51 protein-coding genes, 1 tRNA gene, 1 pseudogene and 1 riboswitch (1 of these 54 running past the window's edge) are annotated in these 57,671 nt (G+C 42.5%); of the genes and pseudogenes, 6 read left to right on the top strand and 47 right to left on the bottom strand.

The genetic code is table 11. The features are described 5' to 3' along the window. From cbiE to KCX82_RS05560, 27 genes are all read right to left on the bottom strand, one after another. A protein-coding gene (gene cbiE / locus KCX82_RS05690) for a precorrin-6y C5,15-methyltransferase (decarboxylating) subunit CbiE (protein WP_227017482.1) crosses the window boundary here: on the bottom strand, positions 1–329 show its 5' portion. It extends 907 nt beyond the left edge of the window; only the first 329 of its 1,236 coding nucleotides appear in the window; its start codon is at positions 327–329; its stop codon lies beyond the left edge, outside the window. Between the two features lies 1 nt (position 330). Beyond that, positions 331–1,620, bottom strand: coding sequence for a glutamate-1-semialdehyde 2,1-aminomutase (gene hemL, locus KCX82_RS05685; RefSeq protein ID WP_227017481.1), 1,290 nt, complete (start codon positions 1,618–1,620; stop codon positions 331–333). After that, entirely contained in the window at positions 1,620–2,603 is a 984-nt protein-coding gene (hemB, locus tag KCX82_RS05680; RefSeq protein ID WP_227017480.1) for a porphobilinogen synthase, read from the bottom strand. The genes hemL and hemB overlap by 1 nt, the downstream gene beginning before the upstream one ends. Next, positions 2,594–3,640 (bottom strand): cobalt-precorrin 5A hydrolase, encoded by a 1,047-nt coding sequence (locus tag KCX82_RS05675; RefSeq protein WP_227017479.1) that lies wholly within the window; start codon positions 3,638–3,640, stop codon positions 2,594–2,596. The genes hemB and KCX82_RS05675 overlap by 10 nt, the downstream gene beginning before the upstream one ends. Positions 3,641–3,676: 36 nt before the next feature. Beyond that, positions 3,677–4,315, bottom strand: a complete 639-nt coding sequence (locus KCX82_RS05670; protein WP_227017478.1) for a precorrin-8X methylmutase — start codon at positions 4,313–4,315, stop codon at positions 3,677–3,679. Positions 4,316–4,341: 26 nt separating this feature from the next. Further along, positions 4,342–4,872, bottom strand: a complete 531-nt coding sequence (locus KCX82_RS05665) for a cob(I)yrinic acid a,c-diamide adenosyltransferase (protein WP_227017477.1) — start codon at positions 4,870–4,872, stop codon at positions 4,342–4,344. A 1-nt stretch (position 4,873) separates the two neighbouring features. Beyond that, positions 4,874–6,391 carry a cobyric acid synthase gene (locus KCX82_RS05660; protein ID WP_227017476.1) on the bottom strand — a complete coding sequence of 506 codons (1,518 nt, stop codon included), beginning with the start codon at positions 6,389–6,391 and terminating at the stop codon, positions 4,874–4,876. A 25-nt stretch (positions 6,392–6,416) separates the two neighbouring features. Then, positions 6,417–7,547, bottom strand: coding sequence for a threonine-phosphate decarboxylase CobD (gene cobD / locus KCX82_RS05655; RefSeq protein ID WP_227017475.1), 1,131 nt, complete (start codon positions 7,545–7,547; stop codon positions 6,417–6,419). After that, positions 7,532–8,530 carry an adenosylcobinamide-phosphate synthase CbiB gene (gene cbiB, locus KCX82_RS05650; protein WP_227017474.1) on the bottom strand — a complete coding sequence of 333 codons (999 nt, stop codon included), beginning with the start codon at positions 8,528–8,530 and terminating at the stop codon, positions 7,532–7,534. Before cbiB ends, cobD begins: the two co-directional genes overlap by 16 nt. 23 nt (positions 8,531–8,553) lie before the next feature. Next, positions 8,554–10,125, bottom strand: a complete 1,572-nt coding sequence (gene cobA, locus KCX82_RS05645; RefSeq protein WP_227017473.1) for a uroporphyrinogen-III C-methyltransferase — start codon at positions 10,123–10,125, stop codon at positions 8,554–8,556. A gap of 11 nt (positions 10,126–10,136) precedes the next feature. Further along, positions 10,137–11,021, bottom strand: a complete 885-nt coding sequence (gene hemC / locus KCX82_RS05640) for a hydroxymethylbilane synthase (protein ID WP_227017472.1) — start codon at positions 11,019–11,021, stop codon at positions 10,137–10,139. Beyond that, positions 11,022–12,329 carry a precorrin-6A reductase gene (gene cobK / locus KCX82_RS05635; protein WP_227017471.1) on the bottom strand — a complete coding sequence of 436 codons (1,308 nt, stop codon included), beginning with the start codon at positions 12,327–12,329 and terminating at the stop codon, positions 11,022–11,024. 29 nt (positions 12,330–12,358) lie between these two features. Next, entirely contained in the window at positions 12,359–13,087 is a 729-nt protein-coding gene (gene cobJ, locus KCX82_RS05630; RefSeq protein WP_227017470.1) for a precorrin-3B C(17)-methyltransferase, read from the bottom strand. Positions 13,088–13,124: 37 nt separating this feature from the next. Further along, positions 13,125–14,411, bottom strand: a complete 1,287-nt coding sequence (gene hemA, locus KCX82_RS05625) for a glutamyl-tRNA reductase (RefSeq protein ID WP_227017469.1) — start codon at positions 14,409–14,411, stop codon at positions 13,125–13,127. A 20-nt stretch (positions 14,412–14,431) separates the two neighbouring features. Continuing rightward, on the bottom strand, positions 14,432–15,187 hold the full coding sequence (cobM, locus tag KCX82_RS05620) for a precorrin-4 C(11)-methyltransferase (protein ID WP_227017468.1): 756 nt from the start codon (positions 15,185–15,187) through the stop codon (positions 14,432–14,434). A 57-nt stretch (positions 15,188–15,244) separates the two neighbouring features. After that, positions 15,245–15,955, bottom strand: a complete 711-nt coding sequence (gene cobI, locus KCX82_RS05615; RefSeq protein ID WP_227017467.1) for a precorrin-2 C(20)-methyltransferase — start codon at positions 15,953–15,955, stop codon at positions 15,245–15,247. A 66-nt stretch (positions 15,956–16,021) separates the two neighbouring features. After that, positions 16,022–17,215, bottom strand: coding sequence for a cobalt-precorrin-5B (C(1))-methyltransferase CbiD (gene cbiD, locus KCX82_RS05610; protein ID WP_227017466.1), 1,194 nt, complete (start codon positions 17,213–17,215; stop codon positions 16,022–16,024). Between the two features lie 27 nt (positions 17,216–17,242). Next, positions 17,243–18,037, bottom strand: coding sequence for a sirohydrochlorin cobaltochelatase (locus tag KCX82_RS05605; protein WP_227017465.1), 795 nt, complete (start codon positions 18,035–18,037; stop codon positions 17,243–17,245). An 18-nt stretch (positions 18,038–18,055) separates the two neighbouring features. Continuing rightward, the gene (locus tag KCX82_RS05600) at positions 18,056–18,901 is read right to left on the bottom strand and encodes an energy-coupling factor ABC transporter ATP-binding protein (RefSeq protein WP_227017464.1); all 846 of its coding nucleotides are present in this window, start codon (positions 18,899–18,901) and stop codon (positions 18,056–18,058) included. Positions 18,902–18,909: 8 nt separating this feature from the next. Continuing rightward, a complete protein-coding gene (gene cbiQ, locus KCX82_RS05595; protein WP_227017463.1) occupies positions 18,910–19,692 on the bottom strand; it encodes a cobalt ECF transporter T component CbiQ in 783 nt (260 codons plus the stop codon). A 12-nt stretch (positions 19,693–19,704) separates the two neighbouring features. Then, a complete protein-coding gene (locus KCX82_RS05590; protein ID WP_227017462.1) occupies positions 19,705–19,998 on the bottom strand; it encodes an energy-coupling factor ABC transporter substrate-binding protein in 294 nt (97 codons plus the stop codon). 1 nt (position 19,999) lies between these two features. Further along, positions 20,000–20,749, bottom strand: coding sequence for an energy-coupling factor ABC transporter permease (locus KCX82_RS05585; RefSeq protein ID WP_227017461.1), 750 nt, complete (start codon positions 20,747–20,749; stop codon positions 20,000–20,002). A gap of 154 nt (positions 20,750–20,903) precedes the next feature. Next, positions 20,904–21,091: riboswitch (cobalamin riboswitch) on the bottom strand. A gap of 90 nt (positions 21,092–21,181) precedes the next feature. Next, positions 21,182–21,364 (bottom strand): DUF4177 domain-containing protein, encoded by a 183-nt coding sequence (locus KCX82_RS05580; RefSeq protein WP_227017460.1) that lies wholly within the window; start codon positions 21,362–21,364, stop codon positions 21,182–21,184. Between the two features lie 260 nt (positions 21,365–21,624). Continuing rightward, a complete protein-coding gene (locus tag KCX82_RS05575) occupies positions 21,625–22,617 on the bottom strand; it encodes a proline racemase family protein (protein ID WP_227017459.1) in 993 nt (330 codons plus the stop codon). A gap of 41 nt (positions 22,618–22,658) precedes the next feature. Next, positions 22,659–23,450: a pyrroline-5-carboxylate reductase gene (gene proC / locus KCX82_RS05570; RefSeq protein ID WP_227017458.1), complete on the bottom strand. Its 792-nt coding sequence runs from the start codon at positions 23,448–23,450 to the stop codon at positions 22,659–22,661. Between the two features lie 29 nt (positions 23,451–23,479). Further along, entirely contained in the window at positions 23,480–24,637 is a 1,158-nt protein-coding gene (locus KCX82_RS05565) for a YkvI family membrane protein (protein WP_227017457.1), read from the bottom strand. A 23-nt stretch (positions 24,638–24,660) separates the two neighbouring features. Next, entirely contained in the window at positions 24,661–26,460 is a 1,800-nt protein-coding gene (locus KCX82_RS05560; protein WP_227017456.1) for a cobalamin-dependent protein, read from the bottom strand. A 425-nt stretch (positions 26,461–26,885) separates the two neighbouring features. Between KCX82_RS05560 and KCX82_RS05555 the strand changes: the two genes are divergently transcribed. After that, complete coding sequence (locus KCX82_RS05555; RefSeq protein WP_227017455.1) at positions 26,886–27,221, top strand: cysteine-rich small domain-containing protein; 336 nt, start codon at positions 26,886–26,888, stop codon at positions 27,219–27,221. Between the two features lie 66 nt (positions 27,222–27,287). On the opposite strand, the gene KCX82_RS05550 is transcribed toward KCX82_RS05555, so the two are convergent. Continuing rightward, a complete protein-coding gene (locus KCX82_RS05550) occupies positions 27,288–28,313 on the bottom strand; it encodes a sigma-54 interaction domain-containing protein (protein ID WP_227017454.1) in 1,026 nt (341 codons plus the stop codon). A 338-nt stretch (positions 28,314–28,651) separates the two neighbouring features. Here KCX82_RS05550 and KCX82_RS05545 point away from each other — a divergent pair. Further along, positions 28,652–28,871: pseudogene (locus KCX82_RS05545) on the top strand (transposase); the annotation flags it as partial. Positions 28,872–28,993: 122 nt separating this feature from the next. Here the strand turns inward: KCX82_RS05545 and KCX82_RS05540 are convergent. The 8 genes from KCX82_RS05540 to KCX82_RS05505 all read right to left on the bottom strand — a co-directional run bounded on the left by KCX82_RS05540 (position 28,994) and on the right by KCX82_RS05505 (position 38,836). Continuing rightward, positions 28,994–29,683: a YoaK family protein gene (locus KCX82_RS05540; RefSeq protein WP_227017452.1), complete on the bottom strand. Its 690-nt coding sequence runs from the start codon at positions 29,681–29,683 to the stop codon at positions 28,994–28,996. Positions 29,684–29,863: 180 nt separating this feature from the next. After that, the gene (locus tag KCX82_RS05535) at positions 29,864–31,549 is read right to left on the bottom strand and encodes an amidohydrolase (RefSeq protein ID WP_227017451.1); all 1,686 of its coding nucleotides are present in this window, start codon (positions 31,547–31,549) and stop codon (positions 29,864–29,866) included. A gap of 217 nt (positions 31,550–31,766) precedes the next feature. Next, positions 31,767–33,155 carry an MATE family efflux transporter gene (locus tag KCX82_RS05530; protein WP_227017450.1) on the bottom strand — a complete coding sequence of 463 codons (1,389 nt, stop codon included), beginning with the start codon at positions 33,153–33,155 and terminating at the stop codon, positions 31,767–31,769. A gap of 60 nt (positions 33,156–33,215) precedes the next feature. Beyond that, positions 33,216–34,751, bottom strand: a complete 1,536-nt coding sequence (locus KCX82_RS05525) for an amidohydrolase (RefSeq protein WP_227017449.1) — start codon at positions 34,749–34,751, stop codon at positions 33,216–33,218. Between the two features lie 18 nt (positions 34,752–34,769). Next, positions 34,770–35,654: a carbon-nitrogen hydrolase gene (locus tag KCX82_RS05520; protein ID WP_227017448.1), complete on the bottom strand. Its 885-nt coding sequence runs from the start codon at positions 35,652–35,654 to the stop codon at positions 34,770–34,772. A 237-nt stretch (positions 35,655–35,891) separates the two neighbouring features. Continuing rightward, positions 35,892–37,268: a sigma-54 interaction domain-containing protein gene (locus KCX82_RS05515; RefSeq protein WP_227017447.1), complete on the bottom strand. Its 1,377-nt coding sequence runs from the start codon at positions 37,266–37,268 to the stop codon at positions 35,892–35,894. Positions 37,269–37,297: 29 nt separating this feature from the next. After that, positions 37,298–38,122, bottom strand: coding sequence for a methyl-accepting chemotaxis protein (locus tag KCX82_RS05510; RefSeq protein WP_227017446.1), 825 nt, complete (start codon positions 38,120–38,122; stop codon positions 37,298–37,300). A 543-nt stretch (positions 38,123–38,665) separates the two neighbouring features. Continuing rightward, a complete protein-coding gene (locus tag KCX82_RS05505) occupies positions 38,666–38,836 on the bottom strand; it encodes a hypothetical protein (protein ID WP_227017445.1) in 171 nt (56 codons plus the stop codon). Positions 38,837–38,966: 130 nt separating this feature from the next. On the opposite strand from KCX82_RS05505, the gene KCX82_RS05500 reads away from it, so the two are divergent. After that, on the top strand, positions 38,967–40,112 hold the full coding sequence (locus KCX82_RS05500) for a sensor histidine kinase (RefSeq protein ID WP_227017444.1): 1,146 nt from the start codon (positions 38,967–38,969) through the stop codon (positions 40,110–40,112). A 20-nt stretch (positions 40,113–40,132) separates the two neighbouring features. Next, a complete protein-coding gene (locus KCX82_RS05495) occupies positions 40,133–40,828 on the top strand; it encodes a response regulator transcription factor (RefSeq protein ID WP_227017443.1) in 696 nt (231 codons plus the stop codon). Positions 40,829–41,037: 209 nt separating this feature from the next. Here the strand turns inward: KCX82_RS05495 and KCX82_RS05490 are convergent, their stop codons facing one another. The 8 genes from KCX82_RS05490 to KCX82_RS05455 all read right to left on the bottom strand — a co-directional run bounded on the left by KCX82_RS05490 (position 41,038) and on the right by KCX82_RS05455 (position 51,148). Continuing rightward, complete coding sequence (locus KCX82_RS05490) at positions 41,038–42,519, bottom strand: sodium:solute symporter family protein (RefSeq protein WP_227017442.1); 1,482 nt, start codon at positions 42,517–42,519, stop codon at positions 41,038–41,040. Continuing rightward, a complete protein-coding gene (locus KCX82_RS05485; protein ID WP_227017441.1) occupies positions 42,512–42,751 on the bottom strand; it encodes a hypothetical protein in 240 nt (79 codons plus the stop codon). The genes KCX82_RS05490 and KCX82_RS05485 overlap by 8 nt, the downstream gene beginning before the upstream one ends. Before the next feature lie 110 nt (positions 42,752–42,861). Continuing rightward, the gene (locus KCX82_RS05480) at positions 42,862–44,346 is read right to left on the bottom strand and encodes a sodium:solute symporter family protein (RefSeq protein WP_227017440.1); all 1,485 of its coding nucleotides are present in this window, start codon (positions 44,344–44,346) and stop codon (positions 42,862–42,864) included. A 151-nt stretch (positions 44,347–44,497) separates the two neighbouring features. Next, the gene (locus KCX82_RS05475; RefSeq protein WP_227017439.1) at positions 44,498–46,240 is read right to left on the bottom strand and encodes an amidohydrolase; all 1,743 of its coding nucleotides are present in this window, start codon (positions 46,238–46,240) and stop codon (positions 44,498–44,500) included. Between the two features lie 37 nt (positions 46,241–46,277). After that, on the bottom strand, positions 46,278–47,666 hold the full coding sequence (fumC, locus tag KCX82_RS05470; RefSeq protein WP_227017438.1) for a class II fumarate hydratase: 1,389 nt from the start codon (positions 47,664–47,666) through the stop codon (positions 46,278–46,280). 16 nt (positions 47,667–47,682) lie between these two features. After that, on the bottom strand, positions 47,683–48,864 hold the full coding sequence (locus tag KCX82_RS05465) for an NAD(P)-dependent malic enzyme (protein ID WP_227017437.1): 1,182 nt from the start codon (positions 48,862–48,864) through the stop codon (positions 47,683–47,685). Positions 48,865–48,918: 54 nt separating this feature from the next. Further along, complete coding sequence (locus tag KCX82_RS05460; RefSeq protein ID WP_227017436.1) at positions 48,919–50,355, bottom strand: MFS transporter; 1,437 nt, start codon at positions 50,353–50,355, stop codon at positions 48,919–48,921. 217 nt (positions 50,356–50,572) lie between these two features. Then, complete coding sequence (locus KCX82_RS05455; RefSeq protein ID WP_227017818.1) at positions 50,573–51,148, bottom strand: TetR/AcrR family transcriptional regulator; 576 nt, start codon at positions 51,146–51,148, stop codon at positions 50,573–50,575. Positions 51,149–51,373: 225 nt separating this feature from the next. On the opposite strand from KCX82_RS05455, the gene aguA reads away from it, so the two are divergent. Together aguA and KCX82_RS05445 are read left to right on the top strand one after the other, a co-directional pair. Next, positions 51,374–52,474 carry an agmatine deiminase gene (gene aguA / locus KCX82_RS05450; RefSeq protein WP_227017435.1) on the top strand — a complete coding sequence of 367 codons (1,101 nt, stop codon included), beginning with the start codon at positions 51,374–51,376 and terminating at the stop codon, positions 52,472–52,474. A gap of 39 nt (positions 52,475–52,513) precedes the next feature. Continuing rightward, complete coding sequence (locus KCX82_RS05445) at positions 52,514–53,965, top strand: amino acid permease (RefSeq protein WP_227017434.1); 1,452 nt, start codon at positions 52,514–52,516, stop codon at positions 53,963–53,965. A gap of 779 nt (positions 53,966–54,744) precedes the next feature. Here the strand turns inward: KCX82_RS05445 and KCX82_RS05440 are convergent. From KCX82_RS05440 to KCX82_RS05430, 3 genes are all read right to left on the bottom strand, one after another. Further along, positions 54,745–54,832: transfer RNA gene (locus tag KCX82_RS05440), tRNA-Ser, on the bottom strand. Between the two features lie 158 nt (positions 54,833–54,990). After that, positions 54,991–56,466, bottom strand: a complete 1,476-nt coding sequence (gene thrC, locus KCX82_RS05435; protein WP_227017433.1) for a threonine synthase — start codon at positions 56,464–56,466, stop codon at positions 54,991–54,993. 120 nt (positions 56,467–56,586) lie between these two features. Next, the gene (locus tag KCX82_RS05430) at positions 56,587–57,441 is read right to left on the bottom strand and encodes an epoxyqueuosine reductase (protein ID WP_227017432.1); all 855 of its coding nucleotides are present in this window, start codon (positions 57,439–57,441) and stop codon (positions 56,587–56,589) included. Between the last annotated feature and the right edge of the window lie 230 nt (positions 57,442–57,671).

Here is a 57,671-nt window from a genome sequence, read left to right as displayed (position 1 = left end):
GGTATAAATTCCACCTCATAGTCAAACCATAAGCCTTCGTCCCTCTTTTGCTCTTCAATGAGCTGATTCAGTTTTTTCGCACCGCTGAAAAAGCCCACATCTCCAGACAGAAGTACGGCAACGCAATGATATCCGGGATTTTTCCGAATACTATCTAAAATCTTTCCCGGTGATATCTCATGGTACACAGTACCTGGGAACTCTGGAAAAGCAGCTGTCATCCGTTCCGCACCGATGAGCAGTCTGCTTGCCTCCGCAGCCCTGCGCCCCTGTTCTGTCAAGGTTGCAGCATTCCCCATTCCAATTCCGATCAGATAGATTTTTTTCATGTTATACTCCAAAGAATTGCGCTGCATACTCCAGAGTATCCTTGATATTCTGTTCACTGTGTGCATTTGAAAGAAACATGGCTTCAAACTGGGCGGGTGCAAAATATACACCGCTTTGCAGCATATGTCTGAAATATCGGCCATAAGCAGCCGTATCTGAGGTTTTTGCCGATGCATAATCTGTCACAGGCTTACCTGTAAAGAACAGCGAACCGATCGATCCGAAGTGATTTACAATACATTCTGCCTTTGCTGCCGATATGATTTCCTTCAAGCCATCGCAGAGCATACCGCCCATCACATTGATGCGGGTGTAGATTTCCGGATGCGTTTTCAGCTGGGTTAACTGCGCAATTCCGGCAACCATCGCCACTGGATTTCCTGACAGTGTGCCCGCCTGATAAACGGGTCCGCAAGGTGCAACCATCTCCATGATTTCCCGTTTTCCGCCATAGGCCCCTACCGGCATACCGCCGCCGATAATTTTTCCGAATGTGGATAGGTCAGGCTTCATCCCCAAGAGCCCCTGGGCTCCGTCAAGACCCATTCTGAACCCTGTGATGACTTCATCAGCGATGAGCACCGTTCCGTTGACGTCACAGATCTCTCTGATCTGCCTTAAAAACGCAGGATCAGGAAGTACTACTCCCATGTTTGCCGCAATGGGCTCTATGATTAGGGCTGCAATTTCCCCTTTGTTCTCTTCAAAGAGTGCTTCTACACTGTCAAAGTCGTTGTATTTTGCTGTAAGGGTATCGGAGGCACAGCCCGCTGGAACTCCAGCACTGTCCGGAATACCGCTGTTCATCAGACCCGAACCTGCTTTTACAAGGAGCGAATCACTATGACCATGATAGCAGCCCTCGAACTTTATAATTTTATTTCTGCCTGTGTAGCCTCTTGCCGTCCTCAGAGCACTCATCGTGGCTTCCGTACCTGAATTCACCATACGTACCATCTCTACCGATGGAACCAGCTCACAGACGAGCTTTGCCATAGTGATTTCCGCTTCCGTTGCAGCACCGTAGCTCAGCCCTCTTCCAATTGCCTCCTGAACTGCCTTTAAAACTGCCGGATGATTGTTTCCCAGGATCATCGGCCCCCAGGAGCCGATATAATCAATATACCGGTTTCCGTCTACATCATAAATATATGCGCCATCCGCCCTTTCAATAAATCTTGGCGTCTCTGAAACTGCCTGAAAGGCTCTCGCCGGACTGTTCACACCTCCCGGTATAAACTCCTGTGCCTCCTCGAAAAGCTGGTACGATCTCGTTGTATTCCTATTCATTATCCGATTCTCCCTTCTCCAATCATTTCGGCGATTTCTTTTGCAAAATAAGTAATCAAAATATCGGCACCTGCCCGGAAAATGCTGACCGCTGTCTCTGCGATCATGGCCTTTTCATCTATCATCCCCGTCTGCGCCGCCATTTTTATCATGGTATATTCTCCACTTACACTGTAAGCTGCTGTCGGTACTTTGACCGCATCGGAGATATCACGGATGATATCCAAATAGGATAGAGCCGGTTTCACCATGACGATATCTGCACCTTCTTCCAAATCCAGCCAAACTTCCTTCATCGCTTCTTTCCGATTATGATAATCCATCTGGTAGGTTTTTCGGTTTCCCTTAAAATTGCCGGAGCCTGCAGCCTCCCTGAAAGGTCCGTAGAACGCTGATGCATATTTTGCTGCATATGACATAATCGGCGTATCAATGTAACCTGCGGCATCCAGCTCCCTGCGGATCGCAAGGACTCTTCCGTCCATCATATCCGAGGGCGCGATCATATCTGCTCCGGCCATTACCTGGGACAAAGCAGTTTTTGCCAGCAGAGGCAGTGTCTTGTCATTGTCTACAGAATCGCCTTTTATCATTCCGCAATGGCCGTTGGAAGTATATTCGCACATGCAGACATCTCCGATGTAATACAGATCCGGAAATTCTTTCTTTGCAATCCGCAGGGCCTGCTGTACAATGCCATGATCAGCGTAGGCCTGACTGCCGCACTCGTCCTTATGTTCCGGTATTCCGAAAAACATGATATTTGTAATGCCGGCTTTGGCAGCCTCTTCAAGACCATATGCCAAGGTATCCGGACTATACCGCTTCTGCCCCGGCATAGCAGCGATTTCAGTCCGGATGCCCTTTCCCTCCTCGACGAAAATGGGATAAATTAAGGATGATTTTCCGATCCTGGTTTCTCTCACCAGATCTCTGGTCCTTCCATCCATCCTAAGTCTTCTTGGCCTGTTTCCTATCTCCATTGGTACCCTTCCTTTCTTACGGCAATTGCAATGGTAACGTCGTTTATAGCCTGTTTTTTCACAATCAGCTCACCTTGACTCCCCAGTACCGCCGCTCGTTCACATACATTATCCACACCGGTAATCCTGTTCACAAAGTCTGATGGTGTGTAGTCTCCCGGAGTTGCCCCCAGCTCCTCAGCAGAGAAAACCCAAAAGGGAACCTCTAACTTTTCTGCCAGCTGCGTGATAGCCGGCTCCTCTTTCTTGAGGTCTATCGAGCAAAGTTTTTCAATTGCGTTTACGGAAATTTTTTCTTTGTCTAACACTTTATAAAATCCTTCTTCAATCTTTTCCCGCGAGATCCCTTTTCTGCATCCGATTCCCACAGTAACTGTTTTCGGAATGAGAAATAAGGTTCTGGGAAACGGTGCCGGTTCCTCATAAATTGAAATCCGCAAACCGTAGGTTATGTTTTTACCAGCCTGCCGGAAAAGGATCTGTTCGGGCGGTTCCCCTTCAATGTCAAAATCACTTGAGACTCCAATGACTTCTTCGTTTAGAACAGCGGCCGAGATCTCTTTTGCTAGGTTCATATCTCCAATCCTTAGACGGTTCTTTTTTGCCCAATCATCCACAGAAAATTTATGGTTTAGGTCCGTTGCGGTTGTAATTACCGGTTCCGCACCAATGCTTTCAGCAATCTCCCTGGTCAGGTCGTTGGCCCCTCCAAGGTGACCGGACAGTAACGAAACTGCATATTTTCCTTTTTCATCTACCACTACCACTGCCGGATCCACCGTCTTATCCCTCAAATAGAGTGCGATGGCTCGTACTGCAATTCCGGTTGCGCCGACAAAAATCAAAGCCTCTCTTTCTTGAAAGGCCGTTTTTGTCCAATAAAGCAAACTGTTTTTAAGCGGCAGAATTCCAGGTTCACTGGCAAAAGCTTCTTTCCCCCAAGCAATGCAGTCATGACCGTTGCTGGTTAGTGCGTCTTGTATTCTGATGCAGGTATCTGCTCCTGCTTTCGTAAAAGAAATCATTGAGATTTTCATGGAAATTTGCCTCCAAAATATCCCGCACAGTTCCAGCTATGCTCTGGGTCTGCACTGATAGAGCATGGCATTGCAGATGGCGGCTGCAACATTGCTTCCACCCTTCCTGCCTTTTGCGACAATAAAGGGAATCTTCAGTTCCAGAATCAATTCTTTGGATTCCACAACATTGACGAAGCCAACGGGAACTCCGATAATCAGTTCCGGTTTCATCTTTCCCTCCCTGATCAGCTCATAAAGCCGAACCAACGCAGTAGGAGCATTCCCTATGGCAAAAATCATTGGTTTATTTAATTTTGCTGCTTTATCAATACCGGCTGTGGCTCTGGTTGTTCCATTGGCTTTTGCAGCAGCAGCCACATCTTCATCAGCTATAAAACACAGGGCTTCACCGCCCAGCACCTCCAGAGCGGGTTTGTTGATACCTGCACGAACCATCTGGGTGTCACTGATGATCACCGCACCCTTTTTTAAAGCCTCCATACCCTTCATAACCGCGCCGTCTGAAAAAATTAAATTCTCAGCATAATCAAAGTCTGCCGTGGTATGGATGACTCGCTTGATTACAGGCTCTTCCACAGGATTCAGGCAGCGGTTACCCAACTCTTCTCCGATGATTTCAAAGCTTCTTTTTTCAATCTCTTCAGGTAATACCTGCTGCAACTCTATTTTCATGTTTCACCTCCCGGTCTCCTCTTTCTTTATTTCTCAATTCCGACTCTGGCCGGAATTCCTTTTTCAAACGGGTGCTTTACCTTTCTGATCTCGGACACGTAATCCGCGCAGTCAATCATCCATTGCGCCGGATTTCTGCCTGTCATTACAAGTTCAAGTTCCTGGGGTTTATGATTTACAAAGCTCTGCAGCTTGAGTTGATCCACCAGCCCCCTCCGGCAAGCTCCCACCACTTCATCCAAAACAAGCAAATCACAATTCCCGGACCGAGCCAGGTCCATGGCAGCTTTCAAATTCTCTGAATGAATGACTTTCGTCTGTTCCTTTTGTTCCTCTGTCATGGAGAAGGAGAAAGCAGCCCCTTCTTTTCCCCGGATTACCGTGATATCAGTGAGTTCGTCCAAGACAGCCAGCTCACTGGTAGGCTGATTTTTCAGAAATTGAACAATCACAACCTTCATTCCCGAACCTGCAGCCCGGATTGCCAAGCCCAAAGCAGCAGTGGTTTTTCCTTTTCCATCACCATAATAAAGATGGATCATTCCTCGGCCTTCCATTTCAAACACCCTTCTCCAGAATCTGATAAACCTGATCCATATCAATATTTTCGCGGATTCCCTTTGCAAGCAGATCGTATTGCTGCTCCTTATAATCCCGCATATTCACGCTTGAAATTTCTTCGCAATCAAGGCCTTTTGCCTTTAACAAGGCTGATACCAGCGCTTGTGCCGCACCCTCTCCGTCAAAGATGCCATGGATATAGGAGCCGTAAATATGATGATCGCACATCCCCGCGTATTCTTCAGACTGCTGTCCTGATATTTCATCCAGAACAGCCAAACAGGCGATCTGGTGATCAATCGGCCGGGTCTGACCCATATGAATTTCATAACCTTCTAATTCAATGCCGGACAGCTCTGAAAGCAGACCGGTTATCTGGGAATGAAACCTTCCTTTGACCCGGGTTCTTGTTTTTTCCTTCTCAAATATGGTCTTTGCAGGAAGCAGACCCATGCCTGATATGGTTCCTCCTGCTTCCACACCATAGGGATCCGAGAGTTCTGTTCCCAACATCTGGTAGCCTCCGCAGACGCCAAAGATTGGCGTTCCCAGAGCCGCGTGCTTCAGAATTGAGGCTTCCAGTCCATTTTGACGGATCCAGAGCAAGTCCTCCATGGTATTTTTTGTTCCGGGCAGAATGATAAGGTCAGGCTGCCTCAACTCCTCAACTGTTTTCACATATCGCAGTGTCACTCCCGGCATGTATTCCAAAACATTAAAATCCGTAAAGTTTGAAATACGAGGCAGTCTGATCACCGCAATATCGATCATTCCGACAGCACCTTTTTTTTCAAATCGTTCCGTTAAACTGTCCTCGTCATCGATATCCACCGAAAGATAAGGGATCACACCGATAGCAGGGACATGGATGAGTTCTTCCAGCATATCCAGTCCCGGCTGCAGAATGGTTTTGTCACCCCGAAACTTATTGATGAGAATTCCTTTCACCATGGCACGTTCACTGTCGTCAAAAAGCATCATGGTGCCGGCCAGAGATGCGAAAACACCTCCCCGGTCGATATCCCCTGCCAAAAGTACCGGCGCTTTGGCCAGCTTTGCCATATGCATATTTACAATATCATTTTCTTTCAGGTTAATTTCTGCCGGGCTGCCTGCCCCTTCAATCACAATAATATCGTAGAGAGAGTCCAATTTCTGATATGCTTTTTGTATTTCCGGAACGATATCTCTTTTCTTCAGGTAGTACTCCTTGGCACTCATATTGCCGGAGACCTCCCCGTTGATAATCACTTGAGATCTGGTATCGTTGGTGGGCTTCAGGAGAACCGGGTTCATCAATACGGAAGGCTCGATTCCGGCGGCTTCAGCCTGAACCACCTGGGCCCTGCCCATTTCCAGGCCCTCTTTCGTAATAAAAGAATTCAATGCCATATTCTGCGCTTTAAAAGGTGCAACCCGATATCCGTCCTGCTTGAAGATGCGGCATAAACCGGCGACAATCAGACTCTTCCCCGCGTTGGACATGGTTCCCTGTACCATTATTGCTTTTGCCATCAATAAATCCTCCCGCTGCTTCCCATCAGCATACTATCGCCCTAAGGGCCGAGATCAATGTAACATTTTCTCCATGCTGCTTAATACAGATTCTATAATAACCCGGACCCAGTCCGTGGTAATTTTCACAATTTCTTATCAGAATCCCCTTCTTAAAGAGCCTTTCATGGAGTGGTTCTGGCTCTAACTCTGGTGATTTCATAAAAATATAGTTGGCATTCGCCGAGATGACTGCAATACCAAGTTCCCGCAAAGCAGAAACCAGATATTCCCGTTCTTGTTGAATCAGTTCCCTGGCAGCAGTCAAATATTCCTGCTCTTCCAAGGCTCTGACCCCTGCAATCTGGGCAGGAGCAGATACGCTCCAGGGCTGTCCGGTATCCGCTATCCCTTTGATCAATGCAAGATTGCTTGTGATGCAGTGCCCCAGCCTTATCCCGGCCATAGCATAAATTTTAGTGAAAGCCTTTAAGATAATCAGATTGTCATACTCCTCCAGGTATTCCTTAACAGAATAGCGTGCGGGATCATCCAGAAATTCATTAAAGCATTCATCTACAAAGAGCTGAATTCCCAAAGCCTTGCAACGCTGCAAAACCGCAGAAAGAAATTCCTTTGGAATTAACTGTCCAGTAGGATTATTTGGATTGCAGAGGAACACGATGTCCAGATCTTCCTCCAAGATCTCCAGCAACCCGTCCTCAACCTGAAAGCCCGTTTTCTCCTGTAGTTCGTAATGCACTACCTGACAGGACACCATGTTTAGCGCTTCTTCGTATTCTGCAAAGGTTGGCGCCAGTACCACAGCCTTCCGGGGCTTTAATGCGTACACGCAACGGTATATCAGGTCTGCTGCCCCATTTCCGCATAAGATCCATTCTTCCGGGACTCCTTCCCTTTGGGACAATGCAGAAGTAAGCTTCCTGCAATAGGGATCCGGGTAGATTCCAAATTGATCAACGGAATTGCGTATTGCTTCTTTCACACCTTCAGGAAGCCCCAACGGATTGATATTGGCAGAGAAATCGATGAGTTCAACAGAATCTGTCATGCGATCCATCTGTTCCATTGCAGAATAGATATTTCCTCCATGGGCATACCTTCCGAAATCTTTAGCCTTCTCTTCATAAGATTGTTTATTTAATAAAGGATCCACACTGCCACCCCCATTCCAATGATACACAAAGCAAAAGTCAACCAAGCCGTTCCATAAAGCAGTCGATTTGCCCTTGGAATGTCAGCATAATCGATGGGTCTTGTCGGATCTCCGATTGTTTTCTTTGGATATAACGTTCCAAAATAGTAAGCATCACCAGCCAACTCCACCCCTAGTGCGCCCGCACAAACAGATTCAGTCTGGGCGCTGTTCGGACTCGCATGGTTGAAGCGGTCCCTTAGAAATATCCGCCATGCATTTTTGTAATCCATCTTCAAAAGGCCGGCGGCAAGAATCATCAGACAGGCTGCAATTCTCGCCGGTATGAAATTCACTGCATCGTCCAGCTTTGCAGCAAATCTTCCAAAATATAGATATTGATCGTTCTTGTATCCGATCATGGAATCCATGGTGTTGACCGCCTTATAAAGAAACCCCAGGGGAGCACCTCCCAAAGCCATAAAAAGAAGAGGCGCTACCGTTCCATCCGACGTATTTTCCGCGACGGTTTCTACGGCAGCTCTGGTAATCTGTTCCTGATCCAGGTGCTGTACATCCCTTCCCACAATCATGGATACCATGGAACGTGCCCCTGTCAAATCCTCCCGGATCAGTTCCCGGTACACCTTCATGCTCTCTGTTTTCAGGGACTTTACAGAAAGAATCTGGTAACACATGACCGCCTCAATACCGATTTTCAGAATGATATGTACCGTTCCTGCAAACCATAGAATCATGTAGGGAGCCATTGCAGAGACAACCATGATGCAAATGGCAAGCACGAAGCCTCCCAGCCATTCCCCCTTCTTCGTTCTCGGGAAAATACTACGAACCTTTTGTTCTCCAATTGAGATCAGATTGCCAATCAGGCGAATGGGGTGAGGCATCCAATGGGGATCACCAAAAATCAGGTCGAGGGCAAAGCCGATGGCCAAGGCTAACATATTCGACAAAACTACAGTTTTCAGTAATTCAGATATCATTGGCTTTTAAACGTTCCTTTCTATTATAGAACTCCCTTGCTTAAATGAAGTTTCAGCAAGCAGTCAACCATGCTCTCGATGGTGGCTTTCTCCGAAACATAACATTTCATCCCGTACTTTTTGGCTTCCAAAGCAGTCTGATCTCCGATGCATATCGCTTGAACAGTTGTATAATCCAAATCCCGGGACATTTGCACAAAGCCCCTTACGGTAGAAGCACTTGTAAAGGCCACATAATCCACAGAGTCATCATACCAGATGAATTCTCCTGTTGGTGCTTCCAGTGTGTCATAGACAGGAAGGTCTTCATAGCACAACCCAGCATCGTCCAATGGTTTTAGCACTTCTTCTGTTCCAATTCTTGCTCTCGGAATCAAAGCCACCTGCCTTGCGTTGGAATGTTCCTCCGCTTCCAGCATTCTTTGTGCAAGTGCTTCACCTAAAGCTCTCCCGTTATACTGCTCCGGCACCAGCTCCACGAGAATCCCTCTTTCTTCGATTGTCTTCCTAGTTGCCGATCCAATGGCAGCAAACTTTATTCCTGTCAATTTTCTGATATCAATTTTCATTTCCAATAGCTTCTGAAAAAATGCATTCACTCCGAATGGACTTGTAAAAGCCACCCAATGGAATGCTTCCAGCTTTTCCAATGCCAGTCTCAGCAGATCATCCTCCAGAATCACATCGGTTTCGATTGTAGGAATCTCAAGAACCTCCGCGCCATATTCCCGCAGCTTCGCGGTTAAAGCTGAGCTCCGTTCCTTCGGTCTTGTTACCATAATTTTCAGATTTCCCATTGCTCTGTCCTCTGCCCAATGAAAGGACTCTGCTAAGCTGCAGACCTGTCCGATTACGATAATGGAGGGCGTCTTAATTCTTGCTTTTTCTGCTTCCTTCGGGAGCTCTGTGATTGTAGAAACAAGCCGCCTTTGATGAGCTGTGGTGCCGCGCTCCAAAACAGCGGCAGGCATATCCGATTCCATTCCCGCCTCCAGCAATCCTTTGCAGATTGATGGCAGGGACGCTACTCCCATCAGAAAGATCAGTGTGCCTCTCAATTTTACCAGAGCTGCATAGTCGATTTCGGCACTGTCGTTTTTCTTGGTATGCCCTGTTATGATGTGTACCGAAGAGCAAAAATCACGGTGAGTCACCGGTATCCCATGATAGGCCGGGACGGATATTGCCGAGGTTACCCCCGGCACGATCTCAAAGGGGATGTTGTGGTCACAAAGCAGTTCGAGTTCCTCACCGCCGCGTCCGAAAAGAAAGGGATCTCCGCCTTTCAGACGCACCACACGGTTTCCGGCGAGAGCCTCCTCAGCAAGAATACGGTTGATCTCCTCCTGGGGTATAGGATGGTTCCCAGAAGTTTTCCCCACATGAATCAGCCGGGCATTTTTAGGAATCATAGCGAGAATGCCTTGCCCCACCAAATTGTCAAATACCACAACCTCAGCCTGCTCTAAAACAGCTTTTCCTTTTAAGGTAAACAATCCTGCATCAGAGGGGCCTGCTCCCACAAGCCATACCTTGCCCCTGGTCCTTTTCTCTGGAACCGCAGAATCTATGCTTTGTTTGTTTGCTTTTTTCATCACTGTCATCCTCATACCTCAGTCTTTAACTGCATGGCCAATGTTCTTCCCAATGCTTCCGCGTCATTTCGACAGCCTGAGATCTCTCCGGTTATCGTTCTTGCTGTTTCTTCATGATAATATAAGCCGGTTAATCGAAGCCGATCCCCCTCCAACTGAGCAAAAGCTGCAATCGGGGAGCTGCAGCCGCCGTCCAGTGCCGTGACAAAAACCCTCTCTGTCAATGCCTCAATTTCTGCCTTTTTATCATTGACACAGTCCAGATAGGCATAATCTTTCCCTGCCCTGCCCTGCACCGCCAAGATTCCCTGCCCAGCAGCAGGTATCATTTCAGCAGAGTCAAAGATTTTGCTGACTCTCTCTTCCAGATTCAGCCGTTTTAATCCGGCAAAGGCAAGTACCAAGGCGCCGTAATCACCGTTGTCCAATTTAGCCAGTCTTGTAAGAACATTGCCTCTGATCCCGGCAGTGGGGTTATCCCGGAACAATCGGTTCAATTGCAGAGTCCTTCTTGCACTGGAGCTTCCAATGGGTTTCCCCTTATGTAATTCCGAACTATTTTTGGGCAAAACCAGAACATCCCTGGGGTCCTCTCTTTTGGAAAATGCCAGCAGCGGTAAATCTTTAGGGATCTCCATGGGCATATCCTTTAAACTGTGCACGGCAAGATCAATTCTTCCATCCCGCAGAGCCTGGTCCAGTTCTTTGACGAAGAGTCCCTTGCCCCCGATTTTATCCAAACTGCGATCCAGAATCAGGTCGCCGGTGGTCTTCATAGTAATCAGCTCCAGTTCTAATTCAGGATGGGCCTGACGAATCATTTCCATAATCAGTTCCGATTGAATCACCGCTAATTTACTGTCTCTGCTCCCAATTCTTATTTTTCTGGTCTCCAACTATTCATCCTCCTCTAATCCGGTATCCAACCACCGGGCAATTGCCCTCGTTGCCTTTTTTGCTAAGGCATGATTTTTGCCTTCTGCAGTGACTCCTACAGTTACTCCTTTTTTACGAATGATGCCGGGAAAATAAAAATCGCTTTTTTCTTTCTCATTTGCAACATTGACTGGAATCCCATTTTCTCTGCATTGTTCATAGATTTCCTGATTTACTTCTCTGCTGTCGGTGGCTGCAAGCACATAATCGGTTCCAACGATATCACCTGGGTGAAAGGTTTTTAATTGAAGCTTGATTTTTGATTGGTCCGCAAGTGCTGCAACTTCATCCAGGGCAGACACAGCGATCACTCTGACCCGGCAGTTAAAGTGAAGCAAGGTTTGTATCCGCCTTTTTGCAATCCTTCCGGCTCCTACCACAACAATCTCTTTTCCTGAAATGTTGGTAAAGAGAGGGAACCACGATCCCAAATTCCTAGGTTCTTCTGATCGTAAGGCAATTCCATAGGTTTTTTCAAGAAACGCCATAAGTACTTCCAAAGAAATTCCTTCTTCCTCACCGATTCTGCCTATCACCAATAATTTCGCTCCTGTAAGCTGTGCTGCTGCCTGTTTCTCAAAAAAACCTCCAACTTCTCCGGAATCCTTAGTGACCAGATATTTTGCTTGAATCTGACGGATGAATGCCGTATTTAATTCAGTTGAGAAGGGCCCCTGCATACATATTAGCTGCTTTCCTGAAAACCCGAGTTCATAGCAGCCTTCCAACACCTCGGGCATGGGCAACACTCTGGGGAACAATCTCTGGCGGTATCCCTTCACTTCGGTATATTTTACCAGCTCCTTACTTCCGATCGTAAGCAGTACATTCCCTGAGGTATGATTCAAATACTCCGCCGCTGATTCATGATCCTTGAAAAACAGACAGGACTCATCAGATCCTTGCTTTTGACCTTCTGCTTTCTCACCAACCTCGGGCATGCTGCACATTCGGAGTAACCGAATGTATTCACATCCGGAACGGGTGCAGGCCGCACGAATATTTTCACTCACCAGCCTCGCATAGGGATGGGTCGTGTCAATGACCAAGTCAAATTGATGCTCCGCCATGAACAGAGTCATTTCCTCTTCCGTCATTCTCCCCGTACGCAGGGTGATATGCTCCAACCCTGAAGGGATTACAGCTCTCCCATATTCAGTAGCTACACAGGCATAAATATGAATCCCACTCTCTCGAATACTTCGAGACAGTGCCTCCAGAAGGGTTCTTCCTTCTGTTGTACCTGCAAAAATCAAAAGCTTTGGCATCTTTAAAACCTCATTCGCCTCTCATGAAATTAAGTAATCGTATAGCCTCGTGGTGTAACCAGCTTCCCGTCAATCTCCCGAGTCTTGGAGTTTCCCACATAGACTGTGGTGAACATATCTACCTGGGTATCCTTAAGCTCATCAAGGGTAAGAATCCTTCCCGTTTCTCCCGTTCTGCCAATATTTTTGACAAAGCCGCACATAGTTGACTCTTTCTGATAATTTAAAATGATCTCGCATGCGTTTTTCAAATAATCTTTTCTTTTAATGCTGGATGGATTATAGAAGCAAATCACAAAGTCTGCCATTGCCGCACAGGCGATGCGCTTTTCAATCAGCGACCAGGGTGTCAGTAAATCGCTTAAACTAATTACAACAAAGTCATGAATCAGCGGCGCTCCCAAAACTGCTGCACCGCTGCAGGCTGCTGTAATTCCAGGAATCACTACGATCTCTATCGGATCGTACTGCTGTGCAATTTCATAAACCAACCCAGCCATCCCATAGACGCCTGCATCTCCGCTGCATACCATGGCTGCAGTTTGCCCCTTTAATACTTCCTTCACTGCAATATGACACCGTTCAGCTTCCTTTTTCATTGGGGTTGTAATTAAGTTTTTATGCTGAAATCTTTCCCGTATCAGATCAACATATATTTCATATCCTGTGATCACATCACACTCCTCAAGGGCATCCACCGCCTGCTTCGTCATTTGATCCCACGCACCGGGTCCGAGACCGACCACATATAACTTCATATTTTCTGCCTCCGAAATCCTAGAGTTCTTCTCTTTCCTAAGACTTTAACGTATCCTTATTTGCAGCATTGTACACCGCATCCAGACATTCCTTCCATAAGGAATGTCTTAATGTATCCTTCAGGCCGAATAGCAGCTTCCCCACCGATTTTTCAACCGCCTTCTCAATTTCTGTCTGTATCAGCCTTCTCTCATCCTCAGGCAATTCCATGGTTTCCATGGGGTGATCCAGGCGTTTTGATACATCTTCTACAGACAATCTAACGATATCTTGAATCTCAGGAACTCTCTCTCTGAAAGCAAACCACTGCTTCAATTCAGTCAGATATTCCATTAGAATGTCCCTGGCTTCTTGTCTGCATCTGGCGTTGTTCTCCGGATTCTCCTCCTTTGTCAAGTGGTCGATGTCAAAAAGCCTAACCTTCTCCAGTGTGCTGATCTCCGGCTCTATATCTCTTGGTACAGCCAGATCAATCCAGATACTTGAATCGCTGTTTAAAAAGTCTTTTACTTCATTTTTCTTCAGGGTATAGTGCGGGCTTCGGGTTGCACTGATGACCACTTTTGAGGATGCCAGTTCCCAGACTCTGTTTTCGTAGGGGATCATGGTGCTCCCATCAGGTATGATGGATTCTGACGAATGCCGGCCATGCATGGTCTTACGCAGCGTCATTTTTACCGCTGCACCCTGGGCCAGTAACGCGTTTGCTACCATCTGACCTATCTGTCCGTTCCCGATAATCAAGCAGGAAACCCCTTCTAGTACGCCAAGTTGCTCCTTTAATAAGGACAACACCTGTAACGCTGTCGATCCATCCACTGCGGCAAGTCGTACCCGTGATTTCACCTTTTTAGCCGCTGCAATCGCAGTCTGGAATACTTTCTCCAGTACCAGATCGGTGCTGTGATGCTTTCTTGCGAGCAGCATCGCTTCTCTGACCTGAGAGATAATCTGGTCTTCTCCGAATATCTTGGAATCCAGACCACAGGAAAGCTCCAGCAGATGAGACACCGCTTCTTCTCCCTGACGCTCCGTAAAAAATTCCCGATATCCTTCTACTGGAATTCCTTTGATCCTGCAAAGCATTTCATAAGGAGACCAGTCTTCCTGCTCCGATATCCTATCGTCTCGTTTTCCGCTGATCCAAAGCTCCGTACGGTTGCAGGTAGAAAGAATGATACAGCCGGACAGGCCAAAGGTCTCAGAAAGCTGCCGCATTGCTTCAACAGCCCCTGCCTTTGTAAAGGAAAAAAGTTCCCTGTATTCGATTGATGCTTTATTGTGGTCAATGCCCACCATTCTGATTCGCAAATTTGTTTCCAACTTTCTATCACTTCATTTCCTTATTTGCTCGCTTGCCGAAACTCATGGGTGAAGGCTGGATCATAAAGCTTGGAGCGATCGTAGGTCTCTCCTAGAAAATCTCCAACCAAAATCAACGCCGTCTTCGTGATCTTATTTTCTTTTGCCATCAGCGGCAGTGTATCCACCGTACCTCTGAATATCTTTTCATCAGGCCAGCTTGCTTTATAAACAATGGCAGCCGGGGTATCCTTTTGATAACCACCCGCCAGCAATCGGTCCCTTAAAGGTTCCAGCAGCCCTGTACTCAGGAAAATTACCATAGTCGCCTGATGGGCCGCCAGCAATGAAATTTCTTCCTTCTCCGGCACAGGGGTCCGCCCTGCCATTCTGGTAATAATTACAGTCTGCGATACATCCGGCAAGGTGTATTCTGCCTTTAATGCCGCCGCCGCTCCAAAACAGGAGCTCACTCCCGGCACTACGTCATATTCGATTCCACAGGAATCCAGAAGATCCATTTGCTCCCTGATTGCCCCATAGATGCTGGGGTCTCCGGTATGCAATCTCACTGTCGTCTTTCCGGCAGTTTCCGCTGCCTTCATGACATCGATCACCTCTTCCAGGGTCATGGAAGCGCTATCGTATATCTTACATTCTTCCTTTGATATTTTAAGAAGCTCCGGGTTTACCAGGGAGCCTGCATAGATGATTACATCAGCCTCGGTCAAGAGCTTATGTCCTCTGACCGTAATCAAATCTGCCGCACCGGAGCCCGCACCTACAAAATGTACCATGGCTGCTCTCCTTTTCTATGGATGTATTGATAAGAATGCTCTTTTCCAAATCCTTCTCTATTGATCCTTCACCACCAGGATGGAAAAATAGCCAGCATTCTCGTCAATCTCTTCTAATTTATGAAAAATACGTTCTCCCTGCATTCCGCAGCGTTCCACCATCTTTACAGAGAGCGGCGTACTCCGGGTGCCTAGAATAGATTTGATATTACCAATGGATTTTCCTGACTTCATCAGAATTCGGGTTCCTTTTAAGTCCAATGCCTCTTCCAAACCCTCATAGGAGGCCGGTATGATATGCAATGCCTCTGATGCTTCTGTCAGTCCTTCATTTAATCGTGCCGCAGCCGCACAGAAAGAGGGAATCCCCGGTATGATTTCCGCTTCATATCCCTTGGCCAGAATGCGATTGTGAACATAGATATAAGTGGAATATATAGATGGGTCGCCTAAGGTTAAAAAGGCGAGGTCTTTCCCCTTCTCCAGCTCCGTGATGATTCTCAGAGAGGCTTTCTCATGGCTTTCCCCCAGCTGATTTTCATCCCTGGTCATGGGCATGAATAGTTCCAGCAGTTCCTTCCCCTCAATCTCGGGTACTGCTCCTTTTGCAATTTCATACGCCACATTGGTTTCCTTTCCGGATGCAGGGATTACAATCACCTGGCACTCCCGTATCAATCTGACTGCCTTTACTGTCAAAAGTTCCGGATCTCCGGGACCAACTCCCACGCCGTAAAGCTTCCCGCTCTTGTCTTTTCTTTGTTCCATGCTTCTTTCCCTCAACTTCAACTGGTCAGGGGCCCCCGAACAGTCTTTCATCAAATCCTGATTTGCTCATCGTCCCATTCCCAATATGCTGTTTCTTAATTGTACTGCATCCTCGGTTTCCCCGAGATATCCGTATTGATTGGAGAACAGGATCGCTCCAATTTCCAGATTGTGATGCACCCGCTCTTTCAAGTGAAAATCCAATTTTTTTAGAATGGACAACATCGTCTCCGTTCTGATTTCTGCCTCATCCAGTACAGCAATGGCTTCCTCTGTTGTGACGCAGGCAAGCAGTTTTTCTATTACGCTTTTTGACGCACCCGACAGCGCCGCGTGAACTCCCAGAATTTCCATTCGAGCATCCCCATACTTGGAATGGGTGTTCAGGATTCCAGCAGACGCCTTGATCAATTTTCCAATGTGCCCGACAAGCAAAACTCCTTTGAATCCGCATAGCTCAGCATAATCCAAGGCATCCCCGATAAAGTTGCTGCACTTTACCGAATCAAACTGCTCTGCCTTGAACTGTTTCCTCAGAAAGCTTTCCCCGTAATTTCCGGGCGTTACCACCAGAAATTCTGCACCGGCAGCCCTTCTGACGTTCATTTCCACCTTGATGGTATCGATTAACGCCTGTTCGCTCATCGGTTCTACAATACCGCTTGTTCCGAGAATTGAAATTCCTCCTACAACCCCGAGACGGGGATTATAAGTACGTTTCGCAAGCTCTGCACCCTCCGGAATGGTCAGTTCTACGAGCAGCTTCCCGTAAAAATCCAGTTCTTCACAAACCCTTCGTACTTGTTCCAAAATCATTTTCCTTGGTACCGGGTTTATGGCCGCCTCTCCGACGGAACATGCCAGTCCGGCCTTGGTTACTTTACCGATCCCTTCTCCTCCGGTGATTGTGATTTGGACATCTTCTCCACCCGGCAAAGGTTCTTCTTGAAGGGGCTTCCCCTTTGATTGAATTGTTACTTTGGCAAAAACAAGAATTCCATTTGTGATATCAGGATCATCGCCACTGTCTTTTTTCACGGCACAGCTTGCCCAGCCTTCTCCGGACTCCGGCTTTTCCATAGCCAGCGATAAATCAATCCCTTTCGGCGTTCTTAAAAAGATCCGTTCCTCGGGAGAAACGCGTACCCCAAGGGCCATTGCAGCTGCACGCTGAGCCGCAGCTGCAGCACAGCTGCCTGTAGTGAATCCCCAGCGTAATCCTGGCTTCTCTTTGTGCCCATTTTGCACCGATTGCTCCATTATCTCACTCCTTGACAGATACCGATTTCAATCCTGAATCTGCTTCATTGCCTCTGATAAATGATCCAGATATATTTCGCGAATGGACTTGAATTCCCCTAGCCCTTTTAAGATACAGCTCACCTCATAGCCTTCTTTTTTAAAGATTTCTTTCCAGGAATCTTCCTCTTCTCCTGCCATATCGTTTACAGCATGATCTCCTGCCACTACCATAAGGGGCAGCAGAGTAATCCTCTTGGGCTGATACTCTTTCACCTTTCTAACCATCGTGTGAACATCGGGATATGCTTCTACAGTACCAACAAACACATTGGAATACCCCATATCTTTAAAATGATAATCCAACGCAGCATAAACCGCATTGGCATGGTGTTCTGTGCCATGCCCCATTAAAACCAAAGCATCCTGGACATCCAGTCCCGGCAGCTGTTCCGTAACAGCATGGATTACCTTCCGATAGTCTTCGGTATGAGTAAGAAGCGGAGCTCCGATTGTTATTTTTTCAAACCTATCCCTGTACTGCTCAGCATCCGCTGCCATATCGTCATATTCCTCTCCGTTGATTACATGAGTAGGCTGTATGATAACCTGCTGAAATCCTTCTGAAGCAAGTCGTTCCATTGCTTCAGCAACAGTGTCGATCGCGATTCCGTCTCTTTTCTTCAACAGCTTCAGTATCATACCGCTGGTGAAAGCCCTCCTGATTTCATAATCGGGAAAGGCCGCTGCGATTTCTGTTTCTATGGCACCGATGGTCTTCTCTCTGGTAGCGGCATGACTCGTACCAAAGCTAACCACTAAAATTGCTCTTTTTCTATTCATTCAGATACCTGCTCTCTTTTATCGATTGTTTATGTATTGCTCCAGTTCTTGAACCGTGTGGGGTATTTTCAAATTTTCATTCAGGATCCCGGCCCGGCATAAGGTCTCAAATAATTTCAGCACTGCAGGCTTTTCCAGATTGGTTCGCATAAGTACTTCTTCTTCCTGAAAAACTGCGTCAGGTTTAGCCTCTCTGATGACAATACCGTCCTCCAGCAGTACCACCCGGTCTGCCCATTTCAGTGCCCTGTCTACGTCATGGGTAGACAGGATCACAGTAATTCCCTTCTCACTGAGTTTGTCAATGATACCGTCAATCATTCTTGCATGTTTGGGATCTAAAGCGGCGGCAGGCTCATCCAGTATGATCATTTCAGGATCCATTACCAGAATATCCGCAATGGATACTCGTTTCTTTTGTCCTCCGCTCAGAAAATGAGTGGGCTTATTCCGAAAGAGAAGAATATTCAATTCCTCCATTACTTCCTCAACCCTTTTTGCCGCCTCCTTTTCAGGGACACCCAAATTTAAGATTCCAAAGGAGATTTCCTGGACCACACTGGCTGAAAATAGCTGACTGTCCGGATCTTGAAACACAATTCCAACTTTTTTACGCAGATCCAGAAGCCCTTTTCTGGAATATTCCACAGGGCGTCCGTTAAAAAGCAGCTTTCCTCTGGTTGGTTTGTGAATCCCATTCAGCGTGAGGAACAGTGTAGATTTCCCGGAACCGTTGGCTCCCATAATCGCCAGCTTCTCACCGCGTCTGATCTGAAGATCGATTCCTTTCAGCGCCTCAGTTCCATCTTCGTAGGTATAGCATAGGTTCTCTAGTTCCATTATGATATCTGCATTTCCGTTCATGTTGATATTCACCACAATCCGATTCCTTTCAGCCTGCAAAGGATAGCGATGGCAAGCATTGCTGCAAGGAAACCTGCCGTCCCTATCAGCTCCCGTTTTTCAGCCGTATAAGATTCACGCAGTACCCGGATTTCTCCGTCGTAGCAGCGCGACTCCATAGCATCGAAAAGCTGGGAGGACCTTTTCAAAGATCGTACCAGCAGCACTGCAAGCATCTGTCCCATAGACCGAAGTTCCGTCATAAAATCCTTGTTGCCCAAGCGGCAGTGCTGCGACGTTGTGATTGCACTGGCCATATCCAGAATAACGAAGATATACCGATAAATCAGCATCATCAATTCCACCATGAGTATCGGACAGTGAAGTCTTCTCAGAACCTCCAGAATATCCAGCATTGCTGTACTCAGGGTCAGAAAATACAGGCAGGAGACCGACGCCAAAGCTACCATCACGAGCAGGATTCCCTCAGTCAGGGAATGATAACTGATCGCCAGATAGCCGGAGCCGACGGGTACTGAGAGCAAATCCATAGGCTTGTCTGAAAGGTTTATTACAATTGCAATGGTACTTAACACCATAAATCCAAAAGGAATGCTCATTAATTTCAAATATTTCAGAAGGGAGATCCTGCTGGACAACACAGTAAGACCTCCCATTACGATAATCGTAATCAGCGAAACCATAAACGAACGCGCACCCACACAGATAAGCAGCGTACCCACAGCTAGAGAAGCCTTTAAGGCCGGACTTTTATCGCGCAGCCTGGACGAATATGCGAGTTTGTCTATCATCATCATATTGAGTTATGCACCTTTCTGAAATTTTTTTCTCGCCACAAGATAACCAAAACCAAAGCCGAAAATTCCGGCACCAATCCCCGCCTGTAAACAAAACAGCAAAGATTCCGTCTCACCTCCCGGAGGTTCCACCAGAGATTCCGCCCATGGAATATAGGTGGGATTGATTTTGGTAATCGCTTCCTCTGCGGCACCGTCAGCTCCTCCAAATTCGGAATCCTGGATTGTTAACAGCGGAACAACCGCTATAAGAACAATCAGCAGTAATAAAACGAGAACTACTTTTGTATTCTTTGTCATATTAGATCCCTCCTTCAAAATATCTGAGTTCCGTCAGTTCGGGTTTCGCGTATGCCTCTAATCCTTTGATGACAATGACTGCCAACAATCCCTCGATGATGGCCAGTGGAATCTGGGTCATAGCGAATATGCCTAAAAATTCCACAAAGGAGGCGCGGAAACCTCCTACCTCTGCCGGATGTGCCAAAGCAAGCTGAAAAGCCGTAACACAATAGGTAAACAAATCACTCAAGCTAGCTGCCAGAAAAATACCTACGGACTTGGGTACCTTTAATCTATTGCAAAGTATGTAGATTCCGTAAGCCAAAAAAGGTCCGGCAATCGCCATGGAGAAAGTATTGGCCCCAAGAGTGGTAAGCCCTCCATGGGCAAGCAATATGGCCTGGAAGAGCAAAACAATAATCCCGATAACACACATAGCTGCAGGCCCAAATAAAATGGCTCCGAGTCCCGTGCCTGTCGGATGGGAACTGCTGCCGGTAACAGATGGAATTTTTAGCGCCGACAGTACAAAGGCATATGCACCCATCATAACCAAAATCAGCAGGGTTCTGCGATTTTGCTCTACGATCTTTTTAATTGATAAAAATCCTAAAATTAAAAAAGGAATACAAACCACACCCCAAACAATACAATGGTTTAACGGCAGGTATCCTTCCATAATGTGCATCGCGCTTACGTTTTCAGCAAAACCAAAAACAATGGCAAAGGCAACCGATAGCGTAAAAATACGTCTATGAACTTTTGACATCAGATAAACCTCCAAAAAATAAAATCGCCTATTCCCGGCAATCACCAGAATAGGCATAATAAAAGAGACCAAAAAAAGGCTCCCTATTACTACACCATCCCTTCGTCCGTAGGATTGTGTAATAGCCCAGGCTTTCTTACACAGTAAGCGCCTGGTATTTCGTAATCATTAGGCAGGTTTTCTGGCTCAAGCGTCAACGTCAATATCCACCTTCCCGTTATTCACAGTGGCATACGGATATGACTCTTCTTTTACAGCGGCGGTCCCGCGTGGGATTTTCACCCAGCTTCCCTATTATCTCTTCTGCACCGGCAGAAGAGCACCTCTTGATTGTTATGTTGTCGAGGCTAGTTTATCATCATTACACGTTTTATGTCAATAGCTATTATACACCCCCTATCTGCAAATCATTAGTTTAAACTTCATTATCTATTATTGCTTCTTTTCTCTCTTCAGCACAAATACCATCATGGAACCGAATGCACCAACACATTGAAAATTAACAAGTTCCCAACCTTCTTTTCCATGCTGTTCAAGTACTTTGTTACTTTTTTTCTTTAAGCTTTTTTCCGTATCAAAAAGACTATTAAAAGTCACCGTTGTATATTCCCACATAATGAATTCCTTTCAATGATAAAAATAAACTGCATTTAGTATATACTATTAACTGTAATAATAAAAGAACCACCTCGGCGGAATGGTTCTTAGGTTTGTATATCTTTCGGGGTTCTCGTCCCATGCCTTAGGACATAAAAATAAGAACCATAAAATGATAAAAGGCGCACCCCCTGCCCTAATGTCAAACGATTTGAAGGCGGGGGGGTGTGCATTTTTTAGGGGTGTGCCATTTTTTTCGACGCAACCCAAATTTGAAATTAACCTAAAAGGAATCCTTCTGGGAATGGGTCCTTAGGATCAAGTACCCATGAATTGAATCCAATAACAAAGGCATTTCCTGTCACCTTAGGAGTAACCGCCTTTCTGCCTTCAATTTCCAGTTCCTCAACGATTTCACACTTAAATTTGGTTCCTATGATGCTTTCATGTACAAATGTATCTCCAACCTTTAGTTCTCCTTCTTCAACAAGAAGAGCTGCCTTAGCTGACGTACCTGTTCCGCAAGGAGAACGGTCAACAACCTGAGGAAGCGCTACTACGCAGTTCTGAATGTCAGCATCCTCGCTCTTAGGCTCTCCGTAGAATTCTACGTGAGTTACGCAGTCTACAAATTGAAGACTAGGATGTTTCACTTCTACCTGCTCATTGCATTCAGCTGCAATCTTCTGAGCAATTTCTATAAAGGTACGTGAATTTTCCGGACATATATCAATGCTGAAAGTCTTTGCGGGGATGATTATGTATGCATTTCCACCCCATGATATGTCAAATTTTATTTCACCGTAGTCCTTGGTAGTGATAGTAACATCCTTGTTTAGAACCATTGCTGGCGCATTAAGAAATGATACTTCTTCAACGACGCCGTCATTTACCTTTGCTTCAACTCTTACTACCCCTGATGGTGTATCAAGATTTATTTTGGTGATTGGTTCCGTAACATCCACAAGTCCTGCTTCAATCAATGCAACAGTAACGCCTATTGTATCATGCCCACACATCGGCATCCAGCAGCTCGCTTCAAAATACAGAATCCCTACATCTGTACCAGGGGTGCATGGCTCTGTAACAATAGTACCCGACATGATTTCGCTTCCGCGAGGTTCGAAACAAAGAAGAGTACGGAACCAATCCTCGTTTTTTCTCATGTATTCAAATTTTTTCTGCATTGTATCGCCGGGAATATGTCTGAACCCGCTTACTACGGTCCTTGTTGGCGCTCCCATTGTATGAGTCTCTATTGTTCTGAACATTTTTCTTGCCTTCATTAAATTGTACCTCCCTTTTTAAGAGTCTACAAGAGTTTATCTTTTTCCACAGTACTTATTACTGCTTCAAAAAGGGCACTTCGAAAACCATTCTTTTCCAGTGTTCTAACGCCCTGGATGGTAGTTCCGCCAGGTGAAGTAACAGTATCCTTTAACACATCTGGATGGATTCCCTTTTCAAGAATGTATTGTGCAGTACCTTTAGCCATCTGTGCAGCATATTCAATTGCTTGATGTCTCGGAAGGCCGCATGCAACACCTCCATCAGCAAGTGATTCAATAAACATTGCAGCAAATGCAGGGCCACATCCTGCTACTCCGGCTCCAGCGGCTATTAGTGATTCTTCCTGCCTTGAGCAAAGACCGGCATTACTCATTATTTTAAGGAATGTTTCAAGCTGTGTATCTGTAATCGCATCATTTGGTGTGTACATAATAAGCCCTTCACCTACCATTACAGGTACATTTGGAAGAATTCTAATAATGGGATACTTGTCCCCTAAGGCTTCTTCAAGCTGATCTAATGTCTTACCTGCAAGCATTGACACAATAAAAAACTTATCCGTTCTTGCTTTAAGAACATCCTTGAGTTCCTCTGCAAGTTTTTCAAGATTGTCGGGCTTTACTCCAAAGAATATTATTTCGCCTTCCCTGACTACATCTAAGTTTTCACCAACCTTACTACCAAGCTTTTCTGCAAGCGCTTCTGCAAGTTCGACCGGTTCATTTGCCAATATAAGCTCTACATTTTCTCCCTTGGATACGGCGGTTGCAAGAGCTCCACCCATATTTCCGGTTCCAATAAATCCTACTTTCATAATATTTACCTTTCCTACCCAGTTGTTTATTATTCTTTGTCTTCCCCTTCTATCGCTTTAACAGGCTCCTTTGTTAAATCCCATCTCTTACGAACCTGAAAGTACCTAATTGTAACAAGAAGCGCAAAAGCAATCCCTACGATACCACAAATCGTGAATACTATGTTCATAAGCAATGCAAACGGGATAAAGGACCCACCGATTACAGCGATTGTTACTATTGTTATTACGATGGCGATATGTCTTTTTCTATTGTTCTTCGCAAATCTGTCCCCAAGCAAGAATAGCTCGCCCGATACAGTGGTGAAGATTCCAAGACAGATGACTAATGAATAGAATGTTGCAAAAGACTTCGGTAGATGTGCCTGGATTGCTGCAAGGATAGGGATCTGCGTTCCTGCGATTACATCCATACTAAGCATCAGTGTGGCCATAACGCATATAATGGGGATATAGTAAAGTAATGATGATGTAAATGTTGTTAATGTGACATCTTTTCTAGTCGGGATTGTTTTACCAGTCACGACAAGAAATGGAATGAATGAAGCAAAAGCCATACCACCCTGAGAAAGACCTGCTGCTATTGGATTCAATATCGCATAGAATCCTGCCTGAAGGACAAGACCTTCTTCTACATATTGGCCAACATTCTTGTTTGCTTCAAAGATTCCAACATCAGCTGTAGCAATCATGTAAACACCTACAAATATAAGTGTGGCGATGATTATAACACCTACGCCTCCAAGAACTTCAACAAGCCTTCTTAAACCAAGACTGGCTGTAAGCGCTGCCGCAATTGCGAAAATAATTAATCCAACAGTTAAGTTTATTCCAAAGTACTGATTTAAAGTAGTGCCGCCTCCGCTTATCATTACTAATGCAAGTACTGCCAGCGCAATGTAAATATACCAGTCAAAGAATATACCGGTATACTTTCCACCATAAAAGTAGAACACATCTTTTGATTCAGCAAACTGTTCTTCATATGAAGATCTGTAAAGTACATAGTTAGTCCATGTAACAACAATCATAGAAATGATTAGTACTACAATTGGACCATAGCCTTCCCATGCGCAGAAATACTGGAGTATTTCGTTCCCGGTTGAAAAGCCGCCGCCGATAGCATATGCAACGAATGATGCACCCAGCATAAACGCTGTGCCTAAGTGTAATTTTTTGTTATCCATTTTTCTTCCTCCTTAAAATCTTTTTATAAAATATTATTACTAGATATTTCCAAAGGACTCTGAATAATCTCGCGGACCATTTCCTTAAATTCTATATTGCAGCTAAATCCCATTTCTCTTAAGTTATCTAAGACATCAACGGGCATCTGTTCCCCGACAACGCACTGGTTAAGCATTCCTCCGATATATACTTGACCTTTCCAGCACCTTTCTTTCATCTCATTGATAAGAAGCTCTCCTATTTCAAGCGCTGCACCGTTGTGTGTGCTTACTGCTACAGCATCAGCATTATTGCTGACCGCTGCATCAATGATATGAGTGGTGTTGCTTTCAGGCCCCAGGTAAACCACCTTAACGCCATATTCATCAAACAGTGAATTCATTACGAATAGCGCATGTTCATGTACATCAGTTGATGCCAAAATCACTGTTCTTTCTCCGTTGATATTTTGGATATCATCGCTTGCCATTGATTTACTGATTGCGTAAGTAATATTGGTAGTATTACTAAATACATCCGTCTGGAACACAGGACTTCTGCCATTTGGCATTGTTTCGTCGATAGGACCTTGCATGAATGCATCCTCAAGAGTTCTAGGATTTGCCATTTTCATAACATAAAGCATCTGAACCGGGTCTTCAATATCAACGCCTACTTCATCCAATCCTGCAAGCAATGCCTTCGCAAATTTCCGTCCGCCTGCAACGATCTTATCCTTGATTTGATAACACTTTGTGAAATCAGTGTAAGGAAGGAGATTTCTTGCAGCAACTTCAATACCTCTTGCATACTTTTGGATTTCAATAATTTCATCAAGATTTGGAATTCTTATTCCCTCACTAAATGGAACAGGCATCATTGCATGCCCTGTCGGGCATTTCAGTTGAGCCATTATATCCCATAAAAGATACTGTGCTGCAACTGCACTGTTGTGAGTAAGATCTTCATTTGATGAAATTGTATCACCGTAATACATTGTTCCTACACAGTCGCCTTCATAAATATCATTTAAAGCGAATACCCATGCAGCCCTTACTTCAGGTGTAACAGCCACACCGCCGAAACAGTGCCCCAATCTTGCACCTATTAGTTCTTCAACTATGTACCTTTCTATGATGGCCCATCCGGCAATACTGGCATGATCATTGAATAGTGATGCAACGCCATCGTCAAGATATGAATGAAGCAATGTTCCTCTATCTCTTTTTCCTGCAAGAATAGCAATAGCTTTTACGGTTTCCTGTGTTGTATAGGCGATATCTGTCCATCCCGGAATATTAAAGGCAATGAACTGAGAAAGGTTGCCTATTGTAGTAACCCCGGCCTTTAGTGCATTGATTGTATTTGATACACTGTTAGGGAAACCGATCATAAAGTCTCCCATGTGGGGTTGCATTGGAACTGTCTGCCCAAGCTTCAACCAATCTTCTTCATGTTCGAGCCTAGGCCCTGTCTCTCTAGGAAGCCTCTCCCTATATTCAGGCGGTAAAGCCATTCCTCTTTCCAGGCACACGCCGAATCTATGCATATGATAGCCTTCAGCTTCCATTGTGTCATAAAGTTTTATTAGTGCATCAGCTGTTTCCTCCCATGTATCAAGGCCTATCTGGCACTGATACATTATAGTTCCTTCTTCTTTCATCTTCTGTTTGAATGCGTATTCTGATTCAACCCCATGTTTTTCACAGAATAGAGTTCTTCCTATTTTGACAGTATCAGCTAGTGCTTTGCCTTCTTCCACTACCTTTTTACCATCCGGAAGATTCACATTACTTATTATTTCATGAATTTCATTTTTGAATTTTTCATAATGTTTATTCATTGCATCCTCCCTAGCTATGATGGAAAACATAGCCAACCAATTGCATCTGCAGATTTTTCCATTTTCGTTCCTATAATACGCGAAAATCGTGCCAAAATATAAAAACCTATAATAAAACATTTTTAAAAGCTTCCAACAAATTATACAACGCTTGAAAACTCTATGTTTTTTGAAATTTCGAATAATTCTATTATTAAATTACCATCATTCTTTCTGCTTGATTAACGAAAAAGCATCTCTTCCATGCGATGCGCCACGGCATCACTTTGATGCTTTTAGCTATGATACTATCGGAAAATCTCCAGCATAGATTTTAGAAATCATACGATTATAAAGTCGCGAAATATTAAAAAAGACTTAAAAAGACTTGGCACAAAAAATGCTTTTAATAAGAATAGAATTATTTAAGGAGGATAACATTAGCTATGAAATTTAAAAAAATACAGGGCGAGAAATTTAAAAAGTTCACTCACCGAGAATGCGAATACTTCCCTTGCCATCAGGTAAACAATTCAGATAATTTCAACTGCCTCTTTTGTTATTGCCCTCTATATGCTCTTGGCGATCAGTGTGGAGGTGATTTCTCATATGTTTATGATGTGAAGGATTGTAGCACTTGCATTATTCCTCATTCCGAAAATGGCCATAGTTACATTACAAAGAAATTTCACAAGATTTCAGAACTTGCAAATAAAAACAGAAACCAGAAGAAGCCCGAAAGCACTTCTGCTGTAAAAAGAGCATCAATTAAGATTCTTTAAAAGTTCTTTGCAATGGGATTTCTTATGGAATGCATAGATACAGAAAAAGCTCCGATGACTCGGAGCTTATTTCTTTATCTTATACATATTCAGTTTTCTTATAATCGTTGACTGGTTAACTTCAAGAACCTTTGCCAGTTCTCTTGAACTCATGCCCATATCCGAACCCATTTGAAGAAGTTTTCTTTCAAGTTCTTTGATTGCCTCTTCAAGGGGTACAAGCCGCCTTATTTTAATGTTGTCATCACTGCTTAAAGAATTTCCTGCCCAGTGCTTTCTCCACTCGATATCCGATGCCGTCATGAAATCACTGGTGCTGTTTATCATCATTCTTTCAACTACATTCCTTACTTCTCGCACATTCCCCGGATAAGTTCTCTTCTTAAGGGCGTCAAGAGCTTCTCTTGTAAACTGTTTATTGAGCGCATACTGTTTATTCAGTTTGTCCAAAAACAGATACAAGAGCGGCTCAATATCTGCTTTTCTTTCGCGAAGTGGTGGAATGTTGATTTCAGCCGTACTTATTCTATAGTAAAGGTCTTCTCTAAATTCCTTTTTTTCTATTTTTTCGCACATATTAGCATTGGTCGCACATATGATTCTAGCATTGGAATTGAAAACTTTATTGCCGCCTATACGAATCAAGCTCTTGCTTTCAAGGAATCGTAAAAGTTTAGGCTGCTGGTCCTCAGGAAGTTCGCCGATTTCATCAAGAAAAATAGTTCCATCCTGGGCTTCTTCAAAAAGCCCAGCTTTTGTCTTGTCTGCACCTGTGAACCCACCCTTTTCATAACCGAAAACCTCTGACTCAAAGAGATTTCCAGGTATTGCCGAGCAATTGATTGCCATAAAAGGACCTTTTCTTCTGTCACTCTGACAATGTATATATTTTGCAAGTGCTTCTTTACCAACCCCTGAATCTCCAAGTATGAGAACATTGGAATTGAATTGACTCAATTTATTTGCAAAAACAAGGGCATCAAGCATAACATCACTTTCTACCATGAATAAGTCGATAGGGTTCCTTTTGTTGTATTCCCTAAGATTTCTTCTTGCTTCTTCTCTATCTGTTATGTGAATCAGCTCCTTCATATTAGATTTACCTTGATGCTCATGATTATATCAAACAATACAACGTTATCAAACGATTTTTTTATTCGGTGAGAGAGCCACTGCCTTCGGCCTCCGACTCGCTTCACTCCCTGCTGTCCCTTTTGCCCGCCAAGCAAGCTTGGGGCAAAACGGCATGGGACTTTTTCACCCACTTCGTGGGTTCGAGTCCCATGCCTTGGGACAAAAAAATAAGAACGAGGCATAAAACCTCGTTCTTATTTTTTGGTGAGTCTGTCTGAAAAATATATCAATATATTTCTATTTAGGCTGTTTTATGGTATAATAAACGTGTAAAATTCAACGATTGGAGTGATACCATGCAGTACATTCAGAAAGAATCGAGTGACCAGATCACTTTCCTTCCAGACTGCATTGAGGACTACATTTCGGAAGATAATCCGGTCCGCGTGATTGATGCCTTTGTAGACAGTCTGGACCTTTCTTACCTTGGATTTTCTCATTCCTCTCTCTGCGATACGGGGAGACCTCCCTACGATCCCGCAGACATGCTCAAGCTCTACATCTATGGATATATGGGTATCCCGCTAAATCCCAACAATCATAATCTGGATCACAAGATCATACCTAAGAAAGTATCTTTGTTATGGGATAATGGGAAGTTAAATTTATCGACCTAGATTTAGATAGTAAAGCATACTTTATTTAGTAATTGCATTCTTTGGATCTTTTCCAATCTGAACGAACATAAGAATAAAAATTAACAGTAATAACAAACTACACAAGGAAATTGCTTTTTCATCAAGCCTTATTGTAATAAATACTCCAATAATTGCTCCAATGGTGAAACAAGCAATAATGACAATATATCGAAAACTTTTCTGTTTTGCTTTTTCATCATGATAAAAAAACCATCGAAACAATTGCTCAGAGCCACTACGTAGATTTCCTGTACACATAGTAGATGCATAAGCATCACCCTTTACTTTTCGAAAAGCTTCTACTTGCATCGCACAAATGAAAGAAATCATAGTATTCGCTAGAATATTCCAATTACCTTCTGGTAGATATGCAATAATTAAAATGAAAAATACCTCTAATATTATGATTCCTTGTCTCCAATGGAATTTTGGATGAGTCTTATATTTACTTTTAATATATTCCGTGACAAATACGCCTATTGCAAAGGAACAAATTGGAATAAAGTAAAGAAACGCAATCCTTACCTGACCATGAGCAACATAATAACCTAGAAGCACAATATTACCTGTCTGCGCGTTTGCAAAAACTTGACCTCGGGCAATGTAAGAATATGCATCAAGATAACCTCCCACAATCGCCAGTAACGCTGCAACCAGTAATGATTCTGACATTTGTTGTTTAATATACACTCTACTCCTCCTTGTAACCCATATTACAAAACCAAAGTTGTATACTAGGTTTATTCAAAGATTTGCATAGTAACCCTCAAGCCCATAAAATGTGTAGAATTGTACTCTTCTGTCCTCTTGGCATGAGGTGTTGCGACCATTTATATATTCTTTTACATTTAGGTGACTTTTAAAGTCCGGTTAATTATTTAAATAAATAATCTTTCCGTCAAAAATAGTACATATCACCTTCGTCTCAGATATGCCCTGAGGCCTGATATGGGTTATATCCTCTTCGAGTATTACCATATCCGCCTTTTTGCCAATTTCAATCGAGCCAATTAATTTATCCATAAACATCTGCTTTGCGCCGTTTATCGTATAGACTTTCAGCATTTCCAGCACTGTCACCCTTTGATCCGGATTTCTGACATAACTTTCATCATACCTCTCTTCTTCATAGGGGCTACACTGGGTAACCGCTGTTTCAATCCCGGCAAGGGGTCGATTGTCCGGTGTCGTGGGACTATCGGAAGAACCTGTCATGAGAATGCCTGCATCCAGCATATCTCTGATCGCATACATTTGCCAGAATCTTTCCTCGCCTAGCATTTGTCGATCAAACTCTGAAAACAAAGGATCCTTATAAAACCATATCGGCTGCATAGCAGCTATTACACCCATTTCCCCCATCCTTAAAATATCATCATGATGAATAATGGTCAGATGGGTAAGCGTATGCCTGGCCTCCCGTTTGCCATTTTGATTAAAAGCATATTCAATCGCATCAAGAGACTGACAGGCGGCACCATCTCCTATCGCATGGATATGGACCTGAAATCCCGCCTTATCGATTGCAGCGATTGCTTTCTTAAGCTCATCATCTTCCCAGATCGGCTCACCTCTGAAATCAGCCGGAAGTCCCGTTTCCGGGGCATAAGGGTCAAGCAGATAAGCGGTCTTCCCTTCCACAACTCCATCTGTAAACAATTTGACAACCGTAACATTCAGCAGGTCAGAGACATATTGCTGCCCATTCCGCATCGTTTTAATAACCTCATTTACATCGTCTTCCGGTGCCATATTCAATGAATAATTGGTTCGTAAAGTCATCCTACCCGTTTTGGCATAATCAGAAATCGTTTTCCATAAGACTTCACCTGATAATTCCACGCCAAGACTGTTAACGGCCGTAATGCCTTTTGCCATACTTTCTTTTTCCAACATCTGAAAGGCTTCCATATACTGATCCGGAGTAATAATAAGACTTTCTTCAAGCGGTCTCCATAATTCCTGACAGTCGATCAAATAGCCCGTAGGCTCTCCATGTGAATCCCTGACGATTCTGCCCCCTGCAGGAGTTTTTGTTTCTTTCGTAACCCCGATTTCCTTTAACGCCTGAGAGTTTAACCAGAAGGCATGATAGGAAGTATCTGCAATGACAACCGGTTTATCAGAAACAATCTGATCCAGCATTTCTTTTGTCGGGCCGTCATCAAAAGCATTGATCTGAAAGTTTAAGCCAAAAATAATAGGCGCCTCCGGATTCTTTTCGGCAAATTCTCTCAGAGCAGTCTGATACGCATCGATTGTCGGCTCAGTGTCTGCCAGATATACACAGTACATCTTTGCAACCTGCTCTGAAGCAGCATGAATATGTCCATCAACAAAGCCCGGTGCAACCATCTTTCCTTCCAGGTTTATCACCACAGTGTCTTTTCCGATGTACCGCTCTGCTTCCATATCATTGCCTACATAGATTATTTTGTCATCATGCACCGCAACCGCCGCAGCAACCGTGTCTTTATCGTCCATCGTATAGACAGCACCATTTTTTAAAACCAGAGTTGCAGTTAAATAATCATGAGCAGAAATACTTTCCCCCATTTTTCGTCTCCTTTTTAATTTTTCTTTTGAATTCATTTAAAGCTAGCAAACTATTTTCTCAACCTTATTATATTATCAGTAGCTTAAGCGTTGATTACTGTAATCTTAATTATATTTAAGGTTGCAAACATTTCATATGGCTTTAATAGAGAAAGCATTCCATAAAGAATGCTTTCTCTAAAAATAAAATTTAGTCCCAATCTCGAAAAAAATATAGTTATATCGTCAAATTGCTCTCCATATTTTGCATTGACCTAAGCTTTTTATATTCTCTGACGACACATATCAAAGCAACAATAAATGCTAACAAATCAGATCCAGGCATAGCCAGCCATACACCTTTCAGTCCAAAGAAATTAGGGAGAATTAATAACAGCGGTACCAGGAATACAAATGACTTTGTGACTCCGTTTAAAGTCGCCAATTTAATGTTCTTTGTTGCTGCAAAGTATCCGGATACAATAGCGGCCAAATTTCCGAATGCAAATAAAGGCAGCATGATCATCATGGTTGCTTTTGTGGCTTCAACCAGTGGCACAAAACCTCCAGCAAAGAAACCAATAATGTGGTCGGACATTAAGAATTCGAACGTAAGAATTGCCAGAACAATCAAACTTCCCTGCACCATTCCGATCTTGATAACATCTGCCATCCTGGAGTATTTTCCAGCCCCTAGATTGTAGCTTGCAATCGGCTGTATGGCTGAGGTGAAGCATTGTGTCAATACAATAAGTATATACGCGACATAGGCATTCAAGATCGCATAGGATGCAAGATCCAGTTCTGTTCCTCCATTGCTGATAATTAAATTGTTAATCATAATCGTTGAAACAATCGCAGCGACTTGCAGGATAAACAGTACAAAACCTATTTTGCAGGATTCTAAAACCAGACTAAAATTAATTTTTAAATGAGAAGCATTCAGTTTGAATACAGAATTTGTCAATTGCAGATAAGGTACTAATATAATGGCACAGCCAACCGCAATCACCCATGTAATCGCGGATCCAACCAATCCTGTTTTCATTACAAAGATAAAATAATATTCAAGGGCAATCGATACAATTGCCGGTATATTCAGCGCAAACGATACTGCCCTAGGTCTTTCTGCGACAAAGGCAAAAAAGGTTGCTACAGAAGCGACAATGCAGAATGGATGCCCAAACAGCCAAGGGAAAACATAGGATCTGATCATTGGCAATATTTCCGGAGTCGCACCCATAAAAGTCAGGACAGCATCCAGATTGAGGAGAACAATCGCGTCTACGATTACACAGAACAGGAAGACAAAAATCATGGTGCTGGCATATACTTTTTTTGCACCCTCCACGTCTCCGTTACCAAGTTTGATCGCAGCGAGAGAGGATCCTCCGAGGCCGAACATTCCCCATAATCCGACGGAAATCAGCCAAAACGGGGCGATTACGCTTATGGAGGCAAGACCCAGAGGTCCTATTCCATTTCCGACAAAGATTCCATTCCCGATGCAGGCGACTGCCTGAAATCCGATTCCGCCAAGAGAATATAAACAGTATTTCCAAAATAAGGACGTCATTTTTTTTGTGAGAAATTCACTTTCAACCACATTGTTTTCTTTTACTTCCATCTTTTTTTCCTCCAAAGTTATAATTGGCTGGATCTCTATTTACTGTCATATCTTAAAAATTTATTTTTTATAAACTACCTTGCCGTCTCTTATGGTCATGGATACTTTCATTTTGTAGATTTCTTCACTGTTCTGATAATCATACGGATTTCTATCGATTACTGTAAAGTCGGCATCTTTTCCAGCTTCAATGCTTCCCTTTGTTTTCTCCAAATGAACAGAATAAGCTGCATTGATCGTGAACATTTTTAATGCTTCTGTCACGGAAATATTTCTAATTGGATTTGGGTTGCGGACACAGCTTGCAATTCCCAGCAAAGGATCTATCATTGTGATCGGAGAATCGGAACCTCCGCAGATAATCCCCCCTCTTTTTATTATTTCGGGAAACGGTTCCATTTTGTCTGCTCTTTCTCGGTCCATAAGGAATTCGTACATGCCTCCTTCAGGCAAGTCCCACAAATATGGGAATGCCGGCTGCATTGAAAGTACAATACCCAGTTCTGCAGCTAACTCTATGTGCTTTTCTGTTGGCAAGCAAAAGTGTTCTATCCTGTGCCTCAAGCCCTTTTGTCCCTGCTCATTGATTACTTGTCTATAAATATAGATCAATTGATCAATTGCCCGATCGCCTATTGCGTGAAATGCACACTGGATGCCCTCTCTATGGGCTTTTGATACCAGACGATAAATCTCATCGTCCCGAAAATACAGCATTCCTCTTACGGACGGCTTTCCATAGGGCTCACTTGCAGCCATAGTATATTGGAACGTAGACCCGTCAAGGGCGAGGCATCCGCCGATCCGCGGTAAATTGTACTCTTTTACCTGTTCAACATCCCAGGTTTGATAGAAAGGTACGATATTGGCAGAAAATTTATCCAGATTTTTTATTACTATTTTTAAATCGGTATCATTTTTATCAATCCCACCAAGCAGCCCAATAATTGTTGTGACACCTTTGGTCACTGCATAATCTGCACATTTGGAAATCAGTCTGTAAATCTCTTCCTCGTTCAAATGGTCGAAGATATTTGAAAATGCATCAAATACAGACTCGTCGGACAGGAATACACCTGTTTCCTGATCGTTCTCATCTTTTTCAACTCCAGGTGTGTCCAGCGGGATATTGCAGATATCCAACGCAAGGCTATTGACTGATAACCCGTGATTTGTCGCATCGATTATGAATACAGGATGTCCATGAGAAATTCTATCCAGTTCCCAGCGGTTCAGATGTCTTCCTTCTTCAACTACCTGTTCCAGGAATCCAACACAAAAGATCCATTCATCCCCTGTTTTTTTGATGCATTCTTTCTCAATTAAGCATAAAATCTCCTGCAAGGTTCTTTTTTCGCTTACATTGATCGATGTCATGTTAATTCCCGTTGACATACAGTGCACGTGGCTGTCAAACAGGCCCGGAAGTACTGTTTTGCCTTCCAGATCAATGACCTCATTCGTATCGTACGGGCATTCATCTTCACTTCCCATGGCAACGATTCTCTTATCCTTTACCACAACCCATCTTCTGAATGATTCTTCAGGATCCATCGTTATAATGTTTCCATTTTTGATAATCAAGTCAACTTTCATAGGCTCTGCCTCCCAAAATTAATTTTCCTTAATCGATAGTTTTAATATTTCCTGATAAGAATCTACCCTTCTGTCTCGATGAAACTGTAATATATCTCGAGCCCTTTTTATTTCGTCAAGGTCCAGCTCGGCAATGATAACTTCCGCTTTATCCCGGCTGCCTTCCTTCATGATATTGCCCCAAGGATCACTTACAAAACTTCTTCCGTAGAATGTCATCGATCCACTCCCATCTGACGCCTCTTCTTTTCCGATTCTATTGACAGCACAAACGTACATGTTATTGTGAATTCCATGTGCCTTCACCCCATCCATCCACGTCTGGGACGTATCAAGATCAGGATTATCCGGTTCTGATCCGATGGCAGACGGGTAAAAGATGAAATCTGCTCCTTTAATTGCAAGAATTCTGGAAGGCTCAGGAAACCATTCATCCCAGCAAATCAGTATTCCAAAAGTCGCATATTTTGATTTAAACACCAGATATGGTGAATCTCCGGGTGTAAAATAATACTTTTCTATATACTGCGGACCTTCTGGTATATGGTGTTTTCTGTAATTTCCAAGCAAAGACCCATCTGCATCAAATACTGCAGCACTATTATAATAAACTCCATCCATTGCGTATTCATAATAGCAGCTTACAATAACGACATCTAATTCTTTGGCTAGCTTGGATATTTTTTGGTTAGTCAAACCGTCTACGGTTTCAGCCCGATCATATTGGGCAACATCAATAATCTGGCAAAAGTATTGCCCATTAAATAGCTCCTGTGTACAAATGACCTTTGCCCCCTTTGAGGCCGCTTCTCTTATAAGCCTTTCAGCGGTCTTCATATTGTGTTCCTTGTCAGAAACACACGCATGCTGGATCATTCCAATTTTTACTTTCCCTTTGTTCATTGAACGTCTCCTCTCTGATTGAAAAATATCCCATTTTGTGGTAAAAGCAAGTTTAGTGCCAACTTTTAATCCCTTTATTTCAGCCATTTTTGTTTATCAATTGTTTTGTTTGTCTTTCTGCACTTACATATTTTATAACTGTCTTCTGCCATAAAAGCTTCCTGGTAGATAAGCTGTGGTTTTATAAAGATAACAAGATGTAAGTACATACTTACATCTTGTTTCTCAAGACTTACTTTATTGTTCAATTTTTAATCTTTTCATCTTTTGGTAAAGCAATGGTCTCGACATGGATAAAAATGTTGCTGTTTTCGCTACATTATTATCAAATTTTTTTAAAGCTTGAACAATTAGTTCTTTTTCTGCTTTTCGCTTGGCTTCTTCTATCAGATTACTGCCGTCTACACATTCCAACCCGAATATATCATTAAAATGATTGCAAAACTCTTTCTTAAACTCAAAATGCTCAACCTTTAAAACATCTTCATTTACATAATTCATTGCCCTTTCTATGATATTATGCAATTCCCTTATATTACCTGGCCAATGATACTCTGAAAACATTTCTATAACAGCAGGTTCAACTTTTCTAATCCTTGTTCCAATCACGCTGTTCAATTCAAATACAATAGCATTTGCCAGTTCCTCCAGATCATCCAAATGTTCTCTGAGAGCAGGAGAATGGATCTGAACTACGTTAATCCTATAGTAAAGATCTTCTCTGAAAGTACCGGCTTTTACCATTTTCTCCAAGTCCTTATTGGAAGCACAAATAATCCTTGTATCTACCGGAATACTCTTTCCTCCAATTTTTTCAATTTCTTTCTCCTGAAGAGCTCTTAGAAGCTTTGGTTGGATTAAATCAGGCATTTGATTGATTTCATCGATAAAAAGAGTTCCTTTATCGGCAAGTTCAAATTTTCCCTTTTTGCCTTCCTTAGTAGCACCGGTGAAAGATCCCGCCTCATATCCAAACAGCTCCGACTCTGCCAGAGTTTCCGGCAGTGCAGCTGCATTGATTCTGATAAAATCATTATTTCTTCGGGGACTCAAACTGTGAATAGCATGAGCTACCAGCTCTTTTCCCGTTCCGGTTTCTCCTGTTATTAATACAGTTGAGTTTGTTTTCGCAGCCGATATGATTTGATCCTTCAGCTTTAATATGACTTCAGAATTTCCTACAATATTTTGTATTGAGTATTTTGCAGTTCTTAAATGTCTGATTTGACGTTTCAGGTGCTTAAGTTCCTCATCCAGGAAATGCTTATATTCATCTGCAAAATCGTATAACAGCTCAGAGCTCTGAGCAACATCATATTCCAGCAGGCCTACCCTCTCATTGCCTTTAAAAATCGGAACTTCAACGCTGATTCCAATTCCAAGCTTGGTATTATAAAAGACAATCTCAGCTTTATCTATCAGGAGTTTTTGCATCATCTTTGTTTCAGGGAAGATATCTATGATCCTTTTCCCAATGGCTTCGTTTCTGTTAACTCCCAAATACTCTGCACACTGCTCATTCATATATATGATATTGCCCTCCAGGTCAATAGCTACTGCTGCAGTTACATGTTCAAGGATAAGTTGAAAATCATTATGCTCCAATTTCTGCATGATAACCTCCAGACAATGAATCAACGGTGTTATAATTCTTTCGCAATATCCATAAGTTTTTCGGAAATGCTTTTCAGCTCAAATATTTTCGCTTCTACCTCCTCTGTTGCCGTAACTTGTTCTTCGGTTGCATCGCATGCAGATTCTGAATTATCGAGTGTAATCCTATTGGCATGCTCTATTTGAATGATTAAGGATTCAATACTCCCAGCAGTTTTCATCGATTCAATCGATAATTTCCGGATTTCGTCAGCAACAACATTAAAACCAAGCCCATATTGCCCTGCCCGCACAGCTTCAATGGCAGCATTAAAGCCGAGCAAATTAGTTTGAGTTGTAATTCCCTTTGTAAAGGACAGTACTTTATTAATTTCTTTTGTCAGCTTACTGATTTCATTAATATTATCTCTAAGTACCTTTTCACTGTTCCGGATATCTTCTGCAGAAACAGAAATCTGTTTCATAGAATTTACGATATTGCCAACGGTTTCGTTGATGCTGTTTGCTACGCCGACAACTTTAGTTTCCTGGTCCAGGCTTATTCCAACCGTCACACAGCCTATCACATGATGATTGCTGTCAAAGACCGGAGAGTCGACCTCTTTAAATGGAACACCGAACATCTCTTCGGGGATATTGGTATGTATCGTTTTCCTTTTTTCCATGGCAATTCGCATGGGATCATCATCGGCTAAATAAACAGTTCCATCATCGACATGAAAATGATCCCCTTCGAAATACCCCAATACTTTTTCGGTATCTGAAACCCAGACAACAATGTCCCTTCCAAATATTTCTTTTAAATATGGGCCTACTGCTAAAAAATGATCCATCAATTCTTTTCCTATTAACATAAATCACTCTTCTTTCTGGTCGTTTAGAATTTCATTCCGTATGTAACAAAACCTTCTATTTCAATTGATTTGTCCTCCCTCTTGCGTTATAATGAATCTTGCCGTTCTATAAAATTTCTGCCTTTTAACAATTTGCTTTATTATAATATTTACAGCTTAAATTTTGATTAACGCAACCTTAATTATATTTTAGGTTGGTTGACTTGTTTTTGGAAAGGAGCATTAAATGAATACCCCTTCCTTATTAATCATGACGTTAGTCGCTACTTCCCTTATTTATTCATTTTTTTACTTGTATATTTATAAACAGAGTAAAAATAGATATATTGCAATTTGGGGCTTTGGATGGGTCATATATTCATTTAATTTTATTACGTTACTTACGCCTTTCGATTCTGAAGCAATTATATTAAAACATTTTTTTTCAATTGTCAGCAGTTTTTTCTTACTAATCGGGACAATCGAATTCGTACGCAACCCATTTATTAAAATCTTTAAACATATTTCAATTTGGTCATCACTTGTTATCTTAATATTCAGCATTTATTTATACTTTGAAGAAAGCTCAAAATCATTTTCAACTCTTTTTTCATTTGTATCATCTTTGTCGCTTTGCATCATTTCCGTCGGAACTGGAATCGCATTTTTATTGCATGAAGAAACCGTGCAGGATAATTTCATTTCAAAGCCGTCCAAAGACATTGTATTCGACATAACTGCGTGGGCATTTATTATTTGGGGAATCCATAAAGGCTTCTACGATTTTGTTACTCCCGGTTATGATTCTTCTACATGGAATTATATCAGCTCAATTTTATTGACAAACATATTAAATATTTCGTTAGTGTTAACCTATTCAGCGCAAAACAATAATGAGATCAGAAAAAGTGAAAATCTGTATCGTCTGCTTACAGAAAATTCTAAGGACATTATTGCAAACATAAAGCTTTATCCCGAGATCAGATATTTATATTTAAGCCCGGCTATCCAATATGTAACAGGCTTTGAAGCTCCTGATTTTTATAATGACCCCAAGCTCTTCTCAGAAATCATTCCCGAGCCTGACCGGACTCAATATTTTGATTATCTGCTCAATTCCTCCAATAGTGACGGCATATTCCTCTTTCGGTTGAGCAGAAAAGATAAAAAAGAAATATGGCTGGAACAGCATTCCACAATATTTTACGATGAAAATCATAATCCAGCATATATAGAGGCTATTATCCGTGATGTCACTGCCAGAAAAAGAGTGGAAGAAAGACTTTTCAATTCGGAATCTTCGCGAAAAAAGCTGATTGCTAATATTTCTCATGAACTTAATACGCCAATCACTTCAATCATCGGATATTTATCTATTATCCAGGATAATTTGCTTTCCTCTCCGGCCAATTATCTGGAATATATCAAGATTTGCATGGATAAATCTCTGACACTCAAGGCATTGATACAGGATCTTTTTGAACTGTCAAAACTTGAAAGCGGGCAAATCCGCTTTCATTACGCAAAGATAAATGCATATGAGTTTTTTCAGGAAATGATCAGTAAATTGAGTATCGATATCAAAAAATCATGCACATGGGATATTCAGATTACAAGTAGCCATTTGAAAGATTTTATTTTAATTGATAAGATGAGAATGGAACAAGTATTTAGAAATCTCATAAACAACTCACTAAATCATATGGATTCCGCAGGGCATATCGTGTTTAGCTATGGCAATAAAAAAGGTGCTGAATTACCGTATCGCATAAAAGATGATGATTCCTATATCATTATCGGAATTAAGGATAACGGAACAGGAATTTCACCTGAAGAATTACCAAACATCTTTGACAGATTCTATCGCTGCAGTAATTCAAGCTCAATCAAAGGTACCGGATTAGGACTCTCAATCTGCAAGGAGATCATTACCATCCACAATGGAATTATTTGGGCCGAAAGTATTGAAACAGTCGGCACCACATTATATATAACATTACCAGTAATTTAGATGAAAGGAGTTTATAACCCATGTCCAATGAAAAAATTCTTGCTGTAGACGATGATATAGATATCATCAATATTTTGCGGATCTATATGGAGAGCGAAGGATATACATTTTATTCCGCGTCCAGTTACAAAGAGGCTACGAAAATCATAGATAAAGTTTCCATCGATCTCATTTTGTTAGACGTGCTGCTCCCTGAAAAGGATGGTTTTGACATTTGCTTGGAAATCCGCAAAAAAATAACTACTGCTCCTATTATTTTTCTCAGCTGCAAAAATGAAGAAATGGACAAAGTTATCGGTTTATCCGTTGGAGGGGATGATTACATTGTAAAGCCTTTTCTGCCGGGGGAATTGCTGGCCAGAGTTAAATCGAACATAAGGCGCTCTAAAGATTACTCCTCTGAAGTAAAACCTCAGATTGTTTTAGAATCAGGATCTCTCAAAGTAGATTTACTTACCAGAGAGGTCTGCTTTGGCGATCAGGAAATCCTATTGCTGCCGAAAGAATTTGATATTCTTTTGCTGTTTTTGAAAAACCCAAAAAGACTTTTTACGAAGGAAGAAATATTTGAATACATTTGGAAAAGCCAATCTTTTGAAAATGACGTGAATACGGTTATGGTCCACATCAGTAATTTGAGAAGAAAAATCGGGATTGATCCAAGTCTGCCTAAAATAATCACCGTAAAAGGGATTGGCTATAAGCTGGTTATCTAGTACACCAGCTTATATTGCTTTTTTAAGTGGGGGTCCTTATAAAACTTGACCATATCAAACAGCTCGTCAAGGATAGGTCCTCCATATAAGTCAGCAAACCAGAACAACGAATAATTGTTGTTAAATGGAAACCCAGCCATTAAGGAACTGCCAAATCCCAGTATCAATGATAAGGATTACACCCGCTGGTTTCATCATCAAGCTCACCTCTATATTGCCTTTCTTAAATGGGGATCTTTATAAAATTTGACGGTATCGAACATCTCGTCAACATGCTTTTGCTTTCCAAAAACGAATCCGCAGGCTATGTGTATAAACAAGTTTACAACTAATCCGATAATCCCCGGCGACCACCCTCCGGTCCATTGGAACGCCTGTGGGTAAAAATTACCCATCAGCGTAATCACAATCCCGACCGTCATACCGCCAAAGGCTCCATACAAGTTGCTTTTCCTCCAATATTGGCCTATGAACAATGGGATAATGGCTTGAACGATCAAATCAAACATGATAACTGCGATATTCAATAAATTATCGATTTGAATTGTTGCGATATAAAGTGATATGATCCCGATCACAATTGTCAAACCTTTTGCAAGCTTAAGCATACTCTGAGGGGATAGACCTCTAAATGCAGCACCAAGCCAATCCTTGCAAACCATAATTGCCGAGGTGCTGATGATCGCGGAGAACGTTGACATACTTGCTGACAGCGATATCACCGCAAACAAGCCCAATAGAATGGGACCCCCAAAGGAATCCGCAAGCCAGAATAACGAAAAATTACTTTTAAGCGGAAAGCCTGATATTAAAAAGCAACCCAGTCCCAGCGTAAATAATGAAAATCGTATCATGATTGCTACAACGGGCGCGATAAAAACGATTTTTTTGATCGTCCTTGGGCTGTCAGCAGTATATAGCTGCTTAAACATATCCGGGAAGGCAAAACCTCCAAGTGTACCTGTTATAATGATCGAAGCCCAATGATGGCCGTTATCTCTCCAATCCAGTGTCAGCAGGTATGGTTTTGCAGACTCGACCATAGGAAAAATCGTATATAATCCGCCAAATATTTTCCAGATTAAATATCCTGTAACTAACGAACCCAACCCAATAAAAGCAAAGGACTGAATCATGCTTCCTATGGCAGACGCCCGAACTCCTCCGTAGAATGTATATACAATAACAAATAAGCAGACAATAATCATGCCTGCATTAGAATTAATATACGAGTATGTGGTCAATGCCACAATATATCCTATCGTTTTCATTTCAATTATGATCCATGGGAACCAGAAAATAAGCGTTAAGAAAGAGAATATTGTCTTAAACAGCTTGTTTCCATATCTTAATCCTATAAAATCTGCCTGGGTTACAAGATTGTAGTTTTTACCCCAGACCCAGACAGGCTTTGCCATAAAATAAAGAATAACAAGGCTTGCAACAGCGTAGACAGTCAAATATTGTGACAAAATGCCCTTGTTGGCTGATAATGAAAATCCGCTTATGTATAAAGCGCCTGCATACCAATATCCCAAAAAGGAAAAGCTGTACAGCAGCCAACCGAAGCTGCGGTTTCCCACACTGTACTCTTCAAATGAGTCCTGTTTTCTATGAAACTTAATGATAAAGAATATATTGAAAGCAAAAAACAGAAGAATTATAAGGGCTACACCTGCTGGTTTAATCATCGAACTCACCTCTATGTGCTTTTTTTTCAATCCTGTCTTCTAATATGAAAAGTACCATTAATCCTAATGCGGCTAAAATAACAAATAATAATATAAAAAATTGAAAACAGGGGAAACCAAGGATGTAAGGATATATTCTATTTATCAATTGAACGGTAACCGGAAATGTCATAAATCCAATCAGTATAATAAAATAAGCAGCTGTCAGCAGGTATAATCTTTTCTTGGACATAGCTCCCCCCTTGACGATAGCGATAACGGATTTATTGCTTCCATTATACAGTATTGCTCTTAAATATCAATAAAAAAGGCGGCTCGCTGAACACAGCGAGCCACCCCAGCTTACTGGGTCAAAGTTGCTTGATTATCAAGATCCTTAAACTGTTCCCCAAAGTAATAAGTTCTTTCTACAACCTCCGGAGTTGGAACCTTTCCGAAAAACTTGAAGATAAGGCATCCGATCAAGCTGGCGGGCAATCCAACCCAAACAGCGTCCAGTCCAAAAGGACTTCCAGCCAGAGACCATGCAATGGCAACCCCGCCTCCAAGAATCATTCCGCCCATAGCTCCTGCGGTATTCATAGTCTTGGAGAACCATGCAAAAATATAAGGAATTACGAGTCCGCATGCACATACCAGCAGTCCCCACAACCAAAGGTCAAGGATCCCTTTAATAAGGATTGCCAGAATTGCACCGAGGACACACGCTAAAATGGTGGAATATCTGCTGTAAGACAGCATTTTCTTTTCATTTCCCTTAATTCCCGGTACCTGCCCTATGATATCGTTAGAGATATTCATCCCAGCGGCAAACAGGAAGGAAGATGCGCAGGACATAACCGTTGCAAGAGCACCGACGATCAGAAGAGCGCCCATCCCCGGAGAAAGCAGATTCTTAATCATGGTATAAAAGACTTCATTAGGAGGAAGTCCAGGTCCAAGCAGGACCTTTGCCACAACACCTACGAGGCAAGGAATCAGGAGGAAAGGAAGTGCTGTAAAGGTTGCGCTGATCATACTTCTTCTCGCAGTTTTTCCGTCTTTTGCCGTATTGATTCGCTGCCAGTCACTCTGATCTGCGATAAATATGAAAAAGACTCCAACGCTTAAGAAGTAGCTAAAGACATCTCTCCACCAGTTTACTCCGCCAACGAGGCTTAACGCATCAAGATTATTAGCTGCCGCATAAAACTCATGTACATTTCCCCAGCCTCCGGCTAACTTTAAAACAATGATAAATGCAATAATCGGCGTAAAACTCTGCAGGAATGACTGTACGAAGTTTGTTACAACAACGCTCATCATGCCTGATATCGCAACATAAGAGACCACCATCAGTGCTGCTATGATAACACCAACCCCATGAGATACACCGAACATAACGGTCAGTAAAAAGGCGATGGCATTAAACTGTACTCCAAGCATCGTTACATTTCTGACCAGAATATAGAATGCTGCAGGATATTTGACCGCCCCGCCGTAATCAGGGTAGCGTGCTTCAAAGAAATCCGGAATTGTGTAAAAGTTCAATTTTCTTATCCGGGTTGTAAAGAATAACGCCATGGGGATTGCACCGATATAGGCTAACGAGTATCCCCACCACTGGCTTAAACCCGCATCATAGGACCAGGCGCAAAGTCCCACAAGACCGCCGCCTCCGACCCAGGCACCGACACTTACAGCAGTAAGCATAAATGCGCCGAATCGTCCTGTAGCTTTCCCGTAGTCTTCCATGGTAGAAACTTTACCTTTTACCACATAGCTGATGCCGATCATGACCACCATGTACGCAACAATCGCACCGATATACCATACATTTGCTGACATAAATATTTCATCTCCTTTTTTGAAATTATAGATTTTTATTGATAGTACATATCAGAATGAAAAAGTTCAGCCTCCCCTCCTCTCACCAAAGGCTTATCCCCGCTGTGCCAGCTCATCGTCCTAATAAACCCAATTTCCTTACAATTGAACATCATTTCATTTCGTATACGATTTCCCCATTAAAGATGGTCGTAAGAACTTTTACAGTCTCAATATCCATTGGATTGATTTCAAACAAGTCCTTGTCGATGATGATGAGGTCTGCGCATTTTCCTTTTTCGATGCTCCCCACCTTATCTTCCATGTAAAGTCCGTACGCACCGTTGATCGTATAAGCTTTCACCATATCCAGCACTGATGCGCGCTCATTTTTATCCAGCAGCCATTGAGGGTCATCCTGGTCTTTGATATCCTCAATGCCATATTTCGCTGCGGTAATCAAATTACGGGTAACCCCCGCCTTAATGGCATAGAATGGGTTCGGTTCTGGAGTGACAGGATGGTCCGCTGATGCTGTAACCGTAATCCCGGCATCGATAAATGACTTCAGAGGAAATTCTCTTTCCGCCCTTTCTCCTAAAAGTGCATAATCCGAATCATGCCAGAAAAGAGGATCTTTAAAATGCCAGTATGCCTGAACGTTGGCGATGATATTAAGCCTGGCCATTCGTTCTATGTCTTCCGGAGCGACTAACTGCAGGTGCGTTATGACGTTTCGGTAATTATTAGAACCACTGTTTTTTTGTGCGTATTCTATTGCATCGATGGTATTCCTGGTAGCGCCGTCGCCAATGGAATGAACATGAATTTGAAAGCCTTCATCCAAAGTTTCTTTTAAGGCTTTTTTCATTTTCTCCAGATCCCATACAGGCTCGCCATAATAAGCATCGCCTTTTCCGGCCGCCGATCCGTACGGCTCCAGCAAGTAACCCGTTAGCCCCTCTATTACCCCGTCGTTAAAGTATTTCGCCGTCGTTACGTTCAATAATTCCGAATGATACTTTTCGCGCAAATCCTTTAATTCCTCAAGCTGCGGCCTTACATCCTGATCCGGATAGATATCTCTGGCACCATTGACACGTAGCTTTAATTCATTTTTTTCTTCAAGGCTTTGAAAGGCTTCCAATATGGTTTTAGGGTAGGTTGCTCCGCCGGGTCTTAAAGCAAAGATAGAAGTGTATCCCAGGGAATGCAATTTTTTCTGGAGAAATTTAACAGCTTCAACCTTTTCTTCAAGAGTAAAGGTTTGATCGGGAAATAATTTTTTCGCATCGTCCTTTAACGTTCCCCATAGCTCGCCAGTCACAGGGTCCTTTTCAACAACGCCTCCCGTCGGATTTGGGGTGTCCTTTGTAATTCCACACAGTTCAAACGCTTTGGTATTGAGCCAGAAAATATGTCCCCCAAAATCTGTGAGGATTATAGGCTTATCCGGACAAATCTTATCCAGTCTCTCTTTTTTAGGGCCCAGAAGTCCTTCCATTCCTTCAAAAATGGAAGCTAAAAATCCCCTTCCGTAATAGATCTCCTTGTCCGGATTTTTCCGGACGAAGGCTTCGATGGTACTCATGACAGCTTCCACCGTAGTAAGATTATTTAAATCAATGTTATACAGCACCGTGTAGGCGGTGCCGGGTGCATGAACATGGGTGTCAATGAAACCGGGAAGCACTGTTTTTCCCTCTAAATTGATTGTTTTTGTATTTTTCCCGATATATTGTTTTGCTTCCGAGTCATTTCCTACAAAAACGATAGCACCGTCTTTGATGGCTACGGCTTCTGCTATGGAATTGGCCGCATTAATCGTATAAACCCTTCCATTTGTTAAAACAGAGTCTGCTTTTCCAGATATCGTATCGGTCATAGTTTCGTTGCAATTGTACATGTCATTCATTTTTTACTCCTTCAATCATTGGCAAGCGGAAAGGCCTTCATTTTTTACTGTCAAGTGACGGCAGTACCATTTTTTTAGGATCTATCATGGCATCAAATTGTTCCTCGGTAAGGATACCCGTTTGTAATGCCGCCTGCTTTAATGTGGTTCCGTTTTTATATGCCTCCTTAGCAATATGTGCAGCTTTGTCATAGCCAATATACGGATTTAGTGCTGTGACCAGCATTAGTGAAGACTCCATATTTTTTTTAATTTTTTCATAGTTTGGAGTAATTCCTGTCGCACAGTGGCGATCAAAAGAATGTAAGGCATCTGAGAGCAGTCTTACAGATTGCAGCACGTTATATATAATCACCGGCATATACACATTAAGCTGGAAATTGCCTTGAGATGCTGCAAAACTAACAGCCACATCATTCGCTATTACCTGACAGCAGACCATAGACATTGCCTCGCACTGTGTAGGATTAACCTTACCCGGCATAATAGAACTGCCGGGCTCATTTTCGGGGATGTTGAGTTCTCCTATACCGCACCGCGGCCCGCTTGCAAGCCAGCGTATATCATTGACTACTTTGAGCATGTCAGCAGCCAGAGCCTTAATAGCGCCATGGGTGTTGACAAGTCCGTCCTTACTCGTCAGTGAATGAAATTTGTTTTCGGCCGAAACAAATGATTTTCCTGTAAGCTGGCTGATTTTCTCGGCAACTAAGGTCCCAAACTGTTCATGGGTGTTTAACCCGGTTCCCACAGCTGTTCCGCCTAGAGCAATCTCCTGAATATATTGAAGACTGTCTATCATCATGTTTTTTGCTTTTTTCAGCATGGCGGACCATCCGCTGATCTCCTGGCCTAAGGTAATAGGCGTTGCATCCTGCAAATGTGTTCTGCCAATCTTAATAACGTCTCTATATTGCTGAGACAAGCTTTCAAAAGTGCTCTCGAGGATCTCTACTGCCGGAAGCAGCTGCTCTTCTATCCCTATCACCGTGGCGATATGCATGGCAGTAGGAAACGTATCATTTGAGCTTTGTGCTTTATTGACATGATCGTTCGGATGTACTGCTTTATCTCCAATAATTTGGTTTGAACGATTTGCAATCACTTCGTTAATATTCATGTTGGATTGGGTACCGCTGCCTGTCTGCCAGACTGCAAGAGGAAAATGTTCATCAAGATCCCCTTTTAGAATCTCGTCGCAAACAGTCATAATTGACGTTCCTATCCGGTCATCTAATAATTTGAGCTCCATATTTGCCATAGCAGCCGCTTTTTTGAGAATTGCGAAGGCGCGGATAATCTCAATCGGCATCTTTTCAGTGCCGATTCTAAAGTTTTCCAGGCTTCTCTGAGTCTGCGCACCCCATAATTTATCAGACGGTACTTTAATTTTTCCCATGGAATCCTGCTCAACACGATAAGGCATATGTTCCACCCCTCTTCTAACCTATGCTGACGATCTCTTCTGCTTCTTTATGCCAGGCATCTGCTACGGCAGCTGCCACTGCATCAGCTATACCCTCCTGAAACACACTGGGAATGATGCCGGTTTCGGTGAGCCTTTCTTCCTGTACCGCCCCGGCGATTGCATATGCTGCCGCGACTTTCATTGACTCGGTTATCCTTTCGGCTTTTGCTGATAATGCGCCCTTAAATACGCCTGGAAAAGCCAGAACATTGTTGATCTGATTCGGAAAATCCGAACGGCCGGTTCCTACGATTCTTGCACCCGCCTCAAGAGCAAGATCCGGCATGATCTCCGGCTCCGGATTTGACATTGCAAATATGATGGCATCCTTATTCATGGTCTTAACCATTTCGGCAGTAACAGTTTTAGGAGATGAGACTCCGATAAAAATATCTGCCGACTGAATGGCATCCGTCAGGCTTCCCTTAACTTCCTGGTTTGTAATCTCTGCCAGCATAAGCTTTTCCTCATTCAGTTCATCTTTCCTGGCTTTAGAAATAATACCGGATCTATCGCAGATCACCATATTTTTTGCACCGATGGCAATCAACATCTTTAAGATCGCTGAACCTGCTGCTCCGGCGCCATTGATCACGATTTTCACCTCATCGATCTTCTTATGTACTACCTTAAGCGCATTGATAAGAGCCGCACAGCTAACGATTGCTGTTCCATGCTGATCATCATGAAAGACGGGAATATCCAATGCCTCCTGCAATCTTGCTTCGATTTCGAAACAACGGGGTGCAGAGATATCTTCCAAATTGATTCCCCCAAAGGTTGGTGAAATGTTTTTGGCGATAGAAATGATCTCCTCCGTATCCTGTGTTTCTATGCAGATCGGAATCGCATCGATATCGGCAAAGGATTTGAACAGCACAGCCTTTCCTTCCATTACAGGAATCGCAGCCTTCGCGCCGATATTACCCAGACCAAGTACTGCACTTCCGTCGGTTACAACTGCCACCGTATTGCATTTTGAAGTATATTTATAAACATCTTCAGAGTTTTTGCTGATTTCAATACAGGGCATCGCGACACCGGGAGTATACGCAACACTCAGATCATCCTTATTTTTTAAGGGAACCTTGCTGACGATAGCCAATTTTCCTTTATTTTGTTCATGTACCTTTAATGCTTCCTTGTAATAATCCATTAGAACCTCCTGCTGAATTTATTAATGTTATTGATCTTAGATTTTAGCATTCTGTTACACTAACTTTTCAAATCCCTCTGTTGAATATTCCTTACCTTCCCGCTTAAGCTCCAAGGCCTTAATTAAAGCTTCAAAATTTTTGGCATTCAGAGGATACCTGATAATAAACGCAAGTGCAATCAGCATAAATATGGCAGGCACCAGGGTGTTTAATAAATTGATTCCTTTTAATGCGCTCTCTGTTTGTTCTATGACCTCACCATTGTAGCCTGTAAAACTCAATATTACACCGCTGAGCCAAAGACCAAAGGCCGAGCCGAATTTTTGAGCGAATGAAGTAAATCCGGAAATGGCCCCTTCTCTTCTCTCTCCATTTATGAGCTCATCAGCCTCACAGCAGTCATATATCATGGAAAATCCTGTCGTCCAGAAACAGATATTAGCAGCATTCCAAACAATGGTAAAAATAATCAGACTGCTGAAATCATTAATCCCGATAACAGCAAAGGTAAGGGATCCGATAATGCCAATGAGAAAGAAGCAAATAAACGCGTATTTCTTTCCGATCCGATTGGCAACAAAGGTAATTACAGGTACATAGATCAGACTAATTACAGTATTCAAAGTCCAGTATGTGGCCTGTACACCTGCATCCAGCCCTAAATTGTTTGACATGAGATATACAAAAGCAGCAGAAGCAATTGAGAAGTTAATGCAGAAAAATAACGTTGCAAAGAAAATCATCCTGAAAGGTTTTATTTTATAAAGTTCTACAAAATTTTTATAAAGATTTGTTTTAATTCTTTCCTCGTTATTTTCAATTAACTCTTTTCCTCTTGTAAACCTCCAGCAAGTCAATGCTCCGATTAGCCCGACTGCTCCAAAAATTGCAGCTGAAATAGACCATGACATTTTTTCGGTACCGCCATAAGCAAAGACTCTATCCATAATAGCCATAGGACCTGCACTGGCGATCCATACGGCGATATAGATAAATATGCCGCAGTAGCTTCTAAGAGAATTCCTTTCGTTGAAATCCTGGGTGATTTCAGCACCGAGTGCGGTGTAAGGAATGACATATGTCTTATAAGCAGTCCAAAATAAAATTGCAACAATCAGATAGTATGCAAAGCCTGAATTTCCGCTAAAAGTAAATGGTGCAAATATGAGCATTAAAACGAGATACTCAGGGATAGCACCTACGATCATAAAAGGTCTTCTTCTTCCATTTTTTGATTTCCAGTTATCTGAAAGATATCCGACAATAGGATCTGTAATAGCATCCCATGTGATAGCGATAAGAGAAATCGTACCCGCTAGTGCCGGATTAATGCCCGCTACATCCGTCATGTAATAAAGAAAGTAAAGACAGATAATATTAAAGGGGATTGAATCTGAAAATATTCCGATTCCATAAGATGCCTTCTCCTTAAAAGATAATTTTCCTGTACGAATAGCAAGTTCACTCATAATTTCAAATCCTTTCTTCATAGTCAGTTTTACTATGATTCAAAGTAATCAGTATGGCATATGAACGAAGCCTCCTTTCTTAATTTGATGTTAAAAGGTTTTTTCAGATCAATTCATTATAATCTTTGTTTCTTAAATATTAATTATCGTAACCTTAATTAAATTTTAGGTTGCGTTTACGACAAAAAAAATAGCGCCATAGAATATGGCGCTAGATATAAAAGGATCCCTTATTATATTATTTTTTTATACCATCTAAGAATATGACGATGGCCTGTTCGAAATAATCATTAAGCGTTTCTCGATTCTCCCATTGAAGGGAAAGCTGTGCAAAAAGGCCCTCCAGAATCGAAATGTAAATCCAGGTTAAAGCCTTAGGATCTGTCATTTTCAATTTGCCTTGGGAAATCGCATCTTCAAATATTGCAGATATGAATTCATCATCCTTAGAATAGCATTGATTGAGCCTTTCCCGGTAATGCTCTCCTACTTCCCCCCAATAGGACTCAGGAATCCATCGAAAGATAGGCAAATCGACCTGCGAATAAAAGAGTTGACCGTATTTTTTTAGTTTTCCAATTGGATCAGGGATATCCGACAGAGCTGAATACACTCTATTGAGCCAAATTTCATACTCTTCTTCAATCATTTGTACAAACATTTCTTCTTTGCTTTTAAAATGCCAATATATCCCACCCTTACTGATTCCTGAATGGTTAACAATATCGTTCATTGACGTATTGACGTATCCGTTTTTAATAAAGCATTCAAGAGCCGCTTTTAAAATGATTTGACGAGTCGATTCCTTTTTCATCTTTTCCAAGCAATTCTCCTTTAGTAATCCGAAATAAGTACATTAAAACACATTCAAAAGTGATTGTCAAATTTAGCCTTTTTAATAATTTTTTTATTTGTTGACTTGGAATTTATTTCGTATTATATTATTGATAACAACAAACCGACTGGTCGGTATTCTATTTTGGGAGGTGTATTCGGAAAACAGCAATAAATAATAAGATAAAAGAAAGGAATGAAAAAAATGGCAAGAACAATTAAAAACAGTACTCCAAAAGCAGACGGTTTCAGAATACCCGGAGAATTCGAGCCCCATAATGGATCCATTATTATTTGGCCGGAAAAAGGATTTGCATTCAGAAACGGGGGCAAGCCGGCTCAAGAGGTGTGTGTAATCGTGGCTAATACGATTGCAGCGTATGAAGAAATGACCGTCATCTGCTCTGCTGCCCAGTATGAAAACGCCAGAGCCAGGCTATCAGAAAAGGTTCGGGTTATTGAAATGTCAACCAATGAATCTTGGGCGCAGGATAAGGGAGCGTTTTATGTAATCGATGATAAAGGCTCCATTCGTGGCGTCCAGTTTGGATTTAATGCCTATGGCGGCTTAGTGGAAGGACTGTATTTCCCATGGGATCTTGACAAGCAATTTGCACAAAAGCTATTTGAAATTGACCATATTGACAGCTACGATGCCAGGCATTTTATCATTGAAGGCGGGGCTACGCAGTTTGACGGCGAAGGCACTTTAATCCTTACCGAGCAATGCAATCTTAACCCTAATCGTAACGGAGATATGTCAAAAGAAGAAGTTGAAAAAAATTGTAAAGAATATTTCGGCGTTGAAAAAGTTATCTGGATGAAAAGAGGCATGATGTACGATGAAACAGACGGACATATTGACGATATTTGCTTTTTTGTCAGACCGGGTGTTATTGCCCTGTCATGGGTTGACGACGTAAATCATCCGCAGTATCCCGTTTTTAAAGAGGCCTATGACATTCTGGCTAATGAAACCGATGCCAAAGGCAGGAAATTTGAAATCCATAAAATCCATATCCCTGAGGTAATTTACATATCAGAAGAAGAAAACAAGGGGTTTGATATCGTGGCGGATGCTGCACCGCGTGAACCGGATCAGCCATTGGCGGTCACCTACATCAACGGATATTTTGTGAACGGAGCTTATCTTGTTCCGTTATATAACGATCCTAAAGATGAAGAAGCAATAAGAAAATACCAGGAAATTATGCCGGAGCGAAAAGTGATCGGACTGCCCACAAGAGAATGGTCATTAAGCGGCGGTAATATTCACTGTATGACGCTTTCACAGCCGAGGCCTTAACAAGCAACAACTTCATCCTGATTTGTAAGGAGGAACAAAATGAACGGCGAAAATGAAATTCTTGATAACGATTTAAAAAAAGGCTTAAAAAAACTTCATGTTCAAATGGTTGCATTAGGGGGTGTAATAGGATCTGCTTACTTCTACGGACTGGGCGGTCTTATGAGCATGACAGGCCCCGCTTCGTTTCTTGCATTTGCATTCGGTGGAATTCTTGTTTTTTCAACCTTGTATTGTCTTGGAGAATTGCTGGTGGCTATGCCGACAACCGGTTCCTTTATTTCATATTCCAGAGAATTTATATCTGATGGGTTTGCGGCAGGCGTGGGATGGACGTACTGGGTGGCGATCATCGTTTACATTCCTTCGGAATGCATTGTTACGGGAACCATTATGCATATGTATTTCCCACAATTATCAATCTTTATATGGGCTATATTTTTTGCGATATTGCTAACAATGATCAATTTCGGGCAGGTTGCAAACCTTGGTAAAATAGAATCGGTACTGGCTATGACAAAGGTAATCGCCATTATCATTTTTACAGTTCTTGCAATCCTGATCCTCTTCGGTGTAATTGGAACCCAAGGCGCTCCAGGAACGAAAAATCTACTTCAGCAGGGCGGCTTGTTTCCCCTTGGAGTCCTGGCAGTATTCCTGAATATGTCAATTATTGTAATGAACTTTGCAGGAATTGAAATAATCGCATTGACTGCAGGGGAAACGGAAAATCCGGAAAAAGTGATGCCGTCAGCAGTTCGTGCAGGCGCTTTCAGAATCTTTTTCCTGTTTGTGATTCCCTCATTCTTAATCGCTATGATCTATCCATGGACACTGGCCAGCTATGAAGAAAGTGCTTTTGCTGCCGCATTGGCTTTTAACGGATTTACTGCACTATCTCATATATTTAATCTGATCATCATTGTTGCAGCCTTCTCGTGTGCCAATTGCAATTTATATGCCGCAATCAGAGCGATGTACTCACTTTCGAAAGAAGGTATGGCACCCGGGAAAATAAGTTATGTAACTGCCAAAGGGGTTCCCGTATATTCTGCAGGCTTTTCGTTGATTTTAGTATGGATCATACTGATCATCTATTCCTTTGACAAAAGCGGCTTATTTTATATGTATTTGCTAGCAACATCGGGAGTCGTAACGGTATTTTGCTGGGGCTCTATCTGTATTTCACAATATAGATTCCGTAAGCGGTTGTATGCAGAAGGCCTTTTAAAAAGCAATCTAAAATTTCATACCCCGTTTTATCCGCTGCCTAATATTTTAGGGCTTGCAATTTTAGGCTTCACGTTAATATTGACAACCATCAGCCCCGACTTAAGGCTGTCCATCTATATCGGGATGCCTTGCTTTATAGTCCCATACTTAATTATTGAGGTCCTAAAGAAAACGGGGAAATTTAAAATGAAGAAAGAGATTAATTTAACAGAAGTTTTAGATGAAATAAAATCACCTGATTATCTCATCAACAAATAGTCAGCACTCTCCTTCATTGGCAAGGATTATCCCCTCTGTACATTGCTTTATCGGGCAGGAAACTTATCCTCTACGGGATAAAAAATTTGTGGATTAAATTCTGTCAGCTCAGAATTTAATCCACTTTATTTATGCTTTATTCTAAAGGGTATTCCTAGAAGGAATTTTGGTTTACTCATCAAATAACGCTATATCTGATGATAAGATTGAGTATATGCTTGAACACTTTGTAAAACTATAAATTGATAAATGTGCTGATGAAAATGCCCCTAGCCATCTAAATGGTACCACGGCGCTCATTATGTACTATGCAAGGGAATCAGAAAGGTCACTGGTGAGATTGGCCTTAGTTTTCTTGCCTTTTTTCCGCAGCTTAGCTGCAATGGAAAAACGGACAGCGGAGCGAAGCGTAGGAGCAGGCGTTAGCCTGCGTTGCTTACAATCTAAGAAGAGCAATTAATATGATAGGAACAAAGGCACTTATTGAGGGGATTAGGGTCTGATAACCTCTTTTTCTTATTGGAATTTTATCAAAAAAACTAAAAAGCATCGGTATTCGATGCTTTTCGTGCCTGAAATTTTAACATTTTCAGATAAATGTGGCGGAGAGCAACGGCCTTCGGCCTCCGACTCGCTTCGCTCCCTGCTGTCCCTTTTGCCCGCCAAGCAAGCTTGGGACAAAACGGCATGGGACTTTTTCACCCACTTCGTGGGTGAGAAAGTCCCATGCCTTAGGACAAAAAAATAAGAACGAGGCATAAAACCTCGTTCTTATTTTTTGGCGGAGAGCATGGGACTCGAACCCACGGGGCTTTAACACCTTACTCGCTTTCCAGGCGAGCTCCTTAGCCACTCGGTCAACTCTCCATGACCTGTGTGTCAGACACATATAATAATTTAACACACATCGGAAAAGAATGCAAGCGAAAAGTATGGAATTTCTTTTTACAATTATAACAAATTTAGTTAAAAAAGCGCAGGATGAGATCAGCAATGATTTTCCCTGCACTTTTCAACGTTTTTCACTATTTTAAAGCGTCTCTTACAGCTTCCTGCATCTGATTGATATCAAGGACGCCTCTGTGTCTGATTTCCTTATCTTCCAAGCCTTTTAATCCCGCCGGGATCCTCACCCCGGTTTTCGCGTGAAGAGCAGCGACATAGGCAAAGCCATCTTTTTCTTCCGGCAGTCCTATGGACTTCGCTACACTGTCGGCAAATTTATAAGCACTGGCTGTAGATGCAATAACCGTTACCGTTTCATCCCCTGTAGCCTTTTTGTAGTCCTCATAAACCTTATAAGCAACCGCCGTATGTGTATCCATCAAGTATCCGTTTTCACGATACATGTTACCGATAGTTTCATTGGTTTCCTGAACATCTGCAAAACCACCGTAGAATTCAGCCAGCCCTTCTTTTATTTTATCGCTTACCTGATATTTTTTATTCTTATCCAGGCTTTCCATCAGAGCAGCGATTTCCGCCCCGTTTTCTCCGCTTAAATGATATAACAGACGCTCCAGATTACTGGATATCAGAATATCCATAGAGGGTGAATTGGTTAAGTAGAATTCTCTTTGGATATCATAAATACCAGTATTGATAAAATCTGTGAGCACTTTATTTTCATTGGAAGCGCAAATCAGTCTGCCTACGGGGATACCCATCTGCTTTGCATAGTAAGCAGCCAAGATGTTTCCAAAATTGCCGGTAGGAACCACCACATTGATTTTCTCACCTGCCTGAACAGCTCCCTTTTCCAAAAGCTTCGCATAGGCATATACGTAATAGGCTACCTGAGGCACCAGTCTGCCGATATTGATGGAATTGGCGGAAGAAAGCTTGCAACCCAGGTCCGCCAGTTTTTCTGCAAAATCGGAATCATTGAAAATTCTCTTTACTCCGGTCTGGGCATCGTCAAAATTTCCTCTGATAGCATAGACATGCGTGTTCTTGCCCTCCTGGGTAATCATTTGTCTTTCCTGAACCTCGCTGACGCCTTCATTTGGATAAAATACGACAATTTCCGTATTCGTCACATCAGCAAAGCCTTCCAGTGCCGCCTTCCCGGTATCACCGGAGGTTGCTGTGAGAATGACAATCTTTTTATCTTCCTTTTCCTTTTTCATGGCAGTTGTAAGAAGATACGGAAGGATGGAAAGTGCCATATCCTTAAAAGCAGCGGTTTTTCCGTGATAAAGTTCAAGGAAATAAGCATCTCCTCCTTTTACCACCGGCACAATATCCGAAGCTTCGAATTTTTCATCATAAGCTCCCGCTACACATGTTTGCACTTCTTCCTTTGTATAATCTGTAAAAAAGCTGCTGATTACAGCATAGGCGATCTCCTGATAGGTTTTGTCTTTCATTTCTTCCAGCGAGAAGGGCAGCTCCGGAATGGCATCCGGCACAAACAACCCCTTGTCCTGAGAAATTCCTTGGATTACAGCCTGCGCTGCACTCCTGCTATCCGCTCCGCCTCTTGTACTTTTATATTTCATTGGGATCTCCTTTTTCCTGATATTTAATCTATCGATTCATCAAAAGATGCTTTCTAAACAATACTTTAAATTATATTTTATCAAAAAAAATAATTCAATTCAAGGAAAACACACTTTAAATCACGGTCTTTTATTTTGGCACGGTATGCCTGCCTGACACAAGCCACAACCTAATATATAGTCGCCACGATCGAGACCCTCCGGCCAATATTTTTCTGCGAACTCCTCTTCATAAGCTTCACAGGCAATTTTATCGTGTCCCTTGTTACTGATAGCATGAACCGGACAGCGTTTCATGCAGACACCGCAGCTGCCATCCTTATAATACAAGCACCATTCCGTATGAGTTTGATAAGTTCTTTCAGTAACTTGAAGCGGAGCCTCGATAATGAAAGAGGTTATGCGTACAGCCTTACCCCTCTCGGTGATCAAGCCCTCCGAAAGTCCGAATGTGCCCAGACCGGCGGCATAAGCACTATGTCTGTGAGACCATTTTGATGCGATACCTAATTTTCCGGATTTTACAGTTTTAAACTCCGGCAGCAAATCAAAAGATACGTTTCGAATTCCTAATTCATCCAGCTTCTCTACTAATTTTCCGCTGAATTCTTTCATGAGAGGTTCCCACTCGCCTCTGGTCACAATCCACTCCCTTGAAGGACATTTCGATTCCCTTGACTGCGACTGCTTTGTCTCGAGGGTTTGAGGAAATACAATAGAAATGACCCTTAAATTATGCTTATCTACGTCTCCCGGATACTTCAAACGAAAAGCTTCCTCAGGACTCCAATGGAACTCGCCTATATGTTCTTTCAGGAAAACATAATAAGGATCATCTCCCGCCGCTATTCCAACAAGAGGTCTTTCATACATGATAGAATCAGGTCTGCCGAGGGTTGAAAAATTGTTCTTCTCCAATGAATCATATATTTCATTTATGATCTTTGTTAAATCATGATTGGTGATATTGGTCATTTCTGCCTTTCTCCTTTCATCCTTATAGGGTCCGACGGCTTATCATAGTCAAAAAGCTTGAAAATTAAACCGTTTCATATTTTAGTCTTCATAATACTACATTACCTGCTTGGTGTCTATTATAATTTAAACAATCCAAAGACTATTATTTATTAGTTTGTGAAACTAAGTTACAATTTTGTCTGATCATCAAAAGGTCTAATTTTATGTGATAACGCAAAGCTGGTTCG

It is taken from the genome of Sinanaerobacter chloroacetimidivorans (genome assembly GCF_018128545.1).
GTDB classification, from domain to species: domain Bacteria; phylum Bacillota; class Clostridia; order Peptostreptococcales; family Anaerovoracaceae; genus Sinanaerobacter; species Sinanaerobacter chloroacetimidivorans.
The sequence above is the reverse complement of the archived record's forward strand: the minus strand, read 5'-3'. Positions and strand labels throughout refer to the sequence as shown.

Bases quoted from the DNA above. Each gene is read 5' to 3' on its own strand.
- hemL (WP_227017481.1), bottom strand. From the start codon at position 1,620: ATGAATAGGAATACAACGAGATCGTACCAGCTTTTCGAGGAGGCACAG.
- hemB (WP_227017480.1), bottom strand. From the start codon at position 2,603: ATGGAGATAGGAAACAGGCCAAGAAGACTTAGGATGGATGGAAGGACC.
- KCX82_RS05675 (WP_227017479.1), bottom strand. From the start codon at position 3,640: ATGAAAATCTCAATGATTTCTTTTACGAAAGCAGGAGCAGATACCTGC.
- KCX82_RS05670 (WP_227017478.1), bottom strand. From the start codon at position 4,315: ATGAAAATAGAGTTGCAGCAGGTATTACCTGAAGAGATTGAAAAAAGA.
- KCX82_RS05665 (WP_227017477.1), bottom strand. From the start codon at position 4,872: ATGGAAGGCCGAGGAATGATCCATCTTTATTATGGTGATGGAAAAGGA.
- KCX82_RS05660 (WP_227017476.1), bottom strand. From the start codon at position 6,391: ATGGCAAAAGCAATAATGGTACAGGGAACCATGTCCAACGCGGGGAAG.
- cbiB (WP_227017474.1), bottom strand. From the start codon at position 8,530: ATGATATCTGAATTACTGAAAACTGTAGTTTTGTCGAATATGTTAGCC.
- cobA (WP_227017473.1), bottom strand. From the start codon at position 10,125: ATGAAAAAAGCAAACAAACAAAGCATAGATTCTGCGGTTCCAGAGAAA.
- cobK (WP_227017471.1), bottom strand. From the start codon at position 12,329: ATGCCAAAGCTTTTGATTTTTGCAGGTACAACAGAAGGAAGAACCCTT.
- cobJ (WP_227017470.1), bottom strand. From the start codon at position 13,087: ATGAAGTTATATGTGGTCGGTCTCGGACCCGGTGCGTGGGATCAAATG.
- cobM (WP_227017468.1), bottom strand. From the start codon at position 15,187: ATGGTACATTTTGTAGGTGCGGGCTCCGGTGCGGCAGATTTGATTACG.
- cobI (WP_227017467.1), bottom strand. From the start codon at position 15,955: ATGGAACAAAGAAAAGACAAGAGCGGGAAGCTTTACGGCGTGGGAGTT.
- cbiD (WP_227017466.1), bottom strand. From the start codon at position 17,215: ATGGAGCAATCGGTGCAAAATGGGCACAAAGAGAAGCCAGGATTACGC.
- KCX82_RS05605 (WP_227017465.1), bottom strand. From the start codon at position 18,037: ATGAATAGAAAAAGAGCAATTTTAGTGGTTAGCTTTGGTACGAGTCAT.
- KCX82_RS05600 (WP_227017464.1), bottom strand. From the start codon at position 18,901: ATGAACGGAAATGCAGATATCATAATGGAACTAGAGAACCTATGCTAT.
- cbiQ (WP_227017463.1), bottom strand. From the start codon at position 19,692: ATGATAGACAAACTCGCATATTCGTCCAGGCTGCGCGATAAAAGTCCG.
- KCX82_RS05590 (WP_227017462.1), bottom strand. From the start codon at position 19,998: ATGACAAAGAATACAAAAGTAGTTCTCGTTTTATTACTGCTGATTGTT.
- KCX82_RS05585 (WP_227017461.1), bottom strand. From the start codon at position 20,749: ATGTCAAAAGTTCATAGACGTATTTTTACGCTATCGGTTGCCTTTGCC.
- KCX82_RS05580 (WP_227017460.1), bottom strand. From the start codon at position 21,364: ATGTGGGAATATACAACGGTGACTTTTAATAGTCTTTTTGATACGGAA.
- KCX82_RS05575 (WP_227017459.1), bottom strand. From the start codon at position 22,617: ATGTTCAGAACAATAGAGACTCATACAATGGGAGCGCCAACAAGGACC.
- proC (WP_227017458.1), bottom strand. From the start codon at position 23,450: ATGAAAGTAGGATTTATTGGAACCGGAAATATGGGTGGAGCTCTTGCA.
- KCX82_RS05565 (WP_227017457.1), bottom strand. From the start codon at position 24,637: ATGGATAACAAAAAATTACACTTAGGCACAGCGTTTATGCTGGGTGCA.
- KCX82_RS05560 (WP_227017456.1), bottom strand. From the start codon at position 26,460: ATGAATAAACATTATGAAAAATTCAAAAATGAAATTCATGAAATAATA.
- KCX82_RS05555 (WP_227017455.1), top strand. From the start codon at position 26,886: ATGAAATTTAAAAAAATACAGGGCGAGAAATTTAAAAAGTTCACTCAC.
- KCX82_RS05550 (WP_227017454.1), bottom strand. From the start codon at position 28,313: ATGAAGGAGCTGATTCACATAACAGATAGAGAAGAAGCAAGAAGAAAT.
- KCX82_RS05535 (WP_227017451.1), bottom strand. From the start codon at position 31,549: ATGGGGGAAAGTATTTCTGCTCATGATTATTTAACTGCAACTCTGGTT.
- KCX82_RS05530 (WP_227017450.1), bottom strand. From the start codon at position 33,155: ATGGAAGTAAAAGAAAACAATGTGGTTGAAAGTGAATTTCTCACAAAA.
- KCX82_RS05525 (WP_227017449.1), bottom strand. From the start codon at position 34,751: ATGAAAGTTGACTTGATTATCAAAAATGGAAACATTATAACGATGGAT.
- KCX82_RS05520 (WP_227017448.1), bottom strand. From the start codon at position 35,654: ATGAACAAAGGGAAAGTAAAAATTGGAATGATCCAGCATGCGTGTGTT.
- KCX82_RS05515 (WP_227017447.1), bottom strand. From the start codon at position 37,268: ATGCAGAAATTGGAGCATAATGATTTTCAACTTATCCTTGAACATGTA.
- KCX82_RS05510 (WP_227017446.1), bottom strand. From the start codon at position 38,122: ATGTTAATAGGAAAAGAATTGATGGATCATTTTTTAGCAGTAGGCCCA.
- KCX82_RS05505 (WP_227017445.1), bottom strand. From the start codon at position 38,836: ATGTCGAATACAATGTCTTTGGACGGCTTTGAAATGAAATTATCCTGC.
- KCX82_RS05495 (WP_227017443.1), top strand. From the start codon at position 40,133: ATGTCCAATGAAAAAATTCTTGCTGTAGACGATGATATAGATATCATC.
- KCX82_RS05490 (WP_227017442.1), bottom strand. From the start codon at position 42,519: ATGATTAAACCAGCAGGTGTAGCCCTTATAATTCTTCTGTTTTTTGCT.
- KCX82_RS05485 (WP_227017441.1), bottom strand. From the start codon at position 42,751: ATGTCCAAGAAAAGATTATACCTGCTGACAGCTGCTTATTTTATTATA.
- KCX82_RS05480 (WP_227017440.1), bottom strand. From the start codon at position 44,346: ATGTCAGCAAATGTATGGTATATCGGTGCGATTGTTGCGTACATGGTG.
- KCX82_RS05475 (WP_227017439.1), bottom strand. From the start codon at position 46,240: ATGAATGACATGTACAATTGCAACGAAACTATGACCGATACGATATCT.
- fumC (WP_227017438.1), bottom strand. From the start codon at position 47,666: ATGCCTTATCGTGTTGAGCAGGATTCCATGGGAAAAATTAAAGTACCG.
- KCX82_RS05465 (WP_227017437.1), bottom strand. From the start codon at position 48,864: ATGGATTATTACAAGGAAGCATTAAAGGTACATGAACAAAATAAAGGA.
- KCX82_RS05460 (WP_227017436.1), bottom strand. From the start codon at position 50,355: ATGAAGAAAGGATTTGAAATTATGAGTGAACTTGCTATTCGTACAGGA.
- KCX82_RS05455 (WP_227017818.1), bottom strand. From the start codon at position 51,148: ATGAAAAAGGAATCGACTCGTCAAATCATTTTAAAAGCGGCTCTTGAA.
- aguA (WP_227017435.1), top strand. From the start codon at position 51,374: ATGGCAAGAACAATTAAAAACAGTACTCCAAAAGCAGACGGTTTCAGA.
- KCX82_RS05445 (WP_227017434.1), top strand. From the start codon at position 52,514: ATGAACGGCGAAAATGAAATTCTTGATAACGATTTAAAAAAAGGCTTA.
- thrC (WP_227017433.1), bottom strand. From the start codon at position 56,466: ATGAAATATAAAAGTACAAGAGGCGGAGCGGATAGCAGGAGTGCAGCG.
- KCX82_RS05430 (WP_227017432.1), bottom strand. From the start codon at position 57,441: ATGACCAATATCACCAATCATGATTTAACAAAGATCATAAATGAAATA.